Here is a 54,205-nt window from a genome sequence, read left to right on the forward strand (position 1 = left end):
ATCAGACGGCGCATGGGTTCCATCATACCGGCCATGGCGCGATTCGGCCAGACCCGCGCCGTCCACCCCGCGCTAGAAGGGCGGCGCTTCGTCCGGCGCCGCCGGCGGCCGGTCGAGGTCGATCTCGAAGCGCTCCAGGCCATCGAGGTCGGCGCCTTCGACCAGGGCCTGGGCCTGGAAGGCCGCATGCGCACGCACCCCATGCGGCTGGCGTGACACGAGCATCACCGGCAGCGCCGGAACATGCGGCTGCAGCCGCGCCAGCAGCGCATCGCCGATGCCGGGCACGACCCATGCGGGAGGCGGGAAGGCCAGCGCCACCCGCACCCCCTTCAGTACCGCCAGCGCGACCTCGATCTTCATGGCTCAGATCCGGTCGCTTTCCTTGCGCACCACGCGCCCGATCACCAGGCATTCCGCACCCTTGCACAGCTTGCGGTGGTAGCGCCGCTGGTCCGGATTGTCCGAGGTCAGCCACCACTGGCCGGCGTCGCGCGCCAGGCGCTTGACCACCGCTTCCCCCTCGTAGTTGAAGGCATACACGGCGCCGTCGACCGGCTTGGTGTCCAGGGTGTTGACGATCACGATGTCGTCCTCGTACAGCGAGGGCTCCATGCTCTCTCCCTTGACCAGGATGGCGATCAGGTGCTCGGGCCGCAGCTGGTGGCGCTCGATCCAGGAGCGGCGCAGGCCGAGGGTGCCGCCGTCGCGGCGCTCCGGCTCGGTCTGGAAGCCGGTGATGCCGGCCGACAGGCGCAGCTTGACCATTTCGATCTGGATGAAGTCGGCGTCGTCGTTGGCGGCGGCGTGGACCGGCAGCACGTTCCCGATGCCCTGTAGCGGCGCATGGCGGGGATCGCCCTCGCCGGTCATCAGCCAGATATGGGAAAACCCGAGTTCGCGTTCGAGGTTCAGCGCGTAGCGGATATCCATCGACTTGATCCTCCCGGTCAGCCATTGGTTGACGACGCTCTTGGACGCGCCGGAAGCCTTGACCAGGCCGGTCTGGCCGCGCTCGCCCTCCAGCTGGGGCAGGTGGCGATGGATGGTATGGAGGCGATCTGCGAGAGAGTTCATGTTTAGCATCCTAAACTCAATAGGTTTAGTATTCTTGACTTTGATCAGTTTAGAGTTCTATACTCGTATCAAATACTAAACCTTCGCAAGGCAAACATCAACCACCGGAGACCCGCCATGCACGCGATCACCTTTCTCGAGCTCGCCGCTGTTCCATTTGCCGCCGGCCTGGCGGCGACCGGCCTCGGCTTCCTGTTGCTGTGGCCGAAGTCCGGACGCGAGGCGGTCGCACGCCTTGCCTGCACGCTGCTGGCCTGTACGGTTGCCGGGCCCTTCCTGGCGATTGCCGCCTACTGCTGGTGGCCGGCCCTGTTCGCCTCGGCGGGGCAGGGCGCGGTGCTGGCCGGCGCACCGGCCGAGCTCGGCGTGCTGATGGCGGCGGCGCCCTTCCTGGTGCTGGCCGGGCTGCCGGCCTGGTGGATCCTCGGCGCGCTGCTGCTGTGGTTCGAGCGGCGCCGCAGCAAGGATATTGCCGAGATCGCCCACGATGCCGCAGAGGTCGTGCGCCAGGTACGCGACACGCTGTAAGGCACGCAGCCCCGGATTTGAGTAATATCAAAGTCGTGAACGCCCCAAAGGACACGGTGTCATTGCGCGGTACAGCCGCCGGGGGGAAGACGCGTGGACAGCAAAGCCGGGAAGGACAGCGACAGCAAGCCTGACGAGAAGAGCGGAGCGATCCGCCCCTTCCTCTGGTATTGGCTGTTTGGGCTGTTGCTGTTCACGCTGTCGCAGTCGCTGTTCGAGATGATGACGAGTTCGCCGCTGGCCTACAGCGAATTCAAGCAGCTCTTGCATGCCGGTAAAGTCAAGGAAGTCACGCTGTCCGACACCACGGTGTCCGGCACCCTCCAGCAGGGCGGCTTCGACGCCGTGCTGCCGAAGGCGCGCGTCGAAGTGATCAAGTGCGGCGCCGACGGCAACTGTCCCTTCACCGCGGCGCGCGTCGAGGACCCCGGCCTGGCCAAAGAACTCGACGCCGCGAAGGTACGCTATACCGGCAAGCAGAACAGCGGGTGGCTGTCGAACCTGCTGACCTGGATGCTGCCCATCCTGCTGCTGTTCTGGCTGTGGAGCGGCATGCTGAAGCGCGGCGGCATGACGGCGGGGCTGTTCGACATCGCCAAGAGCCGCGCCCGGGTCCATATGCAGAGCAAGACCGGGATCAGCTTCAGCGACGTCGCCGGCGCCGACGAGGCCAGGGACGAGCTGATGGAGATCGTGGAATTCCTGAAGAACCCGCAGCGCTACCGCCGCCTCGGCGGACGCATCCCGAAAGGCGTGCTGATCGTCGGCGCGCCCGGCACCGGCAAGACCCTGCTGGCCAAGGCCGTGGCCGGGGAGGCCGGGGTGCCCTTCTTTTCGATCAGCGGCTCGGAATTCGTCGAGATGTTCGTCGGCGTCGGCGCGGCGCGCGTGCGCGACCTGTTCGTGCAGGCGCAGAAGGTGGCGCCCTGCATCATCTTCATCGACGAGCTCGACGCGCTGGGCCGGGCGCGCGGCATCGCCGGCACCGTCGGCGGCTACAACGAGCAGGAGCAGACCCTGAACCAGCTCCTGGTCGAGATGGACGGCTTCGACACCGCGAAGGGCGTGATCATCCTGGCCGCCACCAACCGTCCGGAGATCCTGGATCCGGCCTTGCTGCGCCCGGGACGCTTCGACCGCCACGTCGCCCTCGACCGTCCCGACCTGCGCGGACGCCAGCAGATCCTGCAGGTCCACGCGCGCACGGTGACGCTGGACAAGGACGTCGACCTCGGCCGTATCGCCGCGCGCACGCCCGGCCTGTCCGGCGCCGACCTCGCCAACCTGGTCAACGAGGCGGCCCTGCTGGCGGCGCGGCGCGGCAAGGAGCGGGTCGACCGCAGCGATTTCGACGAGGCCATCGACCGCGTCATCGCCGGCCTCGAAAAGCGCTCGCGCCTGATCAACCCGCTCGAGAAGGAGACGGTGGCCTTCCACGAGGCCGGGCATGCGCTGGTGGCCGAGTTCCGCCGCTATGCCGACCGCGTGGCCAAGGTCTCCATCATTCCGCGCGGCATCGCAGCCCTCGGTTACACCCAGCAGCTGCCGACCGAGGACCGCTACCTGCTGCGCAAGAGCGAACTGCTGGACCGGATCGACGTCTACCTGGGCGGCCGGGTGGCGGAGGAACTGGTGTTCGGCGACGTCTCCACCGGCGCCCAGAACGACCTGCAGATGGCGACCGACCTGGCGCGCCACATGGTCACGCAGTACGGCATGAGCGATCAGCTGGGGCTGGCCACCTTCGAGCAGGCGGCGGGCACCACCCTCTACGCCATGCCGCCGGGCCAGCGCAGGGAATACAGCGAACGCACCGCGCGCATGATCGACGCCGACATCGGCCGCCTGCTGTCCGAAGCCCACGAGCGCGTGCGCGCGACCCTGCGCGAGCGGCGCAAGCTGCTCGACGCGCTCGCCCATGCGCTGCTGGAAAAGGAAACCGTCGACCGCGAAGCCCTCGATGTGCTGCTGCGCCAGGAACCGCAGGCGGCGACACCCAGGGAGCTGGTGCAGCGCCAGGGCTGAGCCTGCGCCGGGTTCTACCCGCTATCGAGCCGGACCACGGCTTCGTCCATAACGGGAGCGGGGCGGCGCGGCGCCAGCAATTCCAGCGCCGCCTCCACCACGCGCTTCGGTTCCACGCCCGCCAGGCAGGCGTGGTGGCCGACCGGGCAGGCGTTACTGAAACAGAAGCGGCAGGGCACGTCCTGGAACAGCACCCGGCTGCGCACCTTCCAGGGCGTGTGCTGGGGATTGGTCAGCGCATACAGCACGACCACCGGGGTGCCGACCGCGGCCGCCATATGGGCCGGTCCGCTATTGCTGGTCAGCGCCACCGCGGCCAGGCTCAGCGCCGCCCCCAGCTCGCCCAGGCTCAGCTGGCCGGCCAGCGAATGCGTCGGCACGCCGCAGCCGGCGCGGATGTCGTCCACCAGCGCGGCATCGGGGGCGCCGCCGGTGAGCACCACCGGCAGGCCGGTGCGGCGCACCAGCAGGCCGAGGGCACGGGCCCAGTGGCCGGCCGGATAGCGGCGCGAGGCCGCGCTGGCGCCGGGATGCAGCAGCAGCCAGGGCCGGTCGGCAGCTATGCCCAGGCGCAGCAGGCGCACGCGTACGGCGGCCAGGTCGGCGGCGCGCAGGGCGAAGGACAGCGGCGGCGCTCCCGCCTGGCGCGGCACGCCGGCGCGAACCACCAGCTCGAGCTGGCGCTGCACTTCGTGGCGCACCATGCGCCGCGGTTCCGGATCCTCGACCCAGTCGCTCAGCAGGTGGCAGGGATTCTCGCGGCAATGCGCCAGCCGCAGCGGGATGCCGGCCTGCCAGCACAGCATTGCGGCGGGCAGCGCGCTTTGCGTATAGGCCGTGAACACCACCGCCGCGTCGAAGCGGCGCGCGGCCAGTTCCGATGCCAGCGCGGTGAGCTCGGCGGGCCCGGCGGGAAGCCCGGTCTCCATCCACGGCGCCGCATGGACGATCGCCTCGTCGACTTCCGGAATGAAGGGCAGGGCCGCCGCGCCCGAGGGCGAGGTCAGCAGGGTCAGGCTGCGTCCGGGAACGGCGTCGCGCAGGGCCCGCATCGCCGGTGTGCACATCAGCACGTTGCCGAGGCCGTCCAGGCGCACGCAGAGGATGCGGCGGGCCTGCTGCCAGGATGGCAGCGGGTCCGGCTTCATGCGAGGTCCCCATGGCTGGCGATCGGCACCGCCGCCGCTGCACAGGGTGATGCGGCCGGGCTCGACGTCGTAGGGCAGGTCGTCGCCCAGGGTGCCGTCCTTGTCCAGCAAGACTGCCTTCATGACCTTTCCCCCGCATGGATGATCTGGACCGTTCGACCGTGCGCGGAACGGCAGGGTTCCCCTGGGGGGCGGAGGGGCTGAATCTGCATCAAAAAAAACGCGCCCCGCAGGGCGCGTTCCGGAGCGGCTCTCTTGCTTCAGGGCTTGCGTTTGAAGCCGGTGTCGTCGTCCATGTCCTGGTCGCCGGACAGGCGGTTGGCGTAGCCCGGGCTGCGCGGGTAGCCGCCGGCGGCATCGTTGGACTGGTGCGCCGGCGGTCCGCCGTCGGCCGCGCCGGCGCCGGTCTGCGAGCCGCTGCGGTCGGTGCTGGTGGCCGCGTTTTGGGCGCCGGTATTGCCCGGCGAGCGCGGCAGGCCGCCGGCCACGTCGTTCGACTCGTGCACCCCGCCGATGCTGGGGGCCTGGTTGGACATCGAGTGCGAGCCGGCCACGCCGAGCTGGGTGTTGCCGTGCTGGGCTTCCTGGCCCGGCTCGTTCTCGTCCAGCCTGCCCTGGGCATTGCCCTGCGATCCGCTCAGCGGACCGCGCATCCCGCCGCCGCTGCGGGTCGAGTTGTCGGACACGTACAGACTGCTGCCCTGCTGGCGGTTGCCGGTCGCGGAACCGGCGTTCAGGCTGGACGGCGGGCTCTGCGGGCCGTGCATGCCACCTCCACTCGTACTGGTATCCGAGGTGCCCTCGATCACCGAGCCCGACTGCATGCTGCCGTGGTAAGGGCCCAGCGAGCCGCCCTGCAGGTCCGGCTGGGCGGCGTTCTGCGAAGCCATCGTGCCACGGACCACGTCGCGGTGCATATCGCGCTGCTGCTTCAGATCGACACCCGTATCGTGTGGGCGATGTCCGACAGGCTCTTCCAGGATGCCGTAGGCGCCGGACTTCTGTTCCATCTGGCGCTGGTGGCTATCGGTGATGCCCTGCACGGTGCCGGAGCCGCCGCTCATCTGGGTCTGCATCGAGCCGCCCGGGGTCTGCGACTGCTTGCCCGATTCCTCGCGGCCGCCCATGTGTCCGGGCTGCGTGCCCATGGTGTCGATACCCTGGTTGCCCTGCTGCTGCACGCCGAGGCCCTCCGGATAGGTGTGGTCGAGCGGGCCGTCGTCCGCGGTCTTGCCCTTCGAACCGGGCGTCCATTTTTCGTTGGCGAGGTTGTTCGTCTGGTTGTTGACTTCGCTGCGTTGGTTCGCGTCCATAGCCGACTCCTTTCAACTGGAACATGCATTCATAGGACGATGATGCGCCCTTGATAAGACATTCAGTATAGGAAGAGACTGCGGGTGATTGTAGGACTAATACTGGCGACCCTCGTGTTAGACATTTACTACCGGAAGTAGATTGCGGATGTGCATTTTCTGTCTCACATTGTCCTACAAAGTCATCTGAAAATGTCCTATAGCCTCATCCATCATGCATGCCTAAGATGAATCCGACCGAGCACTCATCGGTGTCTGCCGAGAGATCGGATTCGCCTGCCGCAGGACGCGGTGGTTTCTAGAGTATTGAGGAGAAAGCATCATGGCTTCGAACAACCAGGGCAACAAACAGAGCGGCGGTACCAAAAACCGCGGTTTCGCATCGATGGATCCTGAACGTCAGCGCGAGATCGCCAGCCAGGGCGGCAAGGCCGCTCACCAGAAGGGCACGGCGCACGAGTTCACCTCGGAAGAGGCGCGTCGCGCAGGCAGCATGAGCCATGGCAATCGCCAATCGGCCTCGGGTTCGTCGCGCAGCTCGTCGCGCGGCAACAAACAGTAAACATCACGCTCGGAGGACGGTGGCGGCGCCGTCCCTCCAGGCCAGCAATCGACCGGGGAGCGCGAGCTCCCCGTTTTGTTTTTCTTTCACACAATTCGCGTATGGGATGCGGTAGAATCGCTGCGCCTTTTTGTCCAATCTCATAGGAGTTGTTCGTGAAATCTGCGGTCATCCGTCAAGTCAAGAGCATGAGCATGTCGTGCGACCGGGTCGGTAATCTCTTGCTGGCCAAGTTTTCGGCTCAGGGTTCGAATGACACCTGCTTCGTCATTCCCGCCTCGATCGTGTTCTTCCTGATCAAGAACCTGCCGGCAAACCAGGATCCTACCCTGCAGCCGCCGCCGGCCGGGCCGCAGATCACGCAGGCGGACTGGGACGCGCCGAACGTTCCGCGTGCCTTCACGGTCAACTGCAAGGTCCTGCCGGGCAAGATCAGCATGACCTTCAACCTCGACGTCAAGCCGGACCAGACCCTGGTCCTGGATCGCAGCAACGTCGAACTGATGCGCCAGATCCTGCTTGCCTACAGCCAGGACCTGATCGATCTCGACGCCATCTGAAAAGGAGCGACCATGCCCATCAAGATCAGCCAGCACTTCGACTCCGGCGCCATCGACGTCGTCAGCGCGGACAATGCACAAAAAATCGACCTGAACCTGCGCAAGGATTCGCACGCCGACATCCACCAGTGGTTCCACTTCCGCCTGCAGGGCGCGCGCGGCCAGGCCTGCACCATCCGTTTCCTGAACGCCGGCCAGGCAACCTATCCGAAGGGTTTCGAGGGCTACCAGGCGGTTGCCAGCTACGACACCGAGAACTGGTTCCGCGTGCCGACCAGCTTCGACGGCCAGGTGATGACCATCAATCACACGCCGGAACTGGACAGCATCTATTACGCCTATTTCGAGCCCTACACCTGGGAGCGCCACCTGCGCCTGCTGGGTGAGGTGGCCGAGAACCCGATCGCCCGCGTGCACGACATCGGCACCACGGTCGACGGCCGCGACATGAACCTGGTGGTGATCGGCAACCCGAACGCCGAGAAGAAGATCTGGGTCATCGCCCGCCAGCACCCGGGCGAAACCATGGCCGAATGGTTCGTCGAGGGCATGATGGATGCGCTGCTCGACGATTCGAACCCGGTCTCGCGCAAGCTGCTGCAGCGCGCCGTGTTCTACATCGTGCCGAACATGAACCCGGACGGCGCGGTGCGCGGCAACCTGCGCACCAACGCGGCCGGCGCCAACCTGAACCGCGAGTGGATGACCCCGTCGCTCGAACGCAGCCCGGAAGTCCTGTGCGTGAAGCGCAAGATCGAGGAAACCGGCGTCGACATGTTCTTCGACATCCACGGCGACGAAGCCCTGCCGTACAACTTCGTGGCCGGCAGCGAGATGCTGACCGACTTCACGCCGGAACGCCTGGCCGCCCAGAACGCCTTCATCCAGCGCTACATGGCGTCGAGCCCGGACTTCCAGAACGTCTACGGCTACGCGGCCTCGAAGTACAACGAGGAACTGCTGACCCTGGCATCCAAGTACATCGGCCACACCTACAAGTGCCTGTCGCTGACCCTGGAAATGCCGTTCAAGGACAACGCCAACCTGCCCGACCCGCATGTGGGCTGGAACGGCGCCAGGAGCAGCGCCCTGGGCGCGGACATGCTGCAGCCGATCCTGCTGTCGCTGGACGACTGAAGGGAAGGGGGGAATCATGGGCATCGAAATCGAGCGCAAGTTCCTCCTCAACGATGACGGCTGGCGCGGGCTCGGCCAGCCGACGCTGATGCGCCAGGGCTACCTGACTTCCGACCCGGTGCGCACCGTGCGCGTGCGCATCGAGGGTCAGCGGGCCGTCATCACCATCAAGAGCAAGAACACCGGCGCCACGCGCGGCGAATGGGAATACGAGATCCCGGTGCCGGACGCCGCCGAGCTGCTGGACCGCCTGTGCGAGCAGCCGCTGGTCGAGAAGACCAGGCACCGCATCGGGTATAAAGGCCATACCTGGGAAGTCGATGAGTTCCGGGGCGAGAACGCCGGCCTGGTGGTGGCCGAGATCGAGCTCGGCAGCGAAGACGAAGTCTTCGACAAGCCCGGCTGGATCGGTCGCGAAGTGACGGGCGATCCGCGCTACTACAACTCCAGCCTGATCCGGCTGCCATACTCCAGGTGGAAAGACCAGGCATGATGCGCACGGGCCGCCGTACGATCCTGTCCCTGGCAGTCGTACTGGCGGCCGCGCCTGCCGCTTTCGCCGCCGCGACCGCCGCCGGCACACCGTATTTCCCGCCCGCCGGATCTTGGGAGCACCAGTCTCCCGCCGCGCTGGGCATGGATCCCGTGAAATTGGCTGAAGCCATCGCCTACGCCGGCGCCCACGAAACCGAAAGGGCCGCGGATTTCTCGGACCAGCAAAAGACCTTCGGCCAGCCGCTCGGCTCGCTGCCGACGAAGCGCGCCGCCACCAATGGCGTGGTGATCTACAAGGGTTATGTGGTGGCCGAGTTCGGCGATACCCGGTTCGTCGATCCGACCTATTCGGTGGCGAAAAGCATGCTCTCGACCGTGGCCGGCATCGCCCTGCGCGATGGCAGGATCGCCGACCTGAACCAGCCGGTGGGGCACAGCGTCCAGGACGGCGGCTATGCCTCGGCGCACAATGCCGCCATCACCTGGAAGCATCACCTGCAACAGGAATCCGAGTGGGAAGGCAGCATGTGGGGCAAGAACGCCGACTTCATCGGCCGCGACGCCTTCGGCGCCGGCGAACGCAAGCCGCGCCAGTTCGGCGCGCCGGGCAGCCATTACGAATACAACGACGTGCGCATCAACCGCCTGGCGCTGTCCCTGCTGCGCGTGTTCGACCGTCCGGTGCCGGAGGTGTTCCAGCAGGAAGTGATGGACCCGATCGGCGCCTCGAATTCCTGGAAGTGGGTGCCTTACCACAACAGCTACGTCGAGCTGCACGGCAAGCCGGCGCCTTCCGTCAGCGGCGGCACGCGCTGGGGCGGCGGCATGTGGATCGATTCCTGGGACCTGGCGCGCTTCGGCTACCTGTGGCTGCGCGGCGGCGCCTGGGCTGGCCGCCAGATCGTGCCGCAGGACTATGTGAAAGCGGCCCTGACGCCGAGCGAGCACGGTCCGGATTACGGCTACCTGTGGTGGCTCAACACCAAGGGCAAGAACCTGCCGGGCCTGCCCGCCACCGCCTATGCGGCGCTGGGCGCGGGCAGCAACGACATCGTGATTTCGCCAGAGCACGACCTGGTCATCGTGTGGCGCTGGCACGCCGGTAATCCGGCCGAGTTCGCGAAGCGGGTGATTGCCGCGATCCGCCAAAACTAGCGTACATTGGCGGGCATGATCCTCAGCGAGGAATGCCCGCCATGCCAGACCAGTTTCCCGCATTCGGTTCCTACTCCCTCGGGGCCGACGCCGAGCCCCGTGCAGCCGTCGATCTTGCCACCCGCGGCCACCAGATCTTTCCCACCTTGAACGCCGACGACCTGCGGCGGGTGCGGCGCTTCGGCGTCCCGCGCCGCTGGCAGGACGGCGACTGCGTGTTCCGCGCCTGCGTCGACTCGCCCGGCATGGTCGTCGTCCTCGACGGGCACCTGGTGTGCAGCCGTACCGATGCGCTCGGCAAGCGGGTCGACGTGGTGGATTACGGACCCGGCCAGTTCAGCGGCGAGGTCGCGCAATTGTCCGGGCGGCCGCCGCTGGTGGACGGCATGGCGGTCGGCGAACTGGACGCCCTGGTGCTGGACGCCGCCTCGATCCGCGCCCTCCTCATGGCCGAGGCCGACCTCGGCGAGCGCCTGATGCGCGCCTTCATCCTGCGCCGCGTGCTGCTGATCGGCGACCATCCCGGCGGCCCCATCCTGATCGGCCCGCCCGCCCACGCCGGCCTGTTCGAACTCGAGAATTTCCTGTCCCGCAACGCCTACCCCTACACGCGGCGCGACCCAGCCCAGGATCCCGAGGCGGCCCAGCTGGTGCGCGAGCATTGGCATGAGGACGCGGACTGGCCGCTGGTGGCCCTGCCCGACGGCTTCGTCATGAGGAATCCCAGCCTGCTGGAACTGGGGCGCTGCATCGGCACCTTCCCGCGCATCGACCGCGGCAAGGTCTACGACGTGCTGGTGGTGGGCGCCGGCCCATCCGGCCTGGCCACCGCCGTGTATGCGGCCTCGGAGGGCCTGTCGGCGATGGTGCTGGATCAGCGCGCCTACGGCGGCCAGGCCGGCGCCAGCGCGCGCATCGAGAACTTCCTCGGCTTCCCGACCGGCATCACTGGCCGCGCCCTGGCTGGCCGTTCCTACGTGCAGGCGATCAAGTTCGGCGCCGAGATCGCGATCCCGGCCTGCGCCACGCGCCTGCTGTGCCACGAGCGGCCGCTGAGGGTGGAGCTGGAAGACGGCACCTGCCTGCGCGCGAAGTCGGTGGTGCTGGCGTCCGGCGCGCGCTACCGGCGGCCGGCGCTGCCGGACCTCGAGCGCTACGAAGGGCGCGGTGTCTACTACTGGGCTTCGCCGGTGGAGGCGGGCTTGTGCCGCGGCCAGCCGGTGGTGCTGGTCGGCGGCGGCAACTCGGCGGGGCAGGCGGCCGTGTTCCTGTCTGCGCATGCCTCCACCGTGCACCTGTTGGTGCGCCGCGCCGGACTGGAAGACACCATGTCGAGCTACCTGATCGAACGCATCGCGGCCACGCCCAACATCAGGCTGCACACGCGCATCGGCCTGGATGCGCTGGAAGGCGACGAAAATGGCCTGAGCAAGGTGCGCTGCCGCGGCATCGCGGACGGCAGCGAGCAGGCCTTCGAGACCCGCCACATGTTCCTCTTCGTCGGTGCCGACCCGAACAGCGACTGGCTGCACGAGTGCGCGGTGGCGCTGGACGACAAGGGTTTCGTGCTGACCGGGCTGGATGCCGGCCGCGACCATCATGGGCGCACCCTGGAGACCAGCGTGGATGGGGTGTTTGCGGTGGGGGATTTGCGGGCCGGGTCGACCAAGCGGGTGGCGGCTGCTGCGGGGGAGGGGGCTGCGGTGGTGGCGCAGATTCATGGGTACTTGGCCACTTAGGCGTCGTTCCCGCGCAGCCGGAACCCAAGTTCTGCGTGAGGTAAGGAAACGCCAGCAAACCTGGATCCCCGCCTTCGCGAGGATGACGGTGGTGTGCCGCGGGAGATTATTCCTCCAATTCCGCCACCCGCTCCAGCCAGCGCGCCACGGTCGCCAACTCTTCCTTGGAGAACCCCTCGGTCAGCCGCGCATTCAACCCGGCCAGCACGACGCGCGCCGTGTCGCCGGCCTCTGCCCCCGCCGGCGTCAGGCGCAGGCGCGTGATGCGCGCGTCGTCCTCGTCGGCCACGCGCTCGACCAGCCCGGCCGCCTGCATCCGCTTCGACAGATTGGTGACGGCCGCCGGCGCCACCTTCAGCTCGGCCGCGATCTCGCCGATGGCCGCGCTGCCGCGCGCGCCGAGGATGAAGAGCACCGCGGCCTGGGCCGAGCTGATGCCTTCCCAGCCTTCCGGACGCGTCTCGACCCAGCGCTGCAGGATGCGCTGGGCGCGGTTCAGCAGGAAGACGAAGCGAGGTTGACGGCCGCCGCTCATGGTCGCGCCCCGGACGTGGCGCCGCGGCGGACGGCCTGCTCCAGCAGCCAGTCGCCGACCTGGGGCCACAGCAGGGTGGCGCAGCGCTTGCGGAAGAAGCCCATGTGGCCGATCGCCGGCACGCCCGCATCGACCGGCGCGATCTGCCTGCGCTCGACGCCGGCGTTGACCAGCGGCGCCACCAGCATCGCGATCGCCTCCGGATTGGCCCAGGGATCGTCGTCGAAGCCCAGCACCAGCAGCGGCAGGCGCCGGGTGCGCATGCGGCGCTCGGCGTACATCGCCGGGTCGTCGAAGAAGTAGCGCGGCAGGCTGGTCCAGCGGCCCCACTGGCGCATCACGGAGGCGGGCAGGTCTTCGCCCAGTCCGATGCGGCGGCCCGGCATGTAGCCGCACAGGGCGCACAGCAGCGGCCCCAGTACGCGCATCACGAGGCCTACGCGCAGCCGTTCGCCAAGGCCGCGCACCAGCCGGGTCGCGCCCGCGTGCGAAGCCACCAGCACCGCCGCGCGCAGGCGCACGGTGTCGTCGGACAGCGCGATCGCATGGCCGCCCACGCTGTGGCCGACGGCCAGCAGCGGCAGTGCCGGATAGCGCTCCGCGGCCCAGCGCGTGACGGCGCCGACGTCCTCTTCCATCCAGTCCGCCATCGTCACCGTGCAGGCGCGCAGGTCGCTTGGGCGCGAGGCGCCGGTGCCGCGATAGTCGTAGGTCAGGACGCTCAGGCCCAGGCCGGCCAGCCAGCGCGCGAAGGCTTCGTAGTAGCCCTGGGTGACGGCGGTGGCCGGGTGCAGCAGCACCAGCGCGCGCGGATGCCGTGCCTGATACAGGCGGGCGGCGATGCGCTTGCCGCCGGCCGTGCCGATGTCGATTGCCTGGCTGTCCATGATGGCTGAATTAGTTAACGTGTTAACTAATTTAGCAGCAGGCACGCCGCGCCGCAAGCGAAAAAAAAGCCCGGACGATGCCGGGCTTCGATCAGTGCTGGCGAGCGCTCAGTGGAAGTGCTCGTTGCCGGCCGGGGTGTCTTCCGGCATCTCGGCATGCACCAGCTCTCCGCTCGGGTCGGCGAACAGCGGGGTGCCGCAGTCGTCGCAGTATTCGGCGACATAGCGCTCGGCGATGCGTTTGACGTGGGCGATGCCCATCTCGTTGAGGTGCTTGACGATCTCGTCCATCGGCGCCGCCGGACGGCCGCCGTGCGCCGGGCCTTCCATCGGCGTGCCTTCCTCGTCTTCCTGGCCGTACAGCGGCCAGACGATGCCGTACACCACGTCCGCAGACTGGCGCAGGGTGAAGCCGACGCGGTATTCGTCGACCTGGCTGTCGTTGACTTCGTCGCCGAAGCCGGCGATCACGGCGCGCAGGTCGCCCGGCTCGACGCCCAGCGTGTAGGTGAGGTAGTGGACGGCCGCGCGCACCGACACCGGGCGGATCATCTTGTCCGCCTCGCGGCAGGCCACGTAATAGGCTTCCGGCAGCAGCAGTTCGGTGCCGCAGCCCGGCAGCAGGCGTGCGATGTTGGGGCCGGCCTGGGCGCGCCATTGCTCCAGCGCGGCGTCGCGCACCGCTTCGAAGTTGACGTGGTGCTGCGGCTCCTGCCAGCGGAACAGCGGGCCGCCGACCGGGGCGATGACGGCCACCAGCAGGTAGCGGGTGTCGGCCAGGAACTGGGAAGCGTCCGGGCCCGGCGCGGCCGGCTTCACGCTCGAGCCCTTGTGGGCGGCCTGGGCCAGCTTGTGGGTCAGGCCATAGGTTTCGGCGTGGGTGCGCGGCAGCTGGTCGAGCGAGTACAGGGTCGGCGCCATCGCCATGCGGGCGCCGTCGGCCAGCAGGTGGGCCGAGAAGTGGGCGGACAGGGTCGTGACGATGTCGTTCGGGATGGTCCCGGAAGCGATCGAGAAGCGGGTCCAGGCGAGAACCGGCGCGGCCACCAGCAGGGCCTGCCAGGTGACGTCCTCGCCGCCGACCTGTTCGGTCATGGTCGCGGATTCGCTGACGGCTTCGACGCCATCCATCAGCACGTCGTAGACCGCGAGGTCGCCCTTGAACAGGACGTTCAGTGCGGCGTCGATGCTGTCCTGGTGGTTGGTCTTGAGCAGCTTCTGCAGCTGCGAATCCAGATTGCGCTCCCAGGTCCGTTCTTCAACGCGGCTGGCGGCCTGCACGATGGCTTGGCTGATGCTGACTAGACGCTGGCTTTCTGCCGATAGTTTGGGTGAGTCTTTGGAGGAGCGACGCATAGTAAATGATTGAATGTGGAACGATGGTCCAGAGGGCCATGATAAACCCTTATCCCCGGTATTGTAGTTGATTCGGCCACATGCCTGTAACACTTGGCAAGTTCGGCCGCGGGAGGGAAGAGCAGGGGTGTTGCTCGCCGCGCTTGTCAAAACGGGCAACAAGAATCATAATGCGAATCGTTCTCATTCATTTTTCGCGGTTTGCCCCTGCCGTCACCGACCCCATGATCAATAACAAGAAGCAAGCATCCTTCATCAAGAGCCGCAAGCACGCAGGCGTCCTCCCGTCGCCGGCGCCCGCGCTGGCGCTCACCATGCTGGCCACGCTCGGCATGTCCGCCGCCCAGGCCGCACCGGACGCCGTGATCGACCAGAGCATCCCGGCGGTGCAGGTGAAGGGCGCTGCCCAGTCGCAGACGGCCAGCAGCGACAAGTTCACGGCGCCGCTGCTGGACACGCCGAAGTCGGTAACCGTGGTGTCCGCCGACGTGATCGCGCAGACCGGCGCGGTGTCGCTGACGGATGCGCTGCGCACCGTGCCGGGCATTACCATCGGCGCGGGCGAGGGCGGCAACCCGGTCGGCGACAACCTCTTCATCCGCGGCTACAACGCCCAGACCGATACCTATATCGACGGCATCCGCGACGCCGGTTCGCAGTCGCGCGAAGTCTTCAACCTCGAGCAGGTGGAGGTCGTGAAGGGCCCGAACTCGGCCTACGGCGGCCGTTCCTCGGCCGGCGGCGGCGTCAACCTGGTCAGCAAGAGCGCCCAGGCCTACGACTTCAACAGCGCCTCGGTCGGCCTCGGCACCGACAAGTACAAGCGCATCACCGGCGACATCAACCGCAACATCGGCAGCAACAGCGCCTTCCGCCTGAACGTGATGGCGCACGAGAACGACGTCCCCGGCCGCAACGTGGTCGGCGGCAATCGCTGGGGCGTGGCGCCCACCGTCACCTTCGGCCTGAGCGGTCCGGACCGCGCCATCATCAGCCTGTACCACCTGACCTCGCACGAAATCCCGGATACCGGCATCCCCTTCAACAACCCGTTCAGCAGCGGCGCCAACGTCGGCAAGAACGGCAACGGCACCCCGTTCGACGTCGACCGCAAGACCTTCTACGGCCTGGCCAACCGCGACTTCCGCGATACCAAGAGCGATGTCGGCACGATCGACCTGCGCCACGAGTTCAGCGGCGGGCTGGCGCTGCGCAACGTGACCCGCTACGGCAAATCGAACAACGACTACGTCTGGACCCAGCCCGACGATTCGAAGGGCAACACCGTCCTCTACGGCACCGTATGGCGCCGCGCGAACACCCGCGCCACCGAGACCCGCACCTTCGCCAACGTCACCAGCCTGACCGGCGAAGCCTTCACGGCCGGCCTGAAGCACAGCTTCAATGCCGGCGTCGAATTCGACCGCGAGACGACCGACCGCGCCGCCTACGTGTTCACGCCGGGCACCAACAACCCGCTGACCGGCACCTTCACCTGCCCGACCTCGGGCGCCGACACGCTGTACAACTGCACCACCCTGGTCAACCCGAATCCGAACGACCCGTGGGTCTATACCCGCGGCCTGTCGGGCGCGCTGACCCACGTCAGCACCAAGACCAAGGCGGTCTACGCCTTCGACACCATCGAGATCAATCCGCAGTGGCTGCTGAACCTGGGCCTGCGCTGGGACGATTTCCAGAGCACCCTGGACACCCTGCCGACCGCCACCACGGCCGCCGCCCATGCCGTGGTCGACACCGACTTCGTCAGCACCCAGGCCGGCATCGTCTACAAGCCGGCCAAGAACGGCAGCGTCTACCTGTCCTTCGCCAGCTCGGCGACCCCGCCGGGCAACGACGGCGGCGACGGCCTGGATGCCCTGACCGCGGCGATCCAGAACCTGCAGCCCCAGCGCAGCCGCAATCTCGAGCTGGGCACCAAGTGGGACCTGCTGCCGGGCGGCCGCCTGTCCGTGACCGGCGCGCTGTTCAAGAGCACCATGAACAATGCCCGCGTGACGGCGCCGGACGGCACCACCCAGAACGTCGGCCGCAAGGAAGTGCAGGGCGTGGAACTCGGCTTCTCGGGCAAGATCAACTCCGCCTGGACCGTGTTCGGCGGCTACACCTGGCTGGACGCCGAGATCGCCGACAATGGCTACACCAACACCGGCACCACCGCCGCGCCGATCTGGACCGCGTCGCCCTTCAACGGCAACCGCTTCCCGACCACGCCGAAGCACAGCGCCTCGCTGTGGACCAGCTATGCCTTCACCAGGGACTTCACCGCCGGCTTCGGCGTGAGCGCGATGTCGAAAGTCTACGCCAACGTCAACAACAACAAGTGGGTGCCGGGCTATGCACGCTTCGACGCGATGGCCAGCTATGCCCTGAACAAGGACATCTCGCTGCAGCTGAACCTGCAGAACCTGACCGACAAGCTGTACTTCGACAAGGTCTCGTCGCCGCACTATGCCGGCGTGGCGCCGGGCCGTTCCGCCACCCTGACCGCCAACTTCAAGTTCTGAGCTAGACGCCATCATGATGCTGCATATCCCTGGCGTGCTGTCGCCGGAGCAGGTAAGGTCGATGCGTGAACGTCTGGCGTCGACCGATTGGGTCGACGGCCGCGCCAGTGTCGGCAGCCAGGGAGCGCAGGTCAAGCGCAACCGCCAACTGGCGGAAGGGTCGCCGCTGGCGCTGGAGCTCGGCCAGGTCGTCAGCGCGGCGCTGATGGCCAATCCACTGTTCTTCTCCTGCGCGCTGCCGCTGCGCATCCTGCCGCCCTTCTTCAACAGCTATGCCGGCGGCGAGCATTACGGCCCCCACGTGGACGGCGCCATCCGTGCCCAGCGCGGCGGGGCAGCCGTGCGCACCGACGTCTCCTGCACCGTGTTCCTGAGCGATCCGGAAGACTACGAAGGCGGCGAACTCACCGTGATCGATGCCTACGGCACCCACGAAGTCAAGCTGCCGGCCGGCGATGCGATCGTGTATCCGTCGACCAGCATCCACGAAGTGCAGCCGGTCACGCGCGGCGAGCGCCTGGCATCCTTTCTCTGGGCGCAGAGCATGGTGAGGGACGACTGGAAGAGGGCGATGCTGTACGAGCTGGATACGAATATCCAGGCCTTACGGGCAAGGCATGGCGACGGGCCCGAACTGGTCGGGCTGACCGGGCATTATCACAACCTGCTGCGGCAGTGGGCCGAGACCTGATCGCCTGCAGGAGCACGAAGGCTTCGTGATCGATGCGCGGATCGTCACCGCCTGTCCGGCGGCGCCGCTCCCATGGCGCGCTCGACCAGTTCCTCGTCCGTGAGCGGATCGAGGCATTCGAACAGCAGCCACTGCGCGTGCGCCGGATCCGGGCAGCCGGCGCAAAAGGCGGCCACGATCCCATCGAATTCCGCGTCCGGCAGCGGGTCAGCTTTCGACGGCACGATGCTGTCCAGCAGCTCGAGCAGCTGCTGTTTGTTGAGTTTTCCCATTCCTGCCGCTAAGCATCGACCATAAAAAGCTATTGTACAAATATTCCATGTCGATTGGCGGAAAAAAGGCCGGAGCCCTTGCGGGGTCCGGCCTTTTTGCGCTGCCCGCGCGAGGCGGGCAGGGATGCCAATTACGCAGCCAGCAGCTGGCGCAGCACGAACGGCAGGATGCCGCCATGCTTGTAGTAGTCGACTTCGATCGGGGTGTCGATACGCAGCAGCACCTGGGTCTCTTTCACCGAGCCGTCGGCGCGGTGGATCACCAGGGTTGCCTGCATCTGCGGACGGATCTCGCCTTCCAGGCCCTTCAGGTCATAGGTCTCGCTGCCGGTGATGCCCAGCGACTCGACGCTGTCGTCGCCGATGAACTGCAGCGGCAGCACGCCCATGCCGACCAGGTTGGAACGGTGGATGCGCTCGAACGAACGGGCGATCACGGCCTTGACGCCCAGCAGCTGGGTGCCCTTGGCCGCCCAGTCGCGCGAGGAGCCGGTGCCATACTCTTCGCCGGCGAAGATCATGGTCGGCGTGCCTTCGGCGATGTACTTCATGCCGGCGTCATAGATCGACAGCTGTTCGCCGCTCGGCTGGTGGATGGTGATGCCGCCTTCGACTGCGGAACCGTCGGCCTTCGGCGGGATCATCTTGTTCTTGATGCGGACGTTCGCGAAGGTACCGCGCATCATGATCTCGTGGTTGCCGCGGCGCGAGCCGTAGGAGTTGAAGTCGGCCTTGAGCACGCCGTGCTCTTTCAGGTACTTGCCTGCCGGGCCGTCTTCCTTGATCGAACCGGCCGGGGAGATGTGGTCGGTGGTGATCGAGTCGCCGAACACGCCCAGTGCGCGCGCACCGGCGATGCCTGCGGAAGCTGCCTTCGGGGTCATCTCGAAGTCGCTGAAGAACGGCGGTTCGGCGATGTAGGTCGATTCCGGCCAGTTGTAGACCTGACCTGCGACCGACGACACGGCTTCCCACAGCTGGCCCGGGTTGCCCTTGACGTCGGCGTAGTTGGCCTTGAAGACCTCCGAGTTCATCGCGAACTTCATCAGGTCCTGGACTTCCTGCGAGGTCGGCCAGATGTCGCCGAGGTAGACGTCGACGCCGTCCTTGCCCTTGCCGACCGGCTCGCTCATCAGGTCCTTGTTGACGTTGCCGGCGATCGCGTAGGCGACGACCAGCGGCGGCGAGGCCAGGAAGTTCGAACGGATGTTCGGGTGGATACGCGCTTCGAAGTTACGGTTGCCCGACAGGACGGCGGCGGCGATGATGTCGTTCGACGTGATCGTGGCGTTCAGTTCCGGGGTCAGGTCGCCGGCGTTACCGATGCAGGTGGTGCAGCCGTAGGCGGTCACGCCGAAGCCCAGTTGCGTCAGGTAAGGCAGCAGGCCGGCGGCTTCGAGGTAGTTGGTGACCACGCGCGATCCCGGAGCCAGCGAGCTCTTGATGTGCGGAGCGACGGTCAGGCCCTTCTCGACGGCCTTCTTGGCCAGCAGGCCGGCGGCCAGCAGCACGCTCGGGTTCGAGGTGTTGGTGCAGGAGGTGATGGCGGCGATCAGGATGTCGCCGTTCTTCACGCGCACGCCGTTGGTGGTCTCGTAGACCTTGTTCAGGTCTTCCGGCGCCTTGTTGAAGCCGTTGGCGGTGGTCGGCTTCGAGAACAGGTCGGTGAAGGTCGACTTCATCGCGCCCAGTTCGATACGGTCCTGCGGACGCTTCGGGCCGGCCAGCGACGGGGTCACGGTCGACAGGTCGAGCGCCACCACGCGGGTGTAGTCGATCTCGCCTTCGCGCGGGATGCCGAACAGCTGCTGGGCCTTGAAGTAGTTTTCGAAGGCAGCCAGTTCTTCTTCGGTGCGGCCGGTGCCGCGGAAGTAGTCGACCGTCTTTTCGTCGACCGGGAAGAAGCCCATGGTCGCGCCGTATTCCGGGGCCATGTTGCCGATGGTGGCGCGGTCGGTGGTCGACAGCGAGGCGGTGCCTTCGCCGAAGAATTCGACGAACTTGCCGACGACCTTCTCTTTACGCAGCATCTCGGTGATGGTCAGCACCAGGTCGGTCGCGGTGCAGCCTTCGCGCAGCGAGCCGGTCAGGTTGACGCCGATGACGTCCGGGGTCAGGAAGTAGACCGGCTGGCCCAGCATGCCGGCTTCCGCTTCGATGCCGCCCACGCCCCAGCCGACCACGCCGACGCCGTTGATCATGGTGGTGTGCGAGTCGGTGCCGACCAGGGTGTCCGGGTAGTACATGGAACCGTTCTTCATGACGCCGCGCGCCAGGTACTCGAGGTTGACCTGGTGGACGATGCCGAAGCCCGGCGGCACGACGCCGAAGGTGTCGAAGGCCTGCATGCCCCACTTCATGAACTGGTAGCGCTCGTTATTGCGCTGGAACTCGAGCTTCATGTTCAGGTCGAGCGAGTCCGGGGTGCGGAAGTGGTCGATGGTGACCGAGTGGTCGACCACCAGGTCGACCGGCACCAGCGGCTCGATCTTCTTGGCGTTGGCGCCCATCTTGTAGGCGACGTTGCGCATCGCGGCCAGGTCGGCCAGCAGCGGCACGCCGGTGAAGTCCTGCAGCACGACGCGCGCGACGACGAAGGGGATCTCTTCGGTGCGGGCGGCGGTCGGGCCCCAGTTCGCCAGCTGGCGGATGTGCTCTTCGGTGACCTTCTTGCCGTCGCAGTTGCGCAGCACGGACTCGAGGACGATACGGATCGACACCGGCAGGCGCGACAGGTTCACGCCGAGGGATTCGCCCAGTGCCGGCAGCGAGTAAAACTGGCCGGTCTGGCCCGCTTGCAGCGGGAATTCCTTCAGCGTGTTCAAGGTATTGTGAGACATGAACTCTCCTTCGTTAGGGACTACTTGTTATCCGGCCGTCTTGGATCCCCGCCTGCGCGGGGACGACGGGAAATCAGCTCTTCGCAGTAACAGGCGCGGCCGCCACCAGCGGCTTGGCCTGTTCGGCGTTCTTGCATTCGTTGGCCAGCTGGCGGTTCTGCTTCGAGTCGAGCAGGATGCCCTTGCTCGGGATGCCGATCCAGACCAGGCCGAACTTCGTGTTCTCGAAACGCAGCGCGCCGGTGGTGGTGCCCACGCGCTCGAGGCGGTGCAGGCGGTTCTTCCAGCGCAGTGCGATGTGGCCACTATCCTTGTCGTTGGTATAGATGGTGATCTTGTTGTTCAGCTCGCAGGCATAGTCGGTCACGACGGTATCGGTGATGTCCGGTTCCGGGTCGTCGGCGACTTCCTGCTTTTCTTCTTTCTTGGCTTTCTTGGCCTTGGCCTTGGCTTTTTCCTTCAGGACCTGGGTTGCCTTCGGGTGGGTTTCGTGGATGCTGGATGCGGCAAATGCCGGCGCGCAAAGGCCGGCGGCCGCCAGCGAGACAGCGCAGGCGGCGAGCGTTTGATTCAGAGTGATGGCCATCAGATGGATTCCGGTTGATTGACGATTGCCGCCGCGGCATCTGGCAGCGCAAGGCCGGCCAGCTTCGCGCGCTGCAACACCGTCCAATAATATCGGTAGCTGGCGCGGTCGTGCAAGCGTCCATGCTGGGCGATCGGCCCCCAATCTGCCGCCATTGCTTCGAGCAGGATGTTGGTTGCCTCGTTCACTTCGGACAAGCGCGGGGTGAAGGCCTTGACGATCGGCTTGATCTGGTCAGGGTGGATGCTCCACATCCGCGTGAACCCGAACTCGCCGGCGGCACGGGTGGCGTCGTTGGCGACAACCGCGCTGTCCTTGATATCGGTCGTCACATTATGGGAGGGGACCTTGTCATACGCATGACATGCCGCAACCATCTCCAGCTTCGCCCGTACTACGAGTGGGTGGGTAAATTGCCCCGGAGTGCGCATGGCGGCGGCCGGAATCGCGCCGTAATGCGAGGAAACGAAATCCATGATGCCGAACGAGAGGCATTCGACCTGGGGCAGGGCGGCGATCTGCCAGGCCTCGTGCAGGGCGCCGTGGGTCTCGATCAGCACGTGCAAGGGCAGGTTCGGACGTCCCGCCTTGTCCGCCGCCGCATTCACGATCTGTTGCGCGCGCAGCACGTCGGCCACGCCGTTCGGCTTGGGCAGCACCACATAGGCCAGTTTCCGCGCCGCCGCGCCGACGATGGTCTCGACGTCCTGGGCGAAGTGCGGCGAGCCGGCGTCGTGCAGGCGCGCGCCGATCCGCCCGAAGCGGTTGCCCTCGTCGTTCAGCAGGCTCGCCACCAGTTCCGCATGTTCGCGTTCGCGGCCGGCGCTGGCGCCGTCCTCGCAATCGAAGGTGATGTCGAATACCGGGCCAAGCTCTTGTTGCAGGGCCATCGATTTGCGCATCAGCTTTTCGCTGCCGGCGTAGTGGTCGCAGGCAGGAAGCAGCAGCGGCTGGCGTTGGCCCTGGAATAAAACCTTGGAAGGATGCATTTTTAGCTAAGGTATGTATAACTGCGTCGTTCCCGCGAAAGCGGGAACCCATACCGAGTGTCCGAAGCCGGCTCGGTATGGAGGGAATAGTGCCGGGGCACTATTCCCGCTTTCGCGGGGATGACGGCGTAATTGCGAACGACGGGTGATTACTGGCCCAGCAGGTGCGCCACGCCGGCTTTCTCTTCGTTCAGTTCGTTCAGCGTATTGTTGATGCGCTCTTGCGAGAACTGGTCGATTGCCAGGCCTTGCACGATCTTGTACTCGCCGTTTTCGGTGGTCACCGGGAAGCCGAACATGGTGCCTTCCGGGATGCCGTAGGAACCGTCCGACGGGATGCCCATGGTGGTCCACTTGCCGTTGGTGCCCAGGACCCAGTCACGCACGTGGTCGATCGCTGCGTTGGCTGCCGACGCTGCCGACGAGGCGCCGCGGGCGTCGATGATCGCTGCGCCGCGCTTGCCGACGGTCGGCAGGAAGGTGTCGCGGTTCCAGACGTCGTCGTTGATCAGGTCCTTGACCGACTGGCCGTCGGCGGTGGCGAAGCGGTAGTCGGCGTACATGGTCGGCGAGTGGTTGCCCCACACGACCATCTTCTCGATCGAGCCGACCGGCTTGCCGATCTTGGCGGCGACTTGCGACAGGGCGCGGTTGTGGTCCAGACGCAGCATGGCGGTGAAGTTCTTGGCCGGCAGGTTCGGGGCCGACTTCATGGCGATGTAGGCGTTGGTGTTGGCCGGGTTGCCGACCACCAGCACTTTGACGTTGCGCGAAGCGACGGCGTCCAGCGCCTTGCCCTGCACGGTGAAGATCTGGGCGTTGGCTTCCAGCAGGTCCTTGCGTTCCATGCCCGGGCCGCGCGGACGGGCGCCGACCAGCAGGGCGACGTCGGCGTCCTTGAATGCGGTCATCGGGTCGCTATGGGCGGTCATGCCGGCCAGCAGCGGGAATGCGCAGTCGTCGATTTCCATCATGACGCCCTTCAGCGCCTTCTGTGCCTTCTCGTTGTCGATTTCGAGCAGCTGCAGGATGACCGGCTGGTCCTTACCCAGCATGTCGCCGTTGGCGATGCGGAACAGCAGGGAATAGCCGATCTGGCCGGCCGCGCCGGTAACGGCGACGCGCATTGGGGTTTTAGCCATGATGAATCTCCAAAAGTGGGATAAAGAACTGACAAATGGGCGGGCGACGCCGAGGATACGCCAGTTTGGGAAAACTGCAATCATACCAAAGCCCACCCGCGATTCGGGCATGAGGCGCGTTGCCGTGAGAGGGTGCGCCCACGTCCAGTCGACCGCGAGTGTAGTCCTCCGATATTCCATCTGTCAATTCATATCATATGTCTTATATAAGACACATAATCTGCGGCTTTCCACACTGGACGCAGAGGGGGTTTTGTGAAAAAATCGCGGACTATGAACCAAGCACCGTCCAATCCGAACAGCAATGGAGCCGCCAGCAGCAGCGCAGCGGGCAGCGCCGGCGGCGCCTCCGGATCGGGCATGCCCCAGGCTGGCACGTCCCCCACATTCTCCCCGCTGTACCAGCAGATCAAGGCCCTGATCACCCAGAGCCTGCAGTCCGGCGAGTGGAAGCCGGGCGAACTGATCCCCAGCGAAGTCGAGCTGGCCGGCCGCTACAAGGTCAGCCAGGGCACGGTCCGCAAGGCGATCGACGAGCTGGCGGCCGAGAACCTGGTCGTGCGTCGCCAGGGCAAGGGAACCTTCGTCGCCACGCACAACGAGGCGCGCGCGCACTTCCGCTTCCTCAAGCTCGTGCCCGACGAGGGCGTGACCCAGCATCCCGACCACCAATACCTCGAAGTCAAGCGCATCCGTGCCGCGGCCGAGGTGGCGCGCCTGCTCGACCTCAAGTCCGGTGACGCGGTCGTCTATATCAAGCGCATCATGTCCTTCGAGGGCGTGCCGACCATCCTGGAAGAGCTGTGGCTGCCGGGACAACTGTTCAAGGGACTGACGGCGGAGCGCCTGGCGGAATACAAGGGGCCGATGTACGGCCTGTTCGAATCGGAGTTCGGCACCCGCATGATCCGCGCGACGGAAAAGATCCGCGCGGTGGCGGCCGACGCCGGCGCGGCCGAATACCTGAAAGTGCCGGAGGGTACACCTCTGCTATGCGCCGACAGGATTTCGTTTACCTATGGAGACAAAGCGGTGGAGTTGCGTCGCGGCCTGTATCTGACCGCGCAGCATCATTACCAAAACGAATTGTCCTGATAAGTTTTTGCGCTAGCTCTATGCTGGTGCAGGAATCGCTTTGAGCGAGTAAAATGAGTTGGTTTTGGGAAAGCGAAGACGGGGCCCGGTCGACGTTCCCCCGGAGTCGGAAACGGTTCCGAGCAGGTCACAAAATCGATGCAATGGGTTCGATAAATTTCAGTATTTGAGGGAGGTGTTGCAATGTCCGAAGCCGTGAGAGAGGCTCAAAAGAAGGGCCGACCGGTAATTCGTAATGTCGACTTTGGCGATATTACGTACCGGGGGTATTACAAACAGCCGCCGTCGGCGATCGTGTCGATTCTGCACCGCGTGAGCGGCGCCGGCCTGTTCCTTTTCCTGCCGTTCCTGCTCTGGCTGTTCCAGGAAAGCCTGCGTTCGGAAATCTCGTACGCGCACTTTGCCGGCGTCGTCAGCCACCCGTTCGCCAAGATCATCATCCTCGGCCTGTCCTGGGCCTACCTGCACCACTTCTGCGCGGGCGTGCGCCACCTGTTCATGGACAACCACATGGCCCTGGACAAGGACGCATCCCAGAAGACCGCACGCTGGGTGCTGGTCGTCAGCCTGGTCTTGACCCTGCTGGTCGCCCTCAAACTGTTCGGAGTGTTTTAATCATGCAATCCCATACTAAGAAGAATATCGGACAGCGCCGCCTGGTCGTCGGCGCCCACTACGGCATGCGCGACTGGCTGGCCCAGCGCCTGACCGCGATCCTGATGGCGGTGTTCACCATCGTCCTGCTGGTCTCCTTCCTGACCGGCCAGAATTTCACCTACGAAGGCTGGGCCGGGCTGTTCTCGCGCCAGTGGTTCAAGCTCTTCACCATGGTCACCCTCTTTGGCCTGTTCTACCACGCATGGGTCGGTATCCGTGACATCTGGATGGACTACGTCAAACCGGTCGGCATCCGCCTGACCCTGCAGACCCTCACGGTGTTCTGGCTGCTTGCCTGCGCCGCCTGGACTGTGCAAATTCTCTGGAGCGTTTAATCGTGGCAGCATTTAATTCTTCAATTCCAACCCGCCACTTCGACGTCGTGATCGTCGGCGCCGGCGGCTCCGGCCTGCGCGCCGCCCTGCAACTGTCGGAAGCCGGCCTGAACGTCGCCGTGCTGTCGAAAGTCTTCCCGACCCGTTCGCACACCGTGGCGGCCCAGGGCGGCATCGGTGCTTCGCTGGGCAACATGAGCGAGGACGACTGGTTCTGGCACATGTTCGACACCGTCAAGGGCGGCGACTACCTGGGCGACCAGGATGCGATCGAATTCATGTGCCGCGAAGCGCCGAAGGTCGTGTACGAACTGGAACACTTCGGCATGCCGTTCGACCGCAACCCGGACGGCACCATCTACCAGCGTCCGTTCGGCGGCCACACCGCCAACTTTGGCGAGAAGCCGGTGCAGCGCGCCTGCGCGGCCGCCGACCGCACCGGCCACGCGCTGCTGCACACCCTGTACCAGCGTAACGTCCGTTCGCGCACCCACTTCTTCGTCGAGTGGCAGGCGATGGACCTGGTCCGCAACGCCGACGGCGACGTGCTGGGCGTGGTGGCGCTGGAAATGGAAACCGGCGATGTCATGATGCTGCAGGCGAAGACCACCGTGTTCGCCACCGGCGGCGCCGGCCGTATCTTCGCGGCGTCGACCAACGCCTTCATCAATACCGGCGACGGCCTGGGCATGGCGGCACGCGCCGGCCTGCCGCTGCAGGACATGGAGTTCTGGCAGTTCCACCCGACCGGCGTGGCCGGCGCGGGCGTGCTGATCACCGAGGGCGTGCGCGGCGAGGGCGGCATCCTGATCAACTCGAACGGCGAACGCTTCATGGAGCGCTACGCGCCGACCCTGAAGGACCTGGCGCCGCGCGACTTCGTCTCGCGCTCGATGGACCAGGAGATCAAGGAAGGCCGCGGCGTCGGCCCGAACAAGGACCACGTGCTGCTGGACCTGCGCCACATCGGCGCGGACACCATTCGCAAGCGCCTGCCGTCGATCCTGGAAATCGGCCACAAGTTCGCCAACGTCGATGCGACCAAGGAACCGATCCCGGTCGTGCCGACCATCCACTACCAGATGGGCGGCATCCCGACCAACATCCACGGCCAGGTGGTTACCCCTGACGGCACCGGCGGCCAGAAGATCGTCAACGGCCTGTACGCCATCGGCGAATGCGCCTGCGTCTCGGTGCACGGCGCGAATCGCCTTGGTACGAATTCGCTGCTCGACCTGGTGGTGTTCGGCCGCGCGGCCGGCAACCACATCGTCGCCCAGAACCTGAAGGCGCAGGGCAACCGCGCGCTGCCGAAGGATGCCGCCGACTACGCGCTGGACCGCCTGAACCGCCTCGAGAACTCGACCGGCGGCGAGAAGGTGCAGGACGTCGCCAACGCCATCCGCGCCACCATGCAGAAGTTCTGCGGCGTGTTCCGCACCCAGGCGCTGATGGACGAAGGCGTGAAGGAAATCATGAAGCTGGACGAGCGCCGCAAGCACATCTCGTTCAAGGACAAGTCGAAGGTGTTCAACACCGCCCGTATCGAAGCGATGGAGCTGGACAACCTGATCGAAGTGGCGAAGGCGACCATGGTCTCGGCAGCGGCCCGCAAGGAATCGCGCGGCGCCCACGCCCACAGCGACTACGAGCACCGCGACGACGAAAACTGGATGAAGCACACCCTGTTCTTCTCGGAAGGCAACCGCCTCGAGTACAAGCCGGTGATCCAGAAGCCGCTGACGGTCGACACCTTCAAACCGAAGCCACGTACGTTCTAAGCGCTTCGTCGAAAAATAATTTTTGCGGACAGGGGCTTTGCCCCGTCCCCACCCGATAGGTAAAACATGGCACGCACAGTCCAACTCAAGATCTACCGCTACGATCCGGACAAGGATACGAAGCCCTACATGCAAGACATCACCGTCGAGCTGAAAGACACCGACAAGATGCTGCTCGACGCACTGCAGCGCATCAAGGCCGACGTCGACGACTCGCTGGCCCTGCGCCGCTCCTGCCGTGAAGGCGTGTGCGGTTCGGACGCGATGAACATCAACGGCAAGAACGGCCTGGCCTGCACCACCAACCTGAACGAACTGACCCAGCCGATCGTGCTGCGTCCGCTGCCGGGCCTGCCGGTCGTGCGCGACCTGATCGTCGACATGACCAACTTCTTCAAGCAGTACCACTCGATCAAGCCGTTCCTTATCAACGACTCGATCCCGCCGGAGAAAGAGCGCCTGCAGTCGCCGGAAGAGCGTGAAGAGCTGGACGGCGTGTACGAGTGCATCCTGTGCGCCTGCTGCTCGACCTCCTGCCCGTCGTTCTGGTGGAACCCGGACAAGTTCGTCGGCCCGGCCGGCCTGCTGCAGGCCTACCGCTTCATCGCCGACTCGCGCGACGAAGCGACCAACGAGCGCCTGGACAACCTGGAAGACCCGTACCGCCTGTTCCGCTGCCACTCGATCATGAACTGCACGGACGTCTGCCCGAAGGGTCTGAACCCGAACAAGGCGATCGGCAAGATCAAGGAATTGCTGGTCCGCCGCGCGATCTAAGCTGCGATTTGCTGTGGTTGGCGTGGGCACGGTGTGCCCACCCTGCCGGTATCTCGTCGGCGGTTGCATCGTAGGGTGGGCAGATCGGGCCCACGCGCGAACACCCGTCATAAATATAGTAAAACTACCGTACTGCCGCGAAACGGCAGCCGGAGTATAGTGTTGACCGAACAACGGACTCTAGTGTGAAAACGCATCAATCCGACCCCGCCAACCGAGCGCGCCTGCGCTGGCGCGCCCGCCGGGGCCTGCTCGAAAACGACCTGATCCTCACGCGCTTCCTCGATGCGCACGAAGAGGAATTGACGGACGAAGAGGTCGATGCGCTGACCCGCTTGCTGGACCTGGCGGACAATCCGCTGATGGACCTGCTGTTGGGACGCGCCGAGCCCGAGGGCGAGGTCGACCTGCCGCATGTACGTGCTTTGGTGGCGCGGTTGCGGCAAGCGTAACGAAACCTGGTTTCGTTTTTTTGTATACCACCTCCCACAGAAGGAAGTGCCATGAACATCTCTGATACCAAAGCCACCCTGTCGTTCTCGGATGGCAGCCCGTCGGTAGACATGCCGATCTACAAAGGCACCATCGGCCCGGACGTCATCGACATCCGCAAGCTGTATGGCCAGACCGGCAAGTTCACCTACGACCCGGGCTTCATGTCGACCGCCGCCTGCCAGTCGGCCATCACCTACATCGACGGTGACAAGGGCGAGCTGCTGTACCGCGGCTACCCGATCGAGCAGTTGGCCGTCAATTGCGACTTCCTGGAAACCTGCTTCCTGCTGCTGAACGGCGAACTGCCGAACGCCGAGCAGAAAGAGAAGTTCACCGAAACCGTGACCAAGCACACCATGGTCCACGAGCAGATGAACTTCTTCTTCCGCGGCTTCCGCCGCGATGCGCACCCGATGTCGGTGCTGGTGGGTACCGTCGGTGCACTGGCGTCGTTCTACCACGACTCGCTGGACATCAACGATCCGGAGCAGCGCGAGATCTCGGCAATCCGCCTGATCGCCAAGCTGCCGACCCTGGTCGCCATGGCATACAAGTACTCGATCGGCCAGCCGTTCATGTACCCGCGCAACGACCTGTCGTACAGCGCGAACTTCATGCACATGATGTTCGCCAACCCGTGCGAAGAGTACAAGGTCAACGACGTGCTGGTGCGCGCCCTGGACCGCATCCTGATCCTGCACGCAGACCACGAGCAGAACGCTTCGACCTCGACCGTCCGTCTGGCCGGTTCGTCGGGCGCCAACCCGTTCGCCTGTATCGCGGCCGGCATCGCCTGCCTGTGGGGCCCGGCGCACGGCGGCGCCAACGAAGCCGCCCTGAACATGCTGAAGGAAATCGGCAGCGTCGAAAACATCCCGGCCTTCATCGAGAAGGTCAAGGACAAGAACTCGGGCGTCAAGCTGATGGGCTTCGGTCACCGCGTGTACAAGAACTTCGACCCGCGCGCCAAGCTGATGCGTGAAACCTGCCACGAAGTGCTGAACGAACTGGGCCTGCAGGACGACCCGCTGTTCAAGCTGGCCATGGAACTGGAAAAGATCGCCCTGAACGACGAATACTTCGTGTCGCGCAAGCTGTACCCGAACGTCGACTTCTACTCGGGCATCGTGCAGTCGGCCCTGGGCATCCCGGTCTCGCTGTTCACCGGTATCTTCGCGATGGCCCGTACCATCGGCTGGATCGCCCAGTGGAACGAGATGATCGCCGACCCGGAACAGAAGATCGGCCGTCCGCGCCAGCTGTTCGTCGGTTCGACCGTCCGCGACGTGCCGACCATCGACAAGCGTTAATCCCGTTTCGTCGTGATCAGAAAGCGAGCCTGCGGGCTCGCTTTTTTTCGTCCTGCGATTAAAATATACGGTGTATAAATAAAGCGGAGGAGACATGATCACAGGACACGTATTCATCGCCACCAGCCTCGACGGCTACATCGCCCGTCCCGACGGCGACATCGGCTGGCTGCTGCAGCGCGACGATCCGCGGGAGGACCACGGCTACAAGGCCTTCATCGCCGACAAGGACGCCGTCGTGATGGGCCGCGGCACCTATGAAAAAGTGCTGGAATTCGGCGAGTGGCACTACGATCGCCCGGTGGTGGTGCTGTCGAAGCAACTAAATGGCACCCCGGTGGCCGAGCGCCTGCAGGGCAAGGTGCGTTTCACGGACCTGCCGCCGCGCGAGGCAATGCAAGAGCTGGAGCGCCAGGGCGCGCGCAAGGTCTATGTGGATGGCGGCCAGGTGGTGCAAGCCTTCCTGCGCGAAGGACTGGTCGCGGACATGGTCGTCACCACCGTGCCGGTACTGATCGGCGCCGGCCGTCCGCTGTTCGGCGCGCTCCCGCGGGACAAGGACCTGGCCCTCGTCGCCAGCCGCAGTTTTCCTTCCGGCCTGGTGCAGTCGACCTGGCGCGTGCTCGCATGACCCGTCCGCGCGGCCGCCCCACGCGCGGGCAGGGCGTCACGCTCGACGCCATCCTGGCCGCCGCCCTGGTCCTGCTGGAACAGGACGGCGGGCGGGGGCTGAGCATGCGTGCCCTCGCTGGGCAGATGAATCTGACGCCGATGAGCCTCTACCACCACGTCGACGACCGCGCCGGCCTGCTGCGGCTGCTCGCCGACAAGGTCTATTGCGGTGTGCTGGACGAGGCCGGCAGCCCGGCGGACGCCCTGGCCGCCATCCGCGGGCTGCTGGTCCGCTACCACGACGCCGTCGGCAGGCATCCCCAGCTGACCCTGGCGATCTTTGCCGAGCCGGCCGCGCTGGCCGGGGCGGCCCAGCGGATCACCGGGCGCCTGGAGGCGCTGCTGGAAGCCCTGGGCCCGGAACATATCCTGTGGCGCGACATCCTGGTCGACCATGCCCACGGCAGCGGCCTGGCGGTCGGTGCTTTTCTCGCCGATCCGCAGCAATCGGCAGCCCTGCGCGAGCAGTACCGGCGCGCCCTGGATGCCTTGCTGGCGCAGTTCGCCGGCGCCGCATCCGCACCCGCCGCCTGAAGGTCGCAACAATCGCCCAACACGGCTATACTGGTACCACTAACATCGTTCGTCACCGCCAATGTCTCACCCCGCCGTTCATGCCTGCTATCAACGTGCGCCCCTGCACGAGGGAGTACGGCTGCTGCACGCGCGGTTTTTCCCGCGAGATCTCGCCCGGCCCTCCTGGGCTCGGTAGGACCCGACCGCCCGCGCGGCCGTCCTTCCGAGCCTGTTCCAACGACACACCCGGCCGCCGCCGCCAGGCGCTGGCCAACCCGTCTTGCTGGTCTATTTTTTACAGGAGTTGAACATGAGACCGAACATCACTGTATCCACCCTCGACATGGCGCGCCTGGAAGCGCTGTTCGACGACATGCCCGTCATTCCCGGCGATCGCGAGTACAACCTGCTCGACGAGCTGGGCCGGGCGGACGTCGTCGATCCGGACGAGGTGCCGTCCAATGTGGTGACGATGAATTCGACGGTGCGCTTCGCGGTCGACCATCCGCCCCAGGAATTCTGCATGACCCTGGTCTACCCGAAGGACGTGGCGTTCGGCAGCGACCGCCTGTCCGTGATGTCGCCGATCGGCAGCGCACTGCTCGGCCTGGCGGTGGGCGATACGATCGAGTGGGCGCGCCCGGGCGGCGAACTGTTCAAGCTGACCGCGCTGGAACTGCTGTACCAGCCGGAACGCTCGGGCGAACTGCATCGCTGAGCCGGCCCGTGCCGCAAACGAAAACGGCCGCCGGATGGTTCCGGCGGCCGTTGCATTTGTGAAATGACAGGGGATTAGTCAGCGTAGTACGGCTCGACCGTGCCCTTCAGCTTGATCAGCATCGGACGGCCCTTGCGGTCCACGACCTTGCCGGCGGCGACCTTGATCCAGCCTTCGCTGATGCAGTATTCCTCGACGTCGGTGCGGTCCTTGCCGTTGAAACGGATGCCGACCGGGTGCTTGAAGACTTCCGCATCGTGGTGCGGGCTCTTCGGGTCGATGGACAGGCGGTCGGGCAGGGGAGGGAGTTGGGTAGTATCGTTCATGGTTCGACATTATCCACGATTCCCGATCCCGCCTCAATTACACTTGCCGCGCGCCACGGCGGCGGCCCAGAAGGGCAGGGCGAAGATACCGCCGGCGCCGACGTTGAAGGCGCCGAAAGGCGTCTTGACCACCGTGCTGGCCGGCTGGAATTTCAGCGCGTCCGGTCCCAGGCAGCCTGGCTTTTCGGCTTCCGAGAAGCCCTTTTCGAACTTCCGGTAGGCATCGCCGCTGAGCGCTTTTCCCTGTTCCCGCTTCGGACTGCCCTTGCTCTCGGCCAGGGTCTCGCGCACCGCATTGCTGATCACCTCGTCGCTCAGGCGCAGGCTCAGCGGAGGCGGCGGTTTCGCATCATCCTTGCGCGCTTCGAGTTCCTGCGCCTGCGCCGAGGCCAGGCTCAGGCCGCACGCCGTCATCCACGTCCATGTCCACGCTCTCATCGCTCGCCGATAAAGTTGCTGGTCAACCAACTCTACACGAGTTCCCGAACAACAGCGTTTCTTGCACATTTGGTTACATTTCCAACGTACAATGTACCGACAATGTAAACGACGAGGTCCCGATGAAACGCTTCCTTGCCCTGATGGCCGCGGTGCTGATCGCCCTGCCGGCAGGCGCCGCATCCAGCGCGGCCGGCAATTATTTCGACAACACCGGCCGCAGCGACGTGCTGTCCGGCGGCGTGCGCATGATCCCGATCACCACGCCGAAAGGCACGTTCAAGGTCTGGACAAAGCGGGTCGGCAACAACCCGACCATCAAGGTGCTGTTGCTGCACGGCGGCCCCGGCATGACCCACGAATACCTCGAAGCCTTCGACAGCTATTTCCCCGGCGCGAGCATCGAGTACTACTACTATGACCAGCTCGGCTCCAGCTACAGCGACCAGCCCGACGATCCCTCCCTGGTCGAGCTGCCGCGCTATGTGGAAGAGGTCGAGCAGGTGCGCAAGGCCCTGGGCCTGGACAACAAGAACTTCTACCTGCTGGGCCACTCCTGGGGCGGCCTGCTGGCGGCCGAGTACGCCCTGAAGTATGGCCGCAACCTGAAAGGCCTGGTCATCTCGAACATGATGATGAGCATCCCGGCGTACAACAAATACGCCGACACGGCGCTGATGCCGGCAATGGACCAGAAGGCCCTGGCCGAGATCAAGCGCCTGGAAGCCGAGGGCAAGTACGAGGATCCGCGCTACATGGAACTGCTGCTGCCGAACCACTATGTGAAGCACGTGCTGCGCATGCCCTACGAGCAGTGGCCGGAGCCGGTGACGCGCTCGATCGGGCACATGAATCCGAAGATCTACGTGCCGATGCAGGGGCCGAGCGAACTGGGCGCCCACAACGCCAAGCTCGAACACTGGGACCGCGTCGCCGACCTGCCGAAGATCGCGGTGCCGACCCTGGTGATCGCCGGCCGCCACGACACCATGGACCCGGCCCACATGAAGATGGTGTCGCAGAAGGTGCAGCATGGCCGCCTGCTGATGTGCGAGAACGGCAGCCACATGTCGATGTACGACGACCAGAAGACCTATTTCAAGGGCCTCATCAAATTCCTGCGCGACGTCGACGGCGGCCGCTTCCAATGAAAGGATTCACCATGAAATCGCTGCTCCTCGCCTGCTGCCTGTTTTTCGCCGGAATCGCCCAGGCGGCGAATGCCGACCCCGCGCTGGCAAAGCAGGTGAACGCCTTCGTCGACGCCTGGCACGACGACGCGGCCCATGCCCGCATGGCTTATTTCGACAAGATGGCGCCGGACGGCGTCTACATCGGCACCGACCGCAGCGAGCTGTGGCAGCGCGACGCCTTCAAGGCCTGGGCCCGCAAATACTTCGAGGGCAAGAACTCGGCCTGGACCTTCAAGGCCAGCCGCCGCAACGTCTACGCCGCCGAAGACGGCAAGCTGATCTGGTTCGACGAACTGCTCGACACCGCGAATATGGGCCACTGCATGGCCAGCGGCGTGATCCGCAACACCGCCAAGGGCTTCGAGATCCTGCACTACCAGCTGTCGATCGCGGTGCCGAACGAGATCGCCGGGCAGGTGACCTCGCTGGTCGAGAAAGCCGAAGCGGCGCCCGCCAAGTAAGCATTCAATTCCTTAAAGATATTGTTTCGTCCCCCGCGCACAACAGGCTGTCGCGCAAATGCTGACAGCCGACCAGCACTCACATAGAATGTTGCTTTGCAACAATGGGCCGTCGGCTTAATGGGAACCTACTACGACATCGCACACTGGCGCTCCAGGGTTTTCGAATCCCTGCTGTCGTATGTCGTCCTGCTCGGTACGCTGGCTGCGGTGCCCAGCATCGGCCTGTCCGTCAGCGAAGGGCTGTGGTCCGTCGCCCTGATGGACAGCGTGGCGCTGGCCTGGGTGGCCACGCTGTGGCGCCTGCCGCGCCTGAACTACACCGTCCGGGTCCTGAACTTCCTCGCGATCCTGTACATGATCGGCATCGGCCTGATGCTCACCATCGGCCCGGTCAGCCAGATCTTCCTGATGGCGCTGCCCGTGCTGGGCGTGGTCCTGCTGGGCATGCGGCCGGCGCTCGGCGCGCTCTGCTTCTGCGGCGCCTCCATCTTCTTCCTCGGCCTCGGCGGCTACGCAAGGCTCTACGTGACCGGCATGGAAGAGCATGCGCTGCTGCCCTGCCTGATCGTCACCCTGAACTACCTGTTCGTCGGCGCCCTGATCACCCTGACCTGCGGCGGCCTGCTGCAGCGCCTCGACAGCTCGATGGAAGAGCTGAGCCGGACTGCCGACTCGCTCGAGGAAGGCCACACCCGGCTGCACGAGCTGAATGCCGAGCTGCGCCTGACCTCGGCCGCGGTGGCGCGCCTGAACGACATGGTGCTGATCGCGAAGGTGGATCCCCGCGAAGGCGCGGAGCAGCCGATCATCTTCGCCAACGATGCCTTCGTGCGCCGCACCGGCTACTCGCGCGAGGAGATCGTCGGACGCAGCATGCGCGTGCTGCACGGCCCCGAGACCGACGACCATGAAGTCCGGCGCATCGTCGACGCCATGGCGCGCGGCGAAGCGGTGACTTCCGAGCTGGTGAACTACGCCAGGAACGGCGAAAAATACTGGGTCGAGATGGAGCTGGTGCCCTTCGCCGGCGAAGGCGGCCGCAATACCCACTGGGTGGTGGTCGGACGCGACATCACCGACCGCAAGAACGCCGCCGATGCCATCCACCGGCTGGCCTTCTACGACGTGCTCACCGGCCTGCCCAACCGGCGCCTGCTGATCGAGCGCCTCGACGCCATGGTCGTGCGCGCCCACACCGGCGGCGGGCTGGGCGCGGTGCTGTTCATCGACCTCGACAACTTCAAGACCATCAACGATGCGCGCGGCCATGCGATCGGCGACGTCATGCTCAAGCATGCGGCCCAGCGCGTGGCGGCGGTGCTGCGCCAGGGCGATACCGTGGCGCGCCTGGGCGGCGACGAATTCGTGGTCCTGCTCGAGAACCTGGGCCGCGACGTGCAGCGCGCCACCGGCGCCGCGCAGTCGGTGGCCGAGAAGATCCGCGCCGCCCTCGCCGAGGACGTCGAGATCGGCGGCCAGCTCTATCACGCTTCGGCCAGCATCGGCGTCGCGCTGCCGCTGCGCGACGGCAGGACTGGACAGGACCTGCTGCGCGAAGCCGATACCGCGATGTACCGCGCCAAGGTGGCCGGCCGCAACGGCGTGACCCTGTTCGAATCCAGCATGCTGACCGAGGCCGAGCGCAAGCTGACCCTCGAGCGCGACCTCGCCGCCGCGATGGAGAACGGCGAACTGGCGATGCACATGCAGCTGCAGATCGATCACGAGCGCACGCCGGTCGGCGCCGAGCTGCTGATGCGCTGGCGCCGCGCCGACGGCACCATGGTCGCCCCGGACGTCTTCATCCCGGCCGCCGAATCGAGCGGCCTGATCCTGCCGCTCGGCCAGTGGGCACTGCGCCAGGCCTGCCTGTCCTGGCTGCGCCTGGACCGCGCCGGCCTCGCGGTGCCGCTGTCGGTGAACGTCAGTCCGCTGCAGTTCCGCCAGCCCGACTTCGTCGACCAGGTGTGCGCGGTGCTGGTCGAGACCGGGGCCCCGGCGTCCCAGCTGATCTTCGAGGTCACCGAAGGCCTGCTGGTCAACGACCTGAACGAGACCATCGGCCGCATGCACGAGCTGGCGCGCATGGGCATCCGCTTCTCGATCGACGATTTCGGCACCGGCTATTCGAGCCTGGCCTACCTGAAGAAGATGCCGCTGTACGAACTGAAGATCGACAAGAGCTTCATCCGCGATACCCCGGGCGATGCCAACGGCACCGCGATCGTGCAGTCGATCCTGGCGATGGCCGACCACCTCGGCCTGCGCGTGGTGGCGGAGGGCGTCGAGACCCAGCAGCAGGCCAGCTTCCTGGCAGCCAACCGCCAGCCGGCCATGCAGGGCTTCCTCATTTCGCGGCCGGTACCGCTGGACGATTTCATCGCCCAGCTGCAGGGCTGGGAAGCGCAGGCCGCCTGATCAGGCCTTGAGGCCGGCCAGGGCCTGGCGGCCGCTGTCCAGGGTCGGCAGCAGGCGCACGCCGGCGACTTCCTCCAGCCTTTCCACGCCGGCGCCGCCGGCCCACAATTCCACCCCATCGGGCAGGGCCTGGCGCAGCTGCAGCAGCACCGGCGCCACCTGGCGGCGCGGATAGGAGGCCGAGAACGACAGCGCGACCACGCCCACGCCATAGGCCGCGGCGGCGCGCGCGATGTCCAGCAGCGGGGTCTCGGTGCCCAGCGAGATGCAGCTTGCGCCCTCCAGCGCGAACATGGTTTCCGCCATCATGAGGCCAAGGCCGTGGGCTTCGCCGGGGACGGTGGTGAGGAGGATGCGCGCACCGTGGCGCGCGCCGGGCAGGTCGGCCAGCGCCTGGCGCAGCAGCCGCTCCGCCGACTCGGTATAGAAATGTTCGTCGAAGACGTCGAAGCTGCCGTCTTCCCAGCAGGCGCCGACGGCCTGCGTGAGCGGCGCCATGGTCTGCTCGACGAAGCGTTCGAGTCCCTGGCGCGCCAGCGACTGCCGCAGCGCGTGGCGGAAGGCGGCCGGGTCGCGCGCGGCGATCAACTCCAGCAGGCGCAGGTTGGCGCCGTCCAGCGCATCGTCGGCCAGCGCGGCGTGCTCCGGCGCGGCCAGGGCGGCGAGTTCAGGGTGCGCCATCGCGGCCAGCGCGCCGGGGCGGTGGCCCTGGTCCATCAGGCGCTTCATCAGGCGCAGGCGCTCGACCTGGTCGGCCGGGTAGCAGCGTTCGCCGTTCGCATCCCGCTCCGGCTGCGGAAAGCCGTAGCGGCGCTCCCAGACCCGCAGCACGTCCTTGGACAGCCGGGTCTCGCGCTCGACGGCGGCGATGCTCAAACCGGCCGATGCGGGAGCGGTGGGTGAGGTGGTCGATATCGTCATGTCGGCGTTCATTCTAGCCGTTCGTGGGGCCGATGCTCCAGTCGGCCGGCTTGTCGAGTGCGCCGCGCGGGATGCGCTCGCCCAGCGTGATCGCTTTCGGGCGCTCCGGCGCCGCCAGCCTGGTGTCGATCCAGGCCCGCAGCTCCTGCGTGAAACGCTCGCCGGCGCCGGCGCGCGGGACGATGAAGGCCTTCAGGCGCATGCCCTCGTCGGGACGCATCAGGCGCACCGCCGCGTCTTCCACCAGCGGATGTTCGAGCAGCACCTGGCGCACCCGCTCCGGGAATACATTGGTGCCGCCCACCTGGACCGCGGCGTCGCGGCGCGCACCCACGGTGAACAGGTCGGGCGCCTGCCAGACCAGGCTGTCCTGCGGGCGCAGCAGCGCGGTGCGGCCGTCGGGGCAGCTGCGCAGCAGGGCGTCGACGCCGTCCGGCGCGCGGTCCAGGTAGGGCATCAGGCGGTAGGGTTCGCGGTGCGAGGGGCGCCATCCCAGGCCGCCGGTCTCGGAGGCGCCATACACCTGCACCAGCCTCAGTCCCGCCGCCTCGGCGCGTTCGGCCACCGCGTCGGGGCAGGGCGCGGTCGAGCTGGCGCCGTCGACGTCGTCCGGAAATGCCGCGCCGGCGCCGAGCGCATCCTGCCAGACATGCGGATGGCCGATCACCAGGTCGCCGGGCAGGACGTGGCGCGCGAGCTGGGAAGGCAGGCGCGCACGCACGCTCAGCACCTGGTCCGGTGCGAGGCCGAGGTGGCGCGGCAGCAGGACGCCGAACAGGAAGCCGTAGATGTGATGGCAGGGCACGGCCAGCAGCAGGCGCCGGCGGCGCGGGAACAGCGCGGCCAGCGCCGCCGCTTCCTGTTCCAGCAGGACCAGTTCGTGGCTGCAGCGCTTCGGCTCGCCGCTGCTGCCCGAGGTGCGGAAAGTGAGTTCCTCGCTCCAGTGCTGCAGGGCGGCGGTGGCGATGTCGAGCCAGCCGTCCAGGGTGCGGCGCGCCAGCAGGTAATCCTCGACTCCGCTGCGCTGCATCTGCAGGGCTTCGGCCAGCGCGCCGGCCAGCTGCAGCAGCTCCAGCGAATCGACGCCGAGGTCCTGGTCCAGCGACAGCGCGCCGCTCCAGCCATCGGGGAGGATCCGCTCGTGGCGCAGCGCCGTCAGCTCGGCGGCCACCAGGTCGGCGACGAAACGCAGCAGCGCGCCGCGGTCGGCCCACCATGGGGCGAGGTCGAGGGCAGGTTCGTGCATCGCTTACAGGCGCTTGACGAAGATCCAGAAGGTGCCGTCGCTGATGGCCTTCTTCATGTGGATCTTCACCTTGGTCGGCGTCATCTTGTAGTCGAACACGTATTCGAACATCGTGTTCAGGTTATTCGCGCGCACGCCGGCGTCGAACACGCCCTTGAAGCGGGCCGTGTTGGTGCAGGGGGCGACGTCGCGGAAGAAGTTGGTGCCGATCACGGCGCTGGCCTGGCGGCCCGTGATCATGGCTTCCGCCTGGTTGTAGCGCAGGACCTTGCCCTGCGCATCGAGCTGGATGGCGCCGAAGGCCAGTTCGTCGATCTGCTGGCCGGACAGGCGGGACAGGGTGTTATCGATGTCGTCCTTGCCGAAGGCGACGACGTTCAGGGTAGACAGCATATGCTCCTCGATTGTTCTCGGTTGATGGTTTGTCCAGGACAAACCGTGATTGTATATTGCTTTTTAGAAATTTCAACCAGTATTGCAAAATTTTGTCCTGGACAAGGATATCATGCTGCCGGCGCGGCCCGGCGCCACGGCGCGGCCTGTGCTAAGGTTGCGCTTTTCTCCATCGCGCATGATCCCTCCGAGCCCCTACATCGGCCGTTTCGCCCCATCTCCCACCGGCCCCCTGCACGCCGGTTCGCTGGTGGCGGCCCTGGCCAGTTACCTGGACGCGCGCGCCAACGGCGGCGCCTGGCTGATCCGCATCGAGGATATCGACGAGGGCCGCGCCGTGCCCGGCGCCGCCGAGACCATCCTCGCGCAGCTCGACTGGCTGGGCATGCATTCGGACGGCGAGATCGTCTGGCAGAGCCGGCGCAAGGACTTGTACCAGGCCGCGCGCGAACGCATCGCCGATTACGTGTACGGCTGCGGCTGCAACCGCAGGGAGATCGCCGATTCGCGCCTGGGCGTGGGACCGGACGGCAGCGCCATCTATCCCGGCACCTGCCGCCATGGCCTGGCGCCGGGCCGCGAAGCGCGCAGCCTGCGCCTGCGGGTGCCGGAACCGGGCGAGGACCTGATCGGCTTCCAGGACCGCTTCGCCGGCTGGCAGGAGCAGCGGCTGGCGCTGGAATCGGGGGATTTCGTGCTCAAGCGTGCCGACGGCTACTGGGCCTATCAGCTGGCCGTGGTGGTGGACGATGCGGAGCAGGGCGTGACCGACGTCGTGCGCGGCGCCGACCTGCTCGACTCGACCCCACGCCAGATCTACCTGCAGCGCCTGCTCGGCGTGCCGACGCCGCGCTACCTGCATGTGCCGGTGGTGCGCAACGCCAACGGCGAGAAGCTGTCCAAGCAGACCGGTGCGCTGGCCGTCCTGCCCGGTAACGAAGAGGCCGCCGTCGCGGCCCTGCAACAAGCCGCCGGCTTCCTCGGCCTGCGTTTGACGGCGCCGATCGCTTCACAGTCCACTTCCCTGGCCGCGTTCTGGCAAGAGGCGGTCCCGGCCTGGGCCAAGCTGCTTGCCGAACGCGGCGCTTTGCTTACCGGCTAGCCGAACCGCCGGCTAGCGCTGCCAGCTGCTCTCCCAACGCCGCCTGCGGCCCATCCACATCAGGCCGGCCAGGCCGCCCGCCAGCATCGCCCACTCGGCCGGTTCCGGCACCGGTGCGGCCACCACGAAGCCACGGATCTCGCCATCCGGATGCGAGGTCGTATGGATGTTGACGTAGGCTTCGTTGGCATTGATGCCGTTCACCAAGGCCGTTGCGGCGCCGGACACCGTGCCGCCGTTCGCCGCCAGGAAGGCCGGGTCATAGGTCGCGGCGTCGTACAGCGAGAAGGTCTTCGTGTAGCTGCCGTCCTTGACCGCGGTCGGGAAGTCGGTGAACGGCAGGGCCACCGGCGAGGTGCCGGTGAAGGCGCTGGTGGTGCAGCAGTGGATGTGGGCCTCGGTCGAGTCGCCGGCCAGGCCGCTGAACGGTACGTCGACCGACAGCTTGGTGCCGGAGAACTCGAGCGTCACCATGCTGGTGCCCGGTGACGCGTTGGGCGGGTTCTCGGCCGGGCCGCTGGCGGTCGCCTTGTAGGTCTGGGCGAAAGCCGGGGTGGCCAGCCCCGCTGTCGCTGCCAGTGCTAGAACAGACAGAACGTGTTTCATGGATACCTCCTGTTGAGCAGAGTCTCTGCAACGCACCCCGTCCTGGGATGCGCTCAAAAACTTAGCACCGGAGCCAGGCCCTGAGCCGCACCGTACGGCTGAGATAGTGCCCATGATCGACTGAGTTCTGGAAACCTTGGCATCAAGAGATCATTGGCCGGTTTGCTTGCGCTTCATGATGCTGATGCTGCCGTCCGATTCCAGGAAGGCGCATTGCATTTCATGGCGGGCGCAGTCGGCCGAGCGCAGTGCCTGCTCGATATCGATCTCGCCGATGCGGTTGCGGTGCAGGACCTTGTCGAAGAAGACCCCGTCGCGCCCGAGCAGCACCACGTCGCCCTCGACCAGCGCTTCGACCTTGCGGCTGCGCGCCGACAGCAGCCCGATGCTGCCGTTGAGGACGATCAGGGTGGTGGCGATGATCAGGCCGCCGCTGACGGAATTGTCGCCGCCGGACAGGCCGTTCGACACCGCTTCCGACAGCAGCATCACCACCAGTAAATCGAAGGGCGTGAACTGGCCGATGGTGCGGCGGCCGGACAGGCGCACCATGACCAGCAGGGCCAGGTAGACCAACGCCCCGCGCACGATAAATTCCCACCAAGGAAGATCCATATCGAACATGACAGCCTCCCAGTGAATGACCACGGATGGGAGGATTGTAAGGACGAGTGCGCCGTTTGATTGTTCGCCAGGGAACGTAGCGGATCAGCAGGCCGGCGTCACCACCCGCACCACCGTCTCGCAATAATCGCGAAAGCCCATGCGCAGGTACAGCCCGTGCGCCGCCTCGTTGGCCCGCATCACGTGCAGGAAGGGCGTCTCGCCGCGCAGCAGCTGGCGCCGGATCAGCTTCAGCATCAGGCGGCGCGCGTAGCCGCGGCCCTGGGCATCGGGATGCGTGCAGACGCCGCTGATCTCGCGCAGCCCGGGCGCGGCCATGCGTTCGCCGGCCATCGCGATCAGCTTGCCGCCGTCGACATGGCCGAAGTACTCGCCCAGCTCGATGGTGCGCGGGCCGAAGGGGCCGGGGCGGGTGAGCCGGGCCAGGGCCAGCGCCTGTTCCGCATGCTCCTTCCCGAGCCGGATGGCATCGGGCGCTTCGTCGCGCTCCGGCGTGACGCCGTCCCAGACCATGCGGTACATGGTCGACTCGGCCTCGATGCGCCAGCCCGCGGGCGCCGGGCCGGACCAGGCGTCGCAGTAGAATTGTTCGCCGGCTTCGCAGAAGGGCGCCAGCGCCGCGAAGTCCGGCTGCCGCGGGTCGGGAAAGCCGACGATCGGCGAGAACCCGGGGGCATAGCGCCTGGCCGTGCCGGTGCCGGCCGACAGGTGGGCGTGCATGCCGCTCAGGGTGTGCCAGAAGATGTTGTCGAGCAGGTGGTCCATGCCGGGCATTCTACGCCTCGATGCGGGCGTGCAGCAGGCTGCGGTTCAGGCGCACGTAGGCATCCAGCAGATCGGTCTTGTGGACGGTGCCGAGCAGTTCCGGATCGCCTGGCGCGCGCACGATCGGCAGGCGTTCGCCGTGGTGGCGCATGAACTGGCGCAAGGCTTCGTCCAGGCCCATGCCGGCGTCCAGCAGCGGCAGCGCATCCTGGCGCGCCATCGTGCTGCAGGGCTGGCTCGCCAGCAGCGGGTCCTGGAAGCGCGGCGCGATCTCGTGCAGGGCCACCGTGCCGCGGTAGCGCCCGGCGCCGTCGACCAGGTAGACGTACTTGACGTTGTGCTGGCCGAACAGTTCGGCGGCGGCGGACAGCGGCGCGGTGTCGGGCAGCACCGTCTCGGCGGGGCGGATCAGTTCCGCGATGCGCATCGTGCGCAGCCGTTCGCGCTCCTCGGCCTCGGCCAGGCGCTGGGCCGTGATCTCGTACATCGAGGCGCCCCCCAGCGCGCGCGCCACCGCGTAGGCGACCACGCAGGCCAGCATCAGCGGCAGCATGAGCTGGTAGCTGAGGGTCATCTCGAAGATCATCAGGATCGCCATCAGCGGCGCGCTGGCGGCCGCCGCCAGGGTCGCGCCCATCCCGACCGCGACATAGGCGGCGGGCAGCGCGGCGGCGCCGGGCCACAGGGCCTGCAGCGCCAGCGCGAACAGGTAGCCGACCGTGGCGCCGACGAACAGGGTCGGGGTGAAGATGCCGCCGACGGCGCCGGAGCCGCAGGTCAGGCAGGTGGCCAGCACCTTGCAGACCAGTACCAGCAGCACGCCCTGCCAGAGCCAGGGCTGGTGCAGCAGCGAGTTCACCACGCTGTAGCCGTTGCCCCAGACTTGCGGCACCCACAGCGAGATCGCGCCGACCCCGAGGCCGCCGAGCGCGAGCCGCAGCGGCAGCGGCAGCCTGGATGCCTGGAACAGGCGGCGGGTGCGCTGCAGGGCGCCGAGGAAGCCCGGCGCCACCAGGCCGGCGAGCACGCCCAGCACCACGAAGGCGAGCATCTCGGTACCGGCGATCGGTGCGAAGGCCGGCATCTCGTAGGTCGGGTGGTAGCCGGGCAGGTGGCGCATGGTGATGTTCGAGACCACCGCCGCCACCATGATCGGGCCCAGGCTTTCCATCGCGATCGCGCCGAGCACGATTTCGGTGACGAAGAAGGCGCTGGCGATCGGCGCGTTATAGGCCGCGGCAATGCCGGCCGCGGCGCCGCAGGCCACCAGCAGGCGCAGGCGCATCGTGTTCAGGCGCAGCGCGCGCCCGCTCAGCGACGCCGACAGCGCCGCCAGCTGGATCATCGAGCCTTCGCGGCCGATCGAACCGCCGGAGGCGATCGACAGCAGCGAGGACAGGCCGTTGACGAGGGTGAGGCGGACCGGTACCCGGCCGTCGCCGATCGCCACGATCTCCATGTAGTCCGGGCGGCGCTGCGAGGGGATACGGCGGCCGAGGGCGAGCAGGGAGCCGGCCAGCAGGCCGCCCGCGCAGGGCAGCAGCAGGCGGGTATGCCAGGGCAGGGAAGCGGCGATCTCGACGAAGGAACCGGAGCGGCCGTAGAGCAGCTCCTGCATCAGGACCAGGCCTTCGCGGAAGGCGACCGTGGCCAGCGCGCCGACGAAACCGACCAGGGCCGCCAGCAGGAGCAGGGCATTCTTGCCGAGCAGCTCGCGCAGCCGGCCGCCGAGGCGCTCGCCCCTGCCGGCGTCAGGCGCCTGCACCGGCTTGCCCGGGATGGCGCTCTTCCCACGCCTTCAAGGCCCGCTCGTAGTTCTCGAGCGCGATCTGGTACATGTCGAACACGCAGTTGACGCAGCCGGTGCCGCAGCAATCCTCGAGCTCGGGCTCTTTCGGCGGCAGCGGACGCGGATCCGTTTCGGGCGAGGGAGCGGTGCTCACGATTCCTTCCCGCCGTTGAGGATCTGCTGGATCTCTTCGCGCTCCTTCTTGCTGACGTGGCCGCGCAGGGCGGCCAGCACCAGTGCCTTGCCGGAGCCGGAAAAGGCTTTGGTTATCAATTCGTTGACCAGGCTGGTCTGCAGGGTGTCCTGCGGCTGGGCCGGCGAATACACGTGGGCGCGCTGGCTTTCGTCGCGCAGCAGCAGGCCCTTGGCATGCATCAGCTGCAGCAGGCGCAGCACCGTGGCGGCAGTCATGTCCGGACGGTCGGTGGCCACCGCCTCGTGCACCTGCCTGGCCGTGGACGGGCCGGTTTGCCACAGGATGCGCAGCAGTTCCAGTTCGGACGGTGTCGGTTTGGGTGGGGCGGGATGCGACATGCGTTGAAGCATACCCGCTCCAGCCGTGAAAGTCACTCGGTGAGCTGGTATTCGCGCAGCGCGAACCTCATCCTGCCGTCCTGCTTCACGCAGACGCCGGTCATGGTTTCGCCCGGGCGCAGGGTGAAGCTGAGGCGGGTGCCCGGCTGCTTCGCGGCGCAGTCGGCGTGGGCGCTGTCCGGTACCGGCGGCAGCTTCGGCGGCGGCGGCGGCGATGGTGGCGCGGGAACGTCGGGCGGCGCCGGCACGGCCGGGATCGCGGGCATGGCCGGCACGGCGGACGCGTAGGCGCTCGCATCGCCGGGGACGGGCGGGGCGGGAGGCGCCGGCGGAGCGGGCGGGCGCGGCGGTTTCGGCGGCTTGGGCGGCGGAGGACAGTTGGCGCCCTTGGCGTCGCAGTTGACGTAGACATGGACGTCGGCCAGGCCGGCGCCGGCGGCGCCCGAGAGCAGGGCGAATGTCAGGATGGCGGCGGTATGTTTCATCTTCTTCTCCTCAGGCTGGAACCCGTCCGGGACGGCGGGCCATGTGTGCATGATGCAGCCGGAATGTGGAGAAAAAATGAAGACGATTATAAGAGCGCTATAAATCGAAGCGGTAGCCGAGCCCGTAGATCGCATGGATGGCTTCCACGCCCGGCAGCGCCGCGTCCAGCTTGCGCCGCAGGTTCTTGACGTGGCTGTCGATGGCGCGGTCGGCCACATCGAGGCTGGCATTGCCCTCGCGCGCGGCGTCGAGCAGCTGGGCGCGCGAAAACACCTGGCCGGGCCGCCGCGCCAGCGCCGCCAGGATGCCGTACTCCGTGGGTGTCAGCTCCAGCGGCCGGCCATGGATGCGGATGCGGCGCGCGGCCGTGTCGACCTCGATCGCCGGCGCCGCGGGCACGCAGGCCGGGCCGGCGCGGCGCAGGATCGCCTTGATGCGGGCCATCAGCTCGCGCGGGCTGAAGGGTTTGCACAGGTAGTCGTCGGCACCGAGTTCGAGGCCCAGCAGGCGATCGATTTCCTCGACGCGCGCGGTCACCATCACGACCGGCACGGCGGAGAAGGCGCGCACTTCGCGGCACACCGACAGGCCGTCGAGGCCGGGCAGCATCAGGTCGAGCACCACCAGCGCAGGCGGCTGGCGCCGGATCGCCTCCAGGGCCAGGGCGCCGTCGCCGAACACGGTGGGCCGGTAGCCGGCGGCCAGCGCGTAGTCGGCCACCAGCGCGGCCAGTTCGGGTTCGTCCTCGACGATGAAGATGTCGGCGCTCATGGATGCTCGCTCAGGGAAATCGTGACGGTGGCGCGCAGGCCGCCGAGTGGAGAATGGGCGAAGGACAGCTGCGCGCCCTGGGCTTCCAGCAGGCGGCGGCACAGGGCCAGGCCGAGGCCGGCGCCGCCGTGCGCCCGGCTGCGCGAAGCGTCGACGCGGTAGAAGCGCTGCGCCAGGCGATCGAGGGCATCGTCCGGCACGCCGGGCGCGCTGTCGTCCAGGTGCAGGCGCAGCAGCGCGCCGGCGCTTTCCGCGCTGAGCGCCACGCGGCCGCCGGCGGCCGTGTAGCGCAGGCTGTTCTCGAACAGGTTGTCGAACACCTGGCGCAGGCGGTCCGGATCGGCCATAGCCTCGGCCCGCGGCGGCGCCGAACCCAGTTCGAGCGCCAGGCCGGCGGCCTGCAGCCGCGCTTCGAAGCTGTGGGCCTGGGCGCAGGCCAGCTGCCAGGCGTCGAGGCGTTCGGGCTTGACGTCGAGGGCGCCAACGTCGGCGCGCGCGAGCGCATACAGCTCGTCGATCAGCTTGTTCAGGGCCAGCACCTGGCGCAGCATGGCGTCGACGGTTGCCGGGGTGGCGCTGCGAACGCCGTCCTGGATCGCCTCGAGCTGGGCGCGCAGCACGGCCAGCGGGGTGCGCAGCTCGTGCGAGGTATCGGCCACCCACTGGCGGCGCGCGCTTTCGGCGCGGTCCAGCCGCTCGGCCAGGGTATTGAAGTGGCGCGCCAGGTCACCCAGTTCGTCGCTGCGGCCTGCCGGCAGGCGGACGTCGAAGCGGCCCTCGGCCAGCATGCCGGCGCCGCCCGCCAGTTCGCGGATCGGGCCGCGGAAGTGGCGCGCCAGCAGGGTCGCCGCCAGCGCAGAGAGGGCGATCGCGAAGCCGACGATCCACCACAGGCTGGCGCTCAGCTGCTGCAGGAAGGCGAGCGCCATGGCGTCGCTCGGACGCGGACTGCGCGCCACGCCCAGGTAGCCCACCGTGCGGCCGTTCACCTCGAGCGGGCGGCGCGCCAGCGGAATCGCATCCGGCACGCGCCCGGCCAGATAACCGCCGTCGGCGTCGAGCAGGGTGATGCGCTCGGGCAGCGCGGCATCCACCGCGGCATCCGCGGCGAGGGCGGGGCCGACGCGCGGGGCGGACAGGGGCGGCATCGGCGCCGGTGCCGCCGGCGGCGAGGGTGGGGCGGGCGGTGCCGGCGGCGCGGGTGGGGAGAGTAGGGAAGTCGGCGCCGGCCGCGCAGCCTTGGTCGCTGCTGCGGCCGGCACGGCTGGTATTGCCGGAGCAGGCGGTGCGGCCGGCGGCGCCAGGGCTGCGGCTTCGCGCTCGCGCTGCAGTCGTTCCAGCTCGCGCGCGATCCACTGGCGCCGGCCATCCTGCGCGGGCAGGAAGCGCCAGTCGCCATGGCCGCGGTACTGGCGCGCGAGCGCGCCGGACAGCTCGTCGAGGCGATCGAGTTCGATCCCGACGGCGTAATCGCCAAAGCCCGCCAGCACGTTCTGGCGCAGCAGATAGACGGCACCCGCCGCCACCGCGAGGATCGCGAGCAGGACGGAAGCGAACAGGCGATGGCCGATCGAGATTTTCAAGGCGTTCAAAAAGGTTGGCGACAGGGCATTCTAAGGCAAGCGCCGACCAAGGTTAAGGTAAGCGCCACCCCGGGTCATTCCCGCGAAAGCGGGAACGACGAATCACGGATTCGATTGACGGCAAACCACCTGCTCATTAGCATCGATGAGCCGCTACCTGGTGAAGATTGATGCGGCACAGGCCGCGCGCCATTGAAGCCGGGCCTGCCTGCGCACGCGTGACAAAGCACGCATTTTCGGGCAGTGGAATTTGTTACTGTGCCAGTCGTTCAATTTGACCATGTGGGGGAATGATGAAGCGGATCGTTGGCTTGCTCTTGATGATGTTCCTGATGTCAGCATGCAGCGATCCGGACCAGGGTCCGCCGCTGGGTCCGTTCGCCGCCATCAGCAAGAAGGAAACCGACCCGGCCTTCGACATCACGCCGCCATCCTCGCGCAGCCCGGCCGCCTTTACGTTCACCAGCAGTAACACCGCGGTCGCCACCATCGCCGGCACCCTGGTGACCATCAAGGGCCCGGGCGAGACCACGATCACCGCCTCCCAGCCGCGCATCGGCAGCTTCGGGCCGACCTCGGCGAGCACCACGCTCACCGTCAGCAAGGTCGATTGCGGCGCCGGCAGCGCGGTCGTCAACGGAAAATGCGCCGTGGTGCCGACCTGCGTCCCGCCGGCGGTCCTGAGCAATAACCAGTGCGTGCCGCCGACGACCAGCGCCGCCGTGGTGCATTTCGACGGCTTTGCCTGGATGGGCGTGAGCAGCACGGACAACTTCGCCAATGCGGGCAACTTCTGCACCACCTCCACGATCGGCGGCGTGACGGGATGGAAGCAGCCGACCGCGGACCAGCTGATCGCCCTGCAGAAGTCCGGCGCCCTCGCCGGGCAGGGCTGGAGCCTTGGCGCCACCTGGTCGTCGACCTTGCCCACGAGCTCCACGACCGCCAGTCACATGGTGGTCGACCTGTCCACCGGCGCAGTGTCTGCCCACCCCGACGTGGGCATCGCCTACGTCAGCTGCGTGCGCTGAACTGTTGAATCGCAACAAATAGTGCGTTGTGACAATTGGCGCAATTTAGGCGCCATGCATTTGCTATCGTGACGGGCTGTTCAGTAACGCCACCCAGCCCTTCATGATCCTCCAGCACCGCCGCCTCGCCGCCGTCCACCTCGCCCTGTCGACCCTGCCAGCCGCCGCGCTTGCCCAGAGCGCGGCCCAGCCGGCCGTCTCGGCGCAAACCGCGGCCGAACCTGCCGCCGCCAGGGAAGCGCCACCGAAAAAGGATGGCAAGATCTCGACCGTCGAGGTGAAGGGCGCGGCCAGCGACTACGATCCGCGCCGCGACGACACCGCCAGCAAGACCGTCATGAACGCGGAGGAGATCCGCAAGTACGGCGACGACAACATCTACGACGTCCTCAAGCGCGCGCCGGGCGTGACCGTGACCGGCAAGACCCTGCGCATGCGCGGCCTGGGCGCGGGCTATACCCAGATCCTGGTCAACGGCGACCGTCCACCGCCAGGCTTCAACATGGATGCGCTGACGCCCGACCAGATCGAGCGCATCGAGATCATCCGCGCCGCCAGCGCCGAGTATTCGATGCAGGCGATCGCCGGCACCATCAACATCGTGCTGAAGAAGGTGACCTCGAAGGCGGTGCACGACCTGCGCCTGTCGGGCTTCCGTTCCCAGCAAAGCCGCAACGCGAACGTCGGCATCAACCTGGCCGACAAGATCGACAGGCTCTCGTATTTCGCCTACATCGGCCTGTACGGCGGCGACAACGACAATCAATCGACCGGCAGCGAAGTGTTCACGCTGCCGTCCGGGCAGGTGACGCAATCGCGCACCTCGCGCAACGACAGTGACGGCAGCTACCGCGGCGCCGTGCTGTCGCCGCGCCTGAACTGGAAGTTCCCGGATGGGGACGAGCTGAACCTGTCGGGCATGGCGCATGCGAACCGCATGAACTGGGGCGGACGCAGCCTGAACGACAACCTGGTCGGCAGCTTCGGCAATCCGGACTATGTCGAGACCCTGAGCGGGACGCCGTCGGGTGGCTGGATGGGGCAGATGGAGCTCGGCTGGATCGCGAAGATCGCCGGCGGCAAGCTGGACCTGAAGGTGTCGGGCGAGCGCAGCCGCAACTACAGCGATTCGCTCACCGACCGCTACACCGCCGGACACACCGAGCGCCTGCTGCGCGACTGGGACACCGTCAACCGCGGCCGCCGCACCAGCCTGCGCGGCAAGTACACGCGCTCGCTGTTCGACGGCCACTCGCTGGCGGCCGGCCTGGATGCGAGCGTGCAGGCCAGCGACGAAGTCCGCAACCGCAACGACCGCCTGAACCAGGAGCTGCCTACCCACACCGTCGAGACCTTCGAGCCGAAGATCACGCGCCTGGCCGGCTTCGTGCAGAACGAGTGGAACATCGACAAGCAGCTCTCGGTCTACCTCGGCGCGCGCTGGGAAGGCGTGCAGACCGACAGCGAGGCCACCGAGCCGGGCACCGGCAAGTTGTCGACGACGTCGCGCAACCACGTGCTGAGCCCCGTGGCCCAGACCCTCTACAAATTCCCCGGCGACAGCGGACGCCAGCTGCGCCTGGCCCTGACCCGCACGTATAAAGCGCCGATGGTCGAGCAGCTCACCGCGCGCCGCTACGAGACCCCGGTCAACACCCGCTTCGACGCCGACTCCAGCGGCAACCCGGGCCTGCGCCCCGAACTGGCGAACGGCATCGACCTCACCTACGAACACTTCCTGAAGGACGGTGCGATGTTCTCGGCGAGCGTGTCGCGGCGCGCGATCTCGGACTATATCCGTACCCGCCTCGACCTCGACGCCGACGGACGCTGGGTCTACCGCCCGGTCAACGACGGCGACGCGCTGGTGCGCTCGCTGCAGCTGGAAGCCAAGGCGCCCGGCAAACTGCTGGCCGACGGACTCAGTGGCTTCGACCTGCGGGCGAGCTTCAGCCGCAACTGGTCGCACGTTTCCGCCGTGCCCGGTCCCGGCAACCGCCTCGACGGCCAGACCCCGATGTCGGCCACCTTTGGTGTCGACTACCGCAAGGGCGACCTGACCACGGGCAGCAGCCTGTCCTGGCAGAAGGGCGGCTGGGTCCGCATCTCCGACGGCCAGTCCCAGTACCAGCAGTCGCGCCGCGACCTCGACGCCTACCTGCTGTACAAGTTCAATCCGCGCTACCAGCTGCGTCTGTCGGCCAACAATATCCTCGGCCAGGACAATGCCTCGGACCGCTACTACCGCGATGCGTCCGGCACCTCGCGCGAGACGAACTTCAATCCGGCGTCGGTGCGGGTGGGGGTGAATCTCGAGGTGAAGCTGTGAGCGACACGACGGCGCCGCAGGACGCCCGCTGGATCGCCCGGCGCGCGGGCTTATTCGTCATCGGTCTCGGCATCGCCGACCTGGCCTACGGGATCGTGTTTGCCCCGCCGGGCATGATCAATTTCAGGATCATCGGCATACTGGCCGGACTCCTGATCCTGTTCGGCGGCATGAAGGTGCATGCCGTCGTGCGCTGGCTGGCGCTGCTGGTGATCGGCGGAATGCTGCTTGGGCCGGTCCTGCCTTTCGTCGTCGTCCCCGCCAGCCTGACGCTCACCCAGATCCGCCTGTACCCGATCCAGTTCGCCCTGAGCTGCATTCCCTGGCTGCTCTGGATGGCGATGATGGGCATCGCGGCAGGCGCCCTGGGTCACCCCTTGCTGCTTGCGGCACGCGTGCGCGCCGGCCGGCCCGCGCACAGCGCGCGCATCCCGCTGGTCATCGGCGTCGTCCTCGCAGTGGGCGCCGCGGTGGTGCAGGTGCGCATCCTGGACGGCGAAGCCGGCCGCAAGGCCAGCCGGCTGGTCGCGGAACGCCTGGGTCCGGGATACCGGTACTACACCCAGACGCTGCAATACAGCAGGCCGATCACGGCGGCGCCCGCGAAGCCGACGGTGGTGTCCGCGACGGTCCAGGCCTGGAACGAGCGCGAAGTGCTGAACGTTCCCGTCAGGTGGGAAGAGTAGGGCGAAAAAAGAGAGAGGCGGCCAGCTTGGCGCGCCTTCGTGTCGGCTTGATGACACGTGATGAGCCCCGCAGCAGGTGACAAAGTGCGCATTTCGCGCCGCCGGGTCCTGATAAGCTTGTCCGGATTCCAGGCTGATAAGGATAGGGACATCATGGGCATTTCGATGGCATGGGTCGCGGTCAGGGGACTCGATGCGGACACCATCCTGGCCAGGCTCGACCTGGCGCCGACGGGGAGGGACTGTGACATCCTCGAGACCGATATCGCCGCGCATCCATTGGCCGGCGGCGCCCACCTGGTCGCGGCCCTCGACTGCGCGCACCGCATCATCGAGGCCGACAGCATGGCCCGGCTGTCGGCGGGCTGCGAAGCGCTGGCCTGCTCGGTCGAGGAGCATGTGTCGTGGTCGATGTCCGAGCTGTGGCGGGATGGCAGGCGGATCTGGCAGGTCCACTACGCCGGCGGCGAGATTCCGCAAGAGTTCGGCCACGAAGGCGAGCTGCCGCCCCGCTTCGAGGAATTGCTGGCGCACGTCACGCCGGAAGACAGCGAGGACCTGGACGGCTACTTTTTGATGGACATCCCGCTGATCCTCGCGAAGGAGTTCAGCGGCTTCCACTACGCCGAAACCGACGCCGCGTTCGATGCCGTCCCGTTCCAGGAACTGAAGGACCTGCGGGCGAGGCCGAAGACCGGCTGGTGGAAACGGCTGTGGGCTTGAGCGCCCGATACAGCGCTCAGTACACGTCGCGCCGATAGCGCCCGTCGGCGGTCAACTGTTCAAGCAGGTCTTCGCCAAGGATATCGGTCAAGGCATCGTGCACGCCGCCCGCCATGCCCTGCAGGCTGCCGCACACATAGATCGCGGCCCCGCGTTCGATCCACTCGCGCACGAAAGGCGCCTGGGCACGCAGCACGTCCTGCACGTACAGGCGCTCCTGCTGGTCGCGCGAAAACGCCAGGTCCAGCTTCTGCAGCCAGCCGGACTCGCGCCAGCCTTCCAGTTCGCCGCGCAGCAGGAAGTCGTGCGCGCGGTTGCGTTCGCCGAACAGCAGCCAGTTTTCCTTCATGCCGAGCCCGATGCGGGCGCGCAGCAGGCCGCGCAGGCCGGCCAGGCCGCTGCCATTGCCGATCAGGAGCATGGGCCGGCGCGCATTGTCGCCGAGGCGGAAGCGCGCGTGTTCACGGATGCGCAGGCGGATCGCATCGCCGGATGCCGCGCTTTCGCACAGCCAGCCGGAGGCGGCGCCGGGGCTGCCGTCCTCGTGCCTTTGCAGGCGTACCAGCAGTTCCAGCCTGCCGTCGGACGGGATGGACGCGATCGAGTATTCGCGCGGGTGCGCCGGGTCGGCCGGGGCGCTGACCTGGGCCAGGTCGCCGGCTTCCCAGGCGGGCAGCTGGCCGTCCGCAGGCGCCAGCGCCAGGCGGTACAGGGGAGCGCCCAGGCTGCCCGGGTTCAGCAGCTCGCGTTCGGTGATGCGCCAGTCGGCGTAGGCCGGCGCTTCCCAGTCGGGGGCGTCCATGGTGCCGGCCAGGCGGCCGAGGTGGTGTTGCCAGTCTTCCAGCGCCTTTGCGTCGCCGCGGTCGACGTCGATGCGCTCGAACAGCGGCGTGGCGCCGGCCTGGGCCAGCCAGGCGTCGAGGGCGCGGCCGAAGCCGCAGAAGTTGGCGTAGCTGCGGTCGCCCAGGGCCAGCACGGCGTAGTGCAGGTGGGGGAGGTCCACGCCTTCGGCCATCAGGCGGCCGGCGAAACGGGCGGCGGTGTCCGGGGCGTCGCCTTCGCCGTAGGTGCTGGCGATGAACAGGATGCGCGTCGCGCCGCGCAGGCCGGCTTCGTCGAGGTTGGAGATGCAGGCCGCGCGCGCCGCCAGGCCGCCGGTGGCGAGCAGGCTGGCGCTGCGCCGCGCGAGGACTTCGGCGCTGCCGGTCTGGCTCGCGTAGACGACCAGCCAGTCGGCCGGCGCGGCATTCGCTGCCGAGCGGGCGCGGGCGGCGCGGAAATAGGCGGCGCACATCGCCAGGTAGCTGGTGGACAGCAGCAGGGCGCTGCCCCAGCGCAGCGGTTCGATCGTCATCATGTTCATTGCAGCAGTGCGCGCCAGGCCGGTGTGTCGATTTCGCGCAGGCCGTGCCCGGTGCGCAGCAGGAAGCGGGCCGCCAGACCGCGCTGTTCGGCGAAGGGCAGGCCGGCATCGGGGCCCATCACGGTCAGCGCCGTCGAGAGGGCGTCGGCCGCCATGCAGGTCGGCGCCAGCACCGTTACCGAGGCGACGCCGTTGTCGATCGGGACCCCGGTGCGCGGATCCAGGGTGTGCGAGGCGCGCCGGCGTGCGTGATGAAAGTAACGCCGGTAATCGCCGGAGGTGGCCACCGCCAGCCCGTGCAGCGCCACCACCGATTGCAGTACCGGAGCGCCGGCGCTGTCGGGCACGCCTTCCAGCTCGACCCACCAGGGCTGGCCATCGGCCTTGACGCCGGCGCCGCGCAGTTCTCCGCCGATGTCGACCAGGTAGTGGCGCACGCCCAGCGCTTGCAGGCGCCGCGCCAGGCAATCGACCGCAAAGCCTTTCGCCACCG

The 54,205-nt window shown here is 66.9% G+C and carries 57 protein-coding genes (2 of these 57 running past the window's edge); 28 read left to right on the forward strand and 29 right to left on the reverse strand.

Annotation, left to right across the window (positions count from 1 at the left end; genetic code table 11):
• The 3 genes in view from AC1DOQ_RS19490 to AC1DOQ_RS19500 are tightly spaced (at most 58 nt apart) and all read right to left on the reverse strand, a layout consistent with a single transcriptional unit that may run on beyond the window.
• A protein-coding gene (locus AC1DOQ_RS19490; protein WP_477367949.1) for a hypothetical protein crosses the window boundary here: on the reverse strand, nucleotides 1–14 show its start. Its footprint begins 340 nt before the window's first position; only the first 14 of its 354 coding nucleotides appear in the window; it begins with the start codon at nucleotides 12–14; its stop codon lies beyond the left edge, outside the window.
• A gap of 58 nt (nucleotides 15–72) precedes the next feature.
• Nucleotides 73–363, reverse strand: a complete 291-nt coding sequence (locus AC1DOQ_RS19495; protein ID WP_477367952.1) for a hypothetical protein — start codon at nucleotides 361–363, stop codon at nucleotides 73–75.
• A gap of 3 nt (nucleotides 364–366) precedes the next feature.
• Nucleotides 367–1,077, reverse strand: coding sequence for a S24 family peptidase (locus AC1DOQ_RS19500; RefSeq protein WP_477367955.1), 711 nt, complete (start codon nucleotides 1,075–1,077; stop codon nucleotides 367–369).
• A 117-nt stretch (nucleotides 1,078–1,194) separates the two neighbouring features.
• On the opposite strand from AC1DOQ_RS19500, the gene AC1DOQ_RS19505 reads away from it, so the two are divergent.
• Nucleotides 1,195–1,605 carry a hypothetical protein gene (locus tag AC1DOQ_RS19505; protein ID WP_477367958.1) on the forward strand — a complete coding sequence of 137 codons (411 nt, stop codon included), beginning with the start codon at nucleotides 1,195–1,197 and terminating at the stop codon, nucleotides 1,603–1,605.
• Nucleotides 1,606–1,755: 150 nt separating this feature from the next.
• Complete coding sequence (gene ftsH / locus AC1DOQ_RS19510; protein WP_477368187.1) at nucleotides 1,756–3,630, forward strand: ATP-dependent zinc metalloprotease FtsH; 1,875 nt, start codon at nucleotides 1,756–1,758, stop codon at nucleotides 3,628–3,630.
• A 14-nt stretch (nucleotides 3,631–3,644) separates the two neighbouring features.
• Here ftsH and AC1DOQ_RS19515 read toward each other — a convergent pair whose 3' ends face one another.
• Together AC1DOQ_RS19515 and AC1DOQ_RS19520 are read right to left on the reverse strand one after the other, a co-directional pair.
• The gene (locus AC1DOQ_RS19515) at nucleotides 3,645–4,901 is read right to left on the reverse strand and encodes a glycosyltransferase family 9 protein (protein WP_477367961.1); all 1,257 of its coding nucleotides are present in this window, start codon (nucleotides 4,899–4,901) and stop codon (nucleotides 3,645–3,647) included.
• A gap of 137 nt (nucleotides 4,902–5,038) precedes the next feature.
• Nucleotides 5,039–6,091 carry a hypothetical protein gene (locus tag AC1DOQ_RS19520; protein WP_477367964.1) on the reverse strand — a complete coding sequence of 351 codons (1,053 nt, stop codon included), beginning with the start codon at nucleotides 6,089–6,091 and terminating at the stop codon, nucleotides 5,039–5,041.
• Between the two features lie 322 nt (nucleotides 6,092–6,413).
• On the opposite strand from AC1DOQ_RS19520, the gene AC1DOQ_RS19525 reads away from it, so the two are divergent.
• The 6 genes from AC1DOQ_RS19525 (at nucleotide 6,414) to AC1DOQ_RS19550 (ending at nucleotide 11,739) form a co-directional block, all read left to right on the forward strand.
• On the forward strand, nucleotides 6,414–6,653 hold the full coding sequence (locus AC1DOQ_RS19525; RefSeq protein WP_047823953.1) for a KGG domain-containing protein: 240 nt from the start codon (nucleotides 6,414–6,416) through the stop codon (nucleotides 6,651–6,653).
• Between the two features lie 155 nt (nucleotides 6,654–6,808).
• On the forward strand, nucleotides 6,809–7,213 hold the full coding sequence (locus AC1DOQ_RS19530) for a hypothetical protein (RefSeq protein WP_477367967.1): 405 nt from the start codon (nucleotides 6,809–6,811) through the stop codon (nucleotides 7,211–7,213).
• Between the two features lie 12 nt (nucleotides 7,214–7,225).
• Entirely contained in the window at nucleotides 7,226–8,350 is a 1,125-nt protein-coding gene (locus AC1DOQ_RS19535) for a M14 family metallopeptidase (protein WP_477367970.1), read from the forward strand.
• A 16-nt stretch (nucleotides 8,351–8,366) separates the two neighbouring features.
• A complete protein-coding gene (locus AC1DOQ_RS19540; RefSeq protein WP_477367972.1) occupies nucleotides 8,367–8,843 on the forward strand; it encodes a CYTH domain-containing protein in 477 nt (158 codons plus the stop codon).
• Nucleotides 8,840–10,000, forward strand: coding sequence for a serine hydrolase domain-containing protein (locus tag AC1DOQ_RS19545; RefSeq protein ID WP_477367975.1), 1,161 nt, complete (start codon nucleotides 8,840–8,842; stop codon nucleotides 9,998–10,000). The genes AC1DOQ_RS19540 and AC1DOQ_RS19545 overlap by 4 nt, the downstream gene beginning before the upstream one ends.
• A 41-nt stretch (nucleotides 10,001–10,041) precedes the next feature.
• Nucleotides 10,042–11,739, forward strand: a complete 1,698-nt coding sequence (locus tag AC1DOQ_RS19550) for an FAD-dependent oxidoreductase (protein ID WP_477367978.1) — start codon at nucleotides 10,042–10,044, stop codon at nucleotides 11,737–11,739.
• A 106-nt stretch (nucleotides 11,740–11,845) separates the two neighbouring features.
• On the opposite strand, the gene AC1DOQ_RS19555 is transcribed toward AC1DOQ_RS19550, so the two are convergent.
• From AC1DOQ_RS19555 to AC1DOQ_RS19565, 3 genes are all read right to left on the reverse strand, one after another.
• Complete coding sequence (locus tag AC1DOQ_RS19555) at nucleotides 11,846–12,274, reverse strand: MarR family winged helix-turn-helix transcriptional regulator (protein WP_477367981.1); 429 nt, start codon at nucleotides 12,272–12,274, stop codon at nucleotides 11,846–11,848.
• Nucleotides 12,271–13,161, reverse strand: a complete 891-nt coding sequence (locus tag AC1DOQ_RS19560) for an alpha/beta hydrolase family protein (RefSeq protein ID WP_477367984.1) — start codon at nucleotides 13,159–13,161, stop codon at nucleotides 12,271–12,273. Before AC1DOQ_RS19560 ends, AC1DOQ_RS19555 begins: the two co-directional genes overlap by 4 nt.
• A 108-nt stretch (nucleotides 13,162–13,269) precedes the next feature.
• Nucleotides 13,270–14,517, reverse strand: a complete 1,248-nt coding sequence (locus AC1DOQ_RS19565; protein ID WP_477367987.1) for a DUF2863 family protein — start codon at nucleotides 14,515–14,517, stop codon at nucleotides 13,270–13,272.
• Nucleotides 14,518–14,741: 224 nt separating this feature from the next.
• Here AC1DOQ_RS19565 and AC1DOQ_RS19570 point away from each other — a divergent pair, with 224 nt between their 5' ends.
• Both AC1DOQ_RS19570 and AC1DOQ_RS19575 read left to right on the forward strand, forming a co-directional pair.
• Nucleotides 14,742–17,045, forward strand: coding sequence for a TonB-dependent receptor (locus tag AC1DOQ_RS19570; protein ID WP_477367990.1), 2,304 nt, complete (start codon nucleotides 14,742–14,744; stop codon nucleotides 17,043–17,045).
• A 13-nt stretch (nucleotides 17,046–17,058) separates the two neighbouring features.
• Nucleotides 17,059–17,736, forward strand: coding sequence for a Fe2+-dependent dioxygenase (locus AC1DOQ_RS19575; protein ID WP_477367993.1), 678 nt, complete (start codon nucleotides 17,059–17,061; stop codon nucleotides 17,734–17,736).
• Between the two features lie 44 nt (nucleotides 17,737–17,780).
• Here AC1DOQ_RS19575 and AC1DOQ_RS19580 read toward each other — a convergent pair whose 3' ends face one another.
• The 5 genes from AC1DOQ_RS19580 to AC1DOQ_RS19600 form a co-directional block, all read right to left on the reverse strand.
• Nucleotides 17,781–18,008 carry a hypothetical protein gene (locus AC1DOQ_RS19580; RefSeq protein WP_477367996.1) on the reverse strand — a complete coding sequence of 76 codons (228 nt, stop codon included), beginning with the start codon at nucleotides 18,006–18,008 and terminating at the stop codon, nucleotides 17,781–17,783.
• 131 nt (nucleotides 18,009–18,139) lie between these two features.
• The gene (acnA, locus tag AC1DOQ_RS19585) at nucleotides 18,140–20,848 is read right to left on the reverse strand and encodes an aconitate hydratase AcnA (protein WP_477367999.1); all 2,709 of its coding nucleotides are present in this window, start codon (nucleotides 20,846–20,848) and stop codon (nucleotides 18,140–18,142) included.
• Nucleotides 20,849–20,921: 73 nt separating this feature from the next.
• A complete protein-coding gene (locus AC1DOQ_RS19590; protein WP_477368002.1) occupies nucleotides 20,922–21,434 on the reverse strand; it encodes a hypothetical protein in 513 nt (170 codons plus the stop codon).
• Nucleotides 21,434–22,423 (reverse strand): HpcH/HpaI aldolase/citrate lyase family protein, encoded by a 990-nt coding sequence (locus AC1DOQ_RS19595; protein WP_477368005.1) that lies wholly within the window; start codon nucleotides 22,421–22,423, stop codon nucleotides 21,434–21,436. The genes AC1DOQ_RS19590 and AC1DOQ_RS19595 overlap by 1 nt, the downstream gene beginning before the upstream one ends.
• Before the next feature lie 149 nt (nucleotides 22,424–22,572).
• Nucleotides 22,573–23,565, reverse strand: coding sequence for a malate dehydrogenase (locus AC1DOQ_RS19600; RefSeq protein ID WP_442121951.1), 993 nt, complete (start codon nucleotides 23,563–23,565; stop codon nucleotides 22,573–22,575).
• A gap of 273 nt (nucleotides 23,566–23,838) precedes the next feature.
• Between AC1DOQ_RS19600 and AC1DOQ_RS19605 the strand changes: the two genes are divergently transcribed.
• The 10 genes from AC1DOQ_RS19605 (at nucleotide 23,839) to rnk (ending at nucleotide 31,921) form a co-directional block, all read left to right on the forward strand.
• Nucleotides 23,839–24,660, forward strand: coding sequence for a GntR family transcriptional regulator (locus tag AC1DOQ_RS19605; protein WP_477368008.1), 822 nt, complete (start codon nucleotides 23,839–23,841; stop codon nucleotides 24,658–24,660).
• A 183-nt stretch (nucleotides 24,661–24,843) separates the two neighbouring features.
• Nucleotides 24,844–25,275 (forward strand): succinate dehydrogenase, cytochrome b556 subunit, encoded by a 432-nt coding sequence (gene sdhC / locus AC1DOQ_RS19610; RefSeq protein ID WP_477368011.1) that lies wholly within the window; start codon nucleotides 24,844–24,846, stop codon nucleotides 25,273–25,275.
• A gap of 2 nt (nucleotides 25,276–25,277) precedes the next feature.
• Nucleotides 25,278–25,652, forward strand: coding sequence for a succinate dehydrogenase, hydrophobic membrane anchor protein (gene sdhD / locus AC1DOQ_RS19615; RefSeq protein WP_477368014.1), 375 nt, complete (start codon nucleotides 25,278–25,280; stop codon nucleotides 25,650–25,652).
• 2 nt (nucleotides 25,653–25,654) lie between these two features.
• On the forward strand, nucleotides 25,655–27,433 hold the full coding sequence (sdhA, locus tag AC1DOQ_RS19620; RefSeq protein ID WP_477368017.1) for a succinate dehydrogenase flavoprotein subunit: 1,779 nt from the start codon (nucleotides 25,655–25,657) through the stop codon (nucleotides 27,431–27,433).
• A 66-nt stretch (nucleotides 27,434–27,499) separates the two neighbouring features.
• Nucleotides 27,500–28,210, forward strand: a complete 711-nt coding sequence (locus AC1DOQ_RS19625) for a succinate dehydrogenase iron-sulfur subunit (RefSeq protein ID WP_477368019.1) — start codon at nucleotides 27,500–27,502, stop codon at nucleotides 28,208–28,210.
• 185 nt (nucleotides 28,211–28,395) lie between these two features.
• Nucleotides 28,396–28,662, forward strand: a complete 267-nt coding sequence (locus tag AC1DOQ_RS19630; RefSeq protein ID WP_047823985.1) for an FAD assembly factor SdhE — start codon at nucleotides 28,396–28,398, stop codon at nucleotides 28,660–28,662.
• A gap of 51 nt (nucleotides 28,663–28,713) precedes the next feature.
• Nucleotides 28,714–30,015, forward strand: a complete 1,302-nt coding sequence (gene gltA / locus AC1DOQ_RS19635) for a citrate synthase (RefSeq protein WP_477368022.1) — start codon at nucleotides 28,714–28,716, stop codon at nucleotides 30,013–30,015.
• A gap of 94 nt (nucleotides 30,016–30,109) precedes the next feature.
• Nucleotides 30,110–30,646, forward strand: coding sequence for a dihydrofolate reductase family protein (locus AC1DOQ_RS19640; RefSeq protein ID WP_477368025.1), 537 nt, complete (start codon nucleotides 30,110–30,112; stop codon nucleotides 30,644–30,646).
• Nucleotides 30,643–31,221, forward strand: coding sequence for a TetR/AcrR family transcriptional regulator (locus AC1DOQ_RS19645; protein WP_477368028.1), 579 nt, complete (start codon nucleotides 30,643–30,645; stop codon nucleotides 31,219–31,221). The genes AC1DOQ_RS19640 and AC1DOQ_RS19645 overlap by 4 nt, the downstream gene beginning before the upstream one ends.
• A gap of 292 nt (nucleotides 31,222–31,513) precedes the next feature.
• A complete protein-coding gene (gene rnk / locus AC1DOQ_RS19650) occupies nucleotides 31,514–31,921 on the forward strand; it encodes a nucleoside diphosphate kinase regulator (RefSeq protein ID WP_442121940.1) in 408 nt (135 codons plus the stop codon).
• A gap of 74 nt (nucleotides 31,922–31,995) precedes the next feature.
• On the opposite strand, the gene AC1DOQ_RS19655 is transcribed toward rnk, so the two are convergent.
• Together AC1DOQ_RS19655 and AC1DOQ_RS19660 are read right to left on the reverse strand one after the other, a co-directional pair.
• Nucleotides 31,996–32,247: a DUF3297 family protein gene (locus tag AC1DOQ_RS19655; protein WP_477368031.1), complete on the reverse strand. Its 252-nt coding sequence runs from the start codon at nucleotides 32,245–32,247 to the stop codon at nucleotides 31,996–31,998.
• A gap of 33 nt (nucleotides 32,248–32,280) precedes the next feature.
• Complete coding sequence (locus tag AC1DOQ_RS19660) at nucleotides 32,281–32,661, reverse strand: hypothetical protein (protein ID WP_477368033.1); 381 nt, start codon at nucleotides 32,659–32,661, stop codon at nucleotides 32,281–32,283.
• A 146-nt stretch (nucleotides 32,662–32,807) separates the two neighbouring features.
• Here AC1DOQ_RS19660 and AC1DOQ_RS19665 point away from each other — a divergent pair, with 146 nt between their 5' ends.
• From AC1DOQ_RS19665 to AC1DOQ_RS19675, 3 genes are all read left to right on the forward strand, one after another.
• A complete protein-coding gene (locus AC1DOQ_RS19665; protein WP_477368036.1) occupies nucleotides 32,808–33,836 on the forward strand; it encodes a proline iminopeptidase-family hydrolase in 1,029 nt (342 codons plus the stop codon).
• Nucleotides 33,837–33,847: 11 nt separating this feature from the next.
• Entirely contained in the window at nucleotides 33,848–34,339 is a 492-nt protein-coding gene (locus AC1DOQ_RS19670) for a nuclear transport factor 2 family protein (protein WP_477368039.1), read from the forward strand.
• A 120-nt stretch (nucleotides 34,340–34,459) separates the two neighbouring features.
• A complete protein-coding gene (locus AC1DOQ_RS19675) occupies nucleotides 34,460–36,760 on the forward strand; it encodes a putative bifunctional diguanylate cyclase/phosphodiesterase (RefSeq protein WP_477368042.1) in 2,301 nt (766 codons plus the stop codon).
• Here AC1DOQ_RS19675 and AC1DOQ_RS19680 read toward each other — a convergent pair whose 3' ends face one another.
• Genes AC1DOQ_RS19680 through pyp form a run of 3 tightly spaced genes read right to left on the reverse strand, consistent with a single transcriptional unit; the run spans nucleotide 36,761 to nucleotide 39,320 of the window.
• Nucleotides 36,761–37,681: a MerR family transcriptional regulator gene (locus AC1DOQ_RS19680; RefSeq protein WP_477368045.1), complete on the reverse strand. Its 921-nt coding sequence runs from the start codon at nucleotides 37,679–37,681 to the stop codon at nucleotides 36,761–36,763.
• A 13-nt stretch (nucleotides 37,682–37,694) separates the two neighbouring features.
• The gene (locus AC1DOQ_RS19685) at nucleotides 37,695–38,927 is read right to left on the reverse strand and encodes an AMP-binding enzyme (RefSeq protein ID WP_477368048.1); all 1,233 of its coding nucleotides are present in this window, start codon (nucleotides 38,925–38,927) and stop codon (nucleotides 37,695–37,697) included.
• Between the two features lie 3 nt (nucleotides 38,928–38,930).
• Nucleotides 38,931–39,320: a photoactive yellow protein gene (gene pyp / locus AC1DOQ_RS19690; RefSeq protein ID WP_477368051.1), complete on the reverse strand. Its 390-nt coding sequence runs from the start codon at nucleotides 39,318–39,320 to the stop codon at nucleotides 38,931–38,933.
• Between the two features lie 178 nt (nucleotides 39,321–39,498).
• Between pyp and gluQRS the strand changes: the two genes are divergently transcribed.
• A complete protein-coding gene (gene gluQRS, locus AC1DOQ_RS19695; RefSeq protein WP_477368055.1) occupies nucleotides 39,499–40,422 on the forward strand; it encodes a tRNA glutamyl-Q(34) synthetase GluQRS in 924 nt (307 codons plus the stop codon).
• A gap of 12 nt (nucleotides 40,423–40,434) precedes the next feature.
• Here gluQRS and AC1DOQ_RS19700 read toward each other — a convergent pair whose 3' ends face one another.
• The 9 genes from AC1DOQ_RS19700 to AC1DOQ_RS19740 form a co-directional block, all read right to left on the reverse strand.
• On the reverse strand, nucleotides 40,435–41,028 hold the full coding sequence (locus AC1DOQ_RS19700; protein ID WP_477368058.1) for a CHRD domain-containing protein: 594 nt from the start codon (nucleotides 41,026–41,028) through the stop codon (nucleotides 40,435–40,437).
• Between the two features lie 150 nt (nucleotides 41,029–41,178).
• On the reverse strand, nucleotides 41,179–41,652 hold the full coding sequence (locus tag AC1DOQ_RS19705) for a DUF421 domain-containing protein (protein ID WP_477368061.1): 474 nt from the start codon (nucleotides 41,650–41,652) through the stop codon (nucleotides 41,179–41,181).
• A gap of 84 nt (nucleotides 41,653–41,736) precedes the next feature.
• Nucleotides 41,737–42,417 (reverse strand): GNAT family N-acetyltransferase, encoded by a 681-nt coding sequence (locus tag AC1DOQ_RS19710; protein WP_477368064.1) that lies wholly within the window; start codon nucleotides 42,415–42,417, stop codon nucleotides 41,737–41,739.
• A gap of 10 nt (nucleotides 42,418–42,427) precedes the next feature.
• A complete protein-coding gene (locus tag AC1DOQ_RS19715; RefSeq protein WP_477368067.1) occupies nucleotides 42,428–44,182 on the reverse strand; it encodes a ClcB-like voltage-gated chloride channel protein in 1,755 nt (584 codons plus the stop codon).
• Nucleotides 44,169–44,360: an oxidoreductase-like domain-containing protein gene (locus AC1DOQ_RS19720; RefSeq protein ID WP_477368070.1), complete on the reverse strand. Its 192-nt coding sequence runs from the start codon at nucleotides 44,358–44,360 to the stop codon at nucleotides 44,169–44,171. The genes AC1DOQ_RS19715 and AC1DOQ_RS19720 overlap by 14 nt, the downstream gene beginning before the upstream one ends.
• On the reverse strand, nucleotides 44,357–44,752 hold the full coding sequence (locus AC1DOQ_RS19725; RefSeq protein ID WP_477368073.1) for a BlaI/MecI/CopY family transcriptional regulator: 396 nt from the start codon (nucleotides 44,750–44,752) through the stop codon (nucleotides 44,357–44,359). Before AC1DOQ_RS19725 ends, AC1DOQ_RS19720 begins: the two co-directional genes overlap by 4 nt.
• Nucleotides 44,753–44,772: 20 nt before the next feature.
• Entirely contained in the window at nucleotides 44,773–45,225 is a 453-nt protein-coding gene (locus AC1DOQ_RS19730; protein ID WP_477368076.1) for a hypothetical protein, read from the reverse strand.
• Nucleotides 45,226–45,322: 97 nt separating this feature from the next.
• Nucleotides 45,323–45,997, reverse strand: coding sequence for a response regulator (locus AC1DOQ_RS19735; RefSeq protein ID WP_477368079.1), 675 nt, complete (start codon nucleotides 45,995–45,997; stop codon nucleotides 45,323–45,325).
• A complete protein-coding gene (locus AC1DOQ_RS19740) occupies nucleotides 45,994–47,589 on the reverse strand; it encodes an ATP-binding protein (RefSeq protein WP_477368082.1) in 1,596 nt (531 codons plus the stop codon). Before AC1DOQ_RS19740 ends, AC1DOQ_RS19735 begins: the two co-directional genes overlap by 4 nt.
• A 323-nt stretch (nucleotides 47,590–47,912) precedes the next feature.
• Here AC1DOQ_RS19740 and AC1DOQ_RS19745 point away from each other — a divergent pair, with 323 nt between their 5' ends.
• The 4 genes from AC1DOQ_RS19745 (at nucleotide 47,913) to AC1DOQ_RS19760 (ending at nucleotide 52,349) form a co-directional block, all read left to right on the forward strand.
• Nucleotides 47,913–48,611: a hypothetical protein gene (locus AC1DOQ_RS19745; RefSeq protein WP_477368085.1), complete on the forward strand. Its 699-nt coding sequence runs from the start codon at nucleotides 47,913–47,915 to the stop codon at nucleotides 48,609–48,611.
• 103 nt (nucleotides 48,612–48,714) lie between these two features.
• Nucleotides 48,715–50,940: a TonB-dependent receptor plug domain-containing protein gene (locus tag AC1DOQ_RS19750; RefSeq protein WP_477368088.1), complete on the forward strand. Its 2,226-nt coding sequence runs from the start codon at nucleotides 48,715–48,717 to the stop codon at nucleotides 50,938–50,940.
• On the forward strand, nucleotides 50,937–51,626 hold the full coding sequence (locus AC1DOQ_RS19755; protein WP_477368091.1) for a hypothetical protein: 690 nt from the start codon (nucleotides 50,937–50,939) through the stop codon (nucleotides 51,624–51,626). Before AC1DOQ_RS19750 ends, AC1DOQ_RS19755 begins: the two co-directional genes overlap by 4 nt.
• 153 nt (nucleotides 51,627–51,779) lie before the next feature.
• Nucleotides 51,780–52,349: a hypothetical protein gene (locus AC1DOQ_RS19760; RefSeq protein WP_477368094.1), complete on the forward strand. Its 570-nt coding sequence runs from the start codon at nucleotides 51,780–51,782 to the stop codon at nucleotides 52,347–52,349.
• 16 nt (nucleotides 52,350–52,365) lie between these two features.
• On the opposite strand, the gene AC1DOQ_RS19765 is transcribed toward AC1DOQ_RS19760, so the two are convergent.
• Together AC1DOQ_RS19765 and AC1DOQ_RS19770 are read right to left on the reverse strand one after the other, a co-directional pair.
• Nucleotides 52,366–53,706 carry a sulfite reductase subunit alpha gene (locus AC1DOQ_RS19765; protein WP_477368097.1) on the reverse strand — a complete coding sequence of 447 codons (1,341 nt, stop codon included), beginning with the start codon at nucleotides 53,704–53,706 and terminating at the stop codon, nucleotides 52,366–52,368.
• A gap of 2 nt (nucleotides 53,707–53,708) precedes the next feature.
• Nucleotides 53,709–54,205 carry the final stretch of an FAD:protein FMN transferase gene (locus AC1DOQ_RS19770; protein WP_477368100.1) on the reverse strand. The gene runs 514 nt beyond the window's last position, so only the last 497 of its 1,011 coding nucleotides appear in the window; its start codon lies beyond the right edge, outside the window; its stop codon occupies nucleotides 53,709–53,711.

Source organism: Massilia sp. 01N417 (genome assembly GCF_056399645.1).

Excerpts from the sequence above, each read along its gene's own strand:
- AC1DOQ_RS19495 (WP_477367952.1), bottom strand. The coding sequence starts at position 363 with ATGAAGATCGAGGTCGCGCTGGCGGTACTGAAGGGGGTGCGGGTGGCG.
- AC1DOQ_RS19500 (WP_477367955.1), bottom strand. The coding sequence starts at position 1,077 with ATGAACTCTCTCGCAGATCGCCTCCATACCATCCATCGCCACCTGCCC.
- AC1DOQ_RS19505 (WP_477367958.1), top strand. The coding sequence starts at position 1,195 with ATGCACGCGATCACCTTTCTCGAGCTCGCCGCTGTTCCATTTGCCGCC.
- AC1DOQ_RS19515 (WP_477367961.1), bottom strand. The coding sequence starts at position 4,901 with ATGAAGGCAGTCTTGCTGGACAAGGACGGCACCCTGGGCGACGACCTG.
- AC1DOQ_RS19520 (WP_477367964.1), bottom strand. The coding sequence starts at position 6,091 with ATGGACGCGAACCAACGCAGCGAAGTCAACAACCAGACGAACAACCTC.
- AC1DOQ_RS19525 (WP_047823953.1), top strand. The coding sequence starts at position 6,414 with ATGGCTTCGAACAACCAGGGCAACAAACAGAGCGGCGGTACCAAAAAC.
- AC1DOQ_RS19535 (WP_477367970.1), top strand. The coding sequence starts at position 7,226 with ATGCCCATCAAGATCAGCCAGCACTTCGACTCCGGCGCCATCGACGTC.
- AC1DOQ_RS19540 (WP_477367972.1), top strand. The coding sequence starts at position 8,367 with ATGGGCATCGAAATCGAGCGCAAGTTCCTCCTCAACGATGACGGCTGG.
- AC1DOQ_RS19545 (WP_477367975.1), top strand. The coding sequence starts at position 8,840 with ATGATGCGCACGGGCCGCCGTACGATCCTGTCCCTGGCAGTCGTACTG.
- AC1DOQ_RS19550 (WP_477367978.1), top strand. The coding sequence starts at position 10,042 with ATGCCAGACCAGTTTCCCGCATTCGGTTCCTACTCCCTCGGGGCCGAC.
- AC1DOQ_RS19555 (WP_477367981.1), bottom strand. The coding sequence starts at position 12,274 with ATGAGCGGCGGCCGTCAACCTCGCTTCGTCTTCCTGCTGAACCGCGCC.
- AC1DOQ_RS19560 (WP_477367984.1), bottom strand. The coding sequence starts at position 13,161 with ATGGACAGCCAGGCAATCGACATCGGCACGGCCGGCGGCAAGCGCATC.
- AC1DOQ_RS19565 (WP_477367987.1), bottom strand. The coding sequence starts at position 14,517 with ATGCGTCGCTCCTCCAAAGACTCACCCAAACTATCGGCAGAAAGCCAG.
- AC1DOQ_RS19570 (WP_477367990.1), top strand. The coding sequence starts at position 14,742 with ATGATCAATAACAAGAAGCAAGCATCCTTCATCAAGAGCCGCAAGCAC.
- AC1DOQ_RS19575 (WP_477367993.1), top strand. The coding sequence starts at position 17,059 with ATGATGCTGCATATCCCTGGCGTGCTGTCGCCGGAGCAGGTAAGGTCG.
- AC1DOQ_RS19580 (WP_477367996.1), bottom strand. The coding sequence starts at position 18,008 with ATGGGAAAACTCAACAAACAGCAGCTGCTCGAGCTGCTGGACAGCATC.
- acnA (WP_477367999.1), bottom strand. The coding sequence starts at position 20,848 with ATGTCTCACAATACCTTGAACACGCTGAAGGAATTCCCGCTGCAAGCG.
- AC1DOQ_RS19590 (WP_477368002.1), bottom strand. The coding sequence starts at position 21,434 with ATGGCCATCACTCTGAATCAAACGCTCGCCGCCTGCGCTGTCTCGCTG.
- AC1DOQ_RS19595 (WP_477368005.1), bottom strand. The coding sequence starts at position 22,423 with ATGCATCCTTCCAAGGTTTTATTCCAGGGCCAACGCCAGCCGCTGCTG.
- AC1DOQ_RS19600 (WP_442121951.1), bottom strand. The coding sequence starts at position 23,565 with ATGGCTAAAACCCCAATGCGCGTCGCCGTTACCGGCGCGGCCGGCCAG.
- AC1DOQ_RS19605 (WP_477368008.1), top strand. The coding sequence starts at position 23,839 with ATGAACCAAGCACCGTCCAATCCGAACAGCAATGGAGCCGCCAGCAGC.
- sdhC (WP_477368011.1), top strand. The coding sequence starts at position 24,844 with ATGTCCGAAGCCGTGAGAGAGGCTCAAAAGAAGGGCCGACCGGTAATT.
- sdhD (WP_477368014.1), top strand. The coding sequence starts at position 25,278 with ATGCAATCCCATACTAAGAAGAATATCGGACAGCGCCGCCTGGTCGTC.
- AC1DOQ_RS19625 (WP_477368019.1), top strand. The coding sequence starts at position 27,500 with ATGGCACGCACAGTCCAACTCAAGATCTACCGCTACGATCCGGACAAG.
- gltA (WP_477368022.1), top strand. The coding sequence starts at position 28,714 with ATGAACATCTCTGATACCAAAGCCACCCTGTCGTTCTCGGATGGCAGC.
- AC1DOQ_RS19640 (WP_477368025.1), top strand. The coding sequence starts at position 30,110 with ATGATCACAGGACACGTATTCATCGCCACCAGCCTCGACGGCTACATC.
- AC1DOQ_RS19645 (WP_477368028.1), top strand. The coding sequence starts at position 30,643 with ATGACCCGTCCGCGCGGCCGCCCCACGCGCGGGCAGGGCGTCACGCTC.
- rnk (WP_442121940.1), top strand. The coding sequence starts at position 31,514 with ATGAGACCGAACATCACTGTATCCACCCTCGACATGGCGCGCCTGGAA.
- AC1DOQ_RS19655 (WP_477368031.1), bottom strand. The coding sequence starts at position 32,247 with ATGAACGATACTACCCAACTCCCTCCCCTGCCCGACCGCCTGTCCATC.
- AC1DOQ_RS19660 (WP_477368033.1), bottom strand. The coding sequence starts at position 32,661 with ATGACGGCGTGCGGCCTGAGCCTGGCCTCGGCGCAGGCGCAGGAACTC.
- AC1DOQ_RS19665 (WP_477368036.1), top strand. The coding sequence starts at position 32,808 with ATGAAACGCTTCCTTGCCCTGATGGCCGCGGTGCTGATCGCCCTGCCG.
- AC1DOQ_RS19670 (WP_477368039.1), top strand. The coding sequence starts at position 33,848 with ATGAAATCGCTGCTCCTCGCCTGCTGCCTGTTTTTCGCCGGAATCGCC.
- AC1DOQ_RS19675 (WP_477368042.1), top strand. The coding sequence starts at position 34,460 with ATGGGAACCTACTACGACATCGCACACTGGCGCTCCAGGGTTTTCGAA.
- AC1DOQ_RS19680 (WP_477368045.1), bottom strand. The coding sequence starts at position 37,681 with ATGACGATATCGACCACCTCACCCACCGCTCCCGCATCGGCCGGTTTG.
- AC1DOQ_RS19685 (WP_477368048.1), bottom strand. The coding sequence starts at position 38,927 with ATGCACGAACCTGCCCTCGACCTCGCCCCATGGTGGGCCGACCGCGGC.
- pyp (WP_477368051.1), bottom strand. The coding sequence starts at position 39,320 with ATGCTGTCTACCCTGAACGTCGTCGCCTTCGGCAAGGACGACATCGAT.
- gluQRS (WP_477368055.1), top strand. The coding sequence starts at position 39,499 with ATGATCCCTCCGAGCCCCTACATCGGCCGTTTCGCCCCATCTCCCACC.
- AC1DOQ_RS19700 (WP_477368058.1), bottom strand. The coding sequence starts at position 41,028 with ATGAAACACGTTCTGTCTGTTCTAGCACTGGCAGCGACAGCGGGGCTG.
- AC1DOQ_RS19705 (WP_477368061.1), bottom strand. The coding sequence starts at position 41,652 with ATGTTCGATATGGATCTTCCTTGGTGGGAATTTATCGTGCGCGGGGCG.
- AC1DOQ_RS19710 (WP_477368064.1), bottom strand. The coding sequence starts at position 42,417 with ATGGACCACCTGCTCGACAACATCTTCTGGCACACCCTGAGCGGCATG.
- AC1DOQ_RS19725 (WP_477368073.1), bottom strand. The coding sequence starts at position 44,752 with ATGCTTCAACGCATGTCGCATCCCGCCCCACCCAAACCGACACCGTCC.
- AC1DOQ_RS19730 (WP_477368076.1), bottom strand. The coding sequence starts at position 45,225 with ATGAAACATACCGCCGCCATCCTGACATTCGCCCTGCTCTCGGGCGCC.
- AC1DOQ_RS19735 (WP_477368079.1), bottom strand. The coding sequence starts at position 45,997 with ATGAGCGCCGACATCTTCATCGTCGAGGACGAACCCGAACTGGCCGCG.
- AC1DOQ_RS19745 (WP_477368085.1), top strand. The coding sequence starts at position 47,913 with ATGTCAGCATGCAGCGATCCGGACCAGGGTCCGCCGCTGGGTCCGTTC.
- AC1DOQ_RS19750 (WP_477368088.1), top strand. The coding sequence starts at position 48,715 with ATGATCCTCCAGCACCGCCGCCTCGCCGCCGTCCACCTCGCCCTGTCG.
- AC1DOQ_RS19760 (WP_477368094.1), top strand. The coding sequence starts at position 51,780 with ATGGGCATTTCGATGGCATGGGTCGCGGTCAGGGGACTCGATGCGGAC.
- AC1DOQ_RS19765 (WP_477368097.1), bottom strand. The coding sequence starts at position 53,706 with ATGATGACGATCGAACCGCTGCGCTGGGGCAGCGCCCTGCTGCTGTCC.